Origin of the sequence: Rhodococcus sp. IEGM1428 (assembly GCF_050321865.1) — a bacterium.
Taxonomy (GTDB): domain Bacteria; phylum Actinomycetota; class Actinomycetes; order Mycobacteriales; family Mycobacteriaceae; genus Rhodococcoides.
Genome location: NZ_JBNQFW010000002.1, coordinates 1,246,117 through 1,292,224 on the forward strand (window position 1 = coordinate 1,246,117; position 46,108 = coordinate 1,292,224).

Consider the following 46,108-nt stretch of genomic DNA (forward strand, 5'->3'; position numbering starts at 1 on the left):
GCGCACACTACCGGTCGATGCTCGAGTACTCCGACACCGCGCTCGAGACCGCGGCCGTGACGTATCGGGGCATCGAGGGGTTCGTCCGACGAGCCGTCGAACGCGCCGGTGAGGTACCGATGGGCAAGTGGACCACAGGATTTGCCGCGGCCCTCGACGACGACCTCGGAGTTCCCAAGGCGTTGGCCGAAATTCATGCCACCGTCACGTTGGGCAACACCGCGCTCGAGTCCGGTGACCTACCGGCCGCGGTGGAGCACGCAGGCAGTGTGCGGGCGATGCTGGACATTCTGGGCGTCGACCCGCTCGATCCGCACTGGGCCAGCGACAATGGTTCCGATGCAGCCGCTCTCGGTGCGCTCGGCGTCTTGGTCGAGGCCGAGCTGGAGCGTCGAGCAACGGCGAAGGCGACCAAGGACTGGGCCGCCGCAGACGAGATACGCGATCGATTGGCCGAGGCCGGAGTCGACGTGACAGATACTCCCAACGGGCCCGAATGGTCGTTGGGTACGAGCAAGACCGACGAAGCAGGTTTGTGATGGCAGGCAATTCGAGTAGGCGCGGCGCAATCCGCAAGGACGGCACCAAGAAGGGGCAGGTCGCCGGTTCCGGAGGCAAGCGTCGTAAGGGCCTCGAAGGACGAGGTGCGACGCCTCCCGCCTCCGAGCGCACCAAGCATCCCGCGGCGCGTCGGGCGAAGCTCGCCGAGAAGTCCGCGCAGAACCGCGGCGGCACCACCGGTGGCCGCGCAGGCAGCAGGCCGGCCGGACGAAAGGCCGAAGACGGCCCCGAGGTGGTACTCGGTCGCAACCCCGTCGTCGAGTGCCTGCGCGCAGGTGTGCCCGCGACGGCCCTGTGGGTTGCTGTCGGGACCGACAGCGACGACCGGCTCAAGGAAGCCGTCCAGCGAGCGGGCGACGCGCGCATCTCTATCCTCGAGGTGCCACGCTCCGATCTGGACAAGCTCAGCGCCAACGGACTGCACCAGGGCCTTGCGCTGCAGGTACCGCCGTACCGTTATGCGCATCCCGACGACTTGATCTCGAACGCGCGCACGCACCAGGAACCTGCGCTGCTCGTTGCGCTCGACAACATCACCGATCCACGCAACCTGGGCGCAGTGGTGCGTTCGGTGGCGGCGTTCGGTGGCCACGGCGTCGTGATCCCGCAGCGGCGCAGTGCGAGTGTGTCCGCAGTGGCATGGCGAACCAGTGCCGGCGCCGCTGCTCGGCTGCCCATCGCGCGAGCGGTCAATCTGACTCGGACGCTGAAGGATTGGCAGTCCAAGGGCGTCACGGTCGTCGGCCTCGATGCCGGCGGCGACACCGAACTCGACACGTTCGACGGTAAGGGTCCGGTTGTCATCGTCGTCGGATCCGAGGGCAAGGGCCTCTCGCGTCTGGTCAGCGAGACCTGCGATCACATCCTGTCGATCCCGATGGCGGGGCCGGTGGAATCGCTCAACGCCTCCGTCGCGGCAGGCGTCGTGCTTGCCGACATCGCCCGGCAACGCCGCGGGTAGACCTAGGTTCTGATGCGGGCGGCGGTGTCGTGCATCGCCGGGACGACGGTGTCGATCATGTCCGTCGGGGTGTAGTTCCTCGCGTGCAGTGACGTGTTCAATGCCGCTACGACGGTGCCGTTACTGTTGCGCAAAGGTACTGCCGCAGCGCGCATTCCGACGTCCAGTTCGTCGACGACCTCCGACCATCCGGCGCTGCGTACCCGAGTGATCTCGGCGCGCAGTGCGTCTCGATCGACGAGCGTGCGCGGGGTCAGGGCTTCGATGGGGGCGTCGGCGAAGTATCGTTCGAGCTCGCTCTCGGGGAGGGCTGCGAGCAGCACTCGACCCGAAGACGTTGCGTGAGCCGGGAATCGAGTGCCCAACGTGATGACGACCCGCAACATGCGAGACGACGGAACGCGTGCGACGTAGACGATGTCGAATCCGTCGAGGATGGCCACCGACGTTGTCTCGCCCAATTGTCTTGCGAGCGCTTCGATGTGGGGTTCGGCCAGGCGGGGAAGGTCCATTCCGGACAGGAACGAGAAGCCCAGATTCATCACTCTAGGGGTGAGGGTGAACTGACGGCCGTCCTGGCGGACGAATCCCAATTCTGCGAGCGTCAGCAGCAGTCGGCGAGCCGTTGCTCGGGTGACTCCGACGGCCTCGGCGACCTCGGTGAGCGTGCGGGCCGGATGTGCGTCGTCGAAGCACTGCAGCACGCTCAGGCCGCGTTCGAGTGACTGCACGAACCAGGTGGGGCGTTGGTCGTCGGGGGCGATCTCGGCCGTCATGGTTCGAGTCTGCCTCATGGCCCAGTTCACGCTGCATCACACCGCTCCGTGCTTGTGGTGTTGACCACAAAGGCCGCCTCTGGTTACAGTTGTGCGAATAACAAACATCTGTGCGCGATGCGCACAAAATCGAAGGGCCGACAAGTGAACGTTGACGTCGCAGTCGCGGACGGATCCAGAGCACGGAAAGCTGCCATCGGCAGTTTCGTCGGTGCCGTGGTCGAGTGGTACGACTTTCTGCTGTACGGCATCATCGCCGCGCTGGTGTTCAACTCCCAGTTCTTCCCGAGCGTCTCGCCCGCAGTCGGTGTGATGGCCGCGTTCGCGACCTTCGGTGTCGGCTTCCTCTTCCGGCCCCTCGGCGGCATCTTCTTCGGCCACTTCGGTGACCGCCTCGGACGCAAGCGGATGCTGATCTGGACGATGCTGCTGATGGGCGTCGCAACCGCGTTGATCGGCCTGGTTCCCAACTTCGAGTCGATCGGTTGGTTCGCGCCATTGCTGCTGGTGCTGTTGCGCGCCATCCAGGGCTTCGCAGTCGGCGGTGAATGGGGTGGTGCATCCCTGATGGCTGTCGAGAGCGCGCCGGCGAAGAAGAAGGCGTTCTACAGCAGTGGCGTCCAGGTCGGCTACTCCGTTGGCCTCATCCTCGCCACCGGTGCGGTCACCATCATGAGCAACCTGCTCAGCGACGACGCATTCACCAGCTGGGGCTGGCGCGTACCCTTCCTGGCCAGCGCCGTGCTCGTACTGTTCGGCCTGTGGATCCGATCCGGTGTCGAGGAATCGCCCGTGTTCGAGCAGGCAGTCGAGGAGAGCGGCGAGAAGAAGAAGCTGCCGGTCATCCAGGCGATCACCGAGCACCCCGGCTCGTTCCTCAAGATCATCGCGCTGCGCATGGCAGAGCTGTTCACCATGTACATCGTCACCACGTTCGCGCTGAGCTACACCGTCAACGAACTGGGCTACGAGCGTCAGTTCATGCTCAACGTCGCGCTGCTGGTCGGCGGCATCGGCATCCTGAGCATCCCGACCTACGCGGCAATCGCCGACCGATTCGGCCGTAAGCCGATCTTCGTCACCGGTGCCGTCGTCGGCGCACTGGCAGCCGTCCCCTTCTTCCTGTCCCTGCAGGCAGCCTCGGTGGTAGCGATCGTGATACTGGCCGTCATCCTGGTCAACGTCTCGCACGACATGGTGGTCTCGGTGCAGCAGCCGCTGTTCACCGAGATGTTCGGCCCCGAACTTCGCTACAGCGGAGCCGGTGTGGGCTATCAGGTCGCCAGCGCGATCGCCGGTGGCTTCACCCCGTTCATCGCAGCGGCGCTGGTCAGCTGGAACGACGGCTCGTGGCACTACGTCGCGGCGTACCTGGCTCTGGGATGCATCATCTCGGCCGTGGTAGCAGCACTGATGAAGAACATGGGCTCCTCGGATGTCACCTCCGTCTCCGATCAGGCCGTCCCTGTAGCACAAGCCGTTGTTGCAGAGCGTGTCTCGAAGTCGGTATGAGCTCACTGACTCTGGTCGGTTCGCACGCGTCCACGGCGATGTCACCCGCGCTGTGGACGCGTGCGTTCGAGATCGCCGAGGTGTCGTCCAGCTACGACGCCTGGGAGGTCGCCGATGTTGCCGACCTGCCCGACGTCGAGAGTGCCCTCCGCGGCGGGCGTACCGATGCTGCGAACGTGACGATGCCCTGGAAGCATTGGGCTGCAACGGTTGCCGACGAGGCAGATCCGGATGTAACGGTCTCCGGGGTGGCGAATCTGCTGTTCCTGCGTGCTGGAGCCCTGTTCGCCATGAACACCGACATCGCGGCGGTACGAGCGGCAACCTCGGGACGTACCTTCGGCTCGGCGCTGCTGCTCGGAGCCGGTGGCGCCGCGCACGCCGCCGCCTTCGCGCTGCAGGGCCGCATCGACAGTCTGGTGGTCTCGGACGTCGACCGGAGCTCGGCGGCCGGGCTCGTCGCCGAGCTCGACGGGTACAACGGGTCGGCCTCGGTTGTCGACTGGTCGGATCGGGCAGTGGATCTGGACTCCTACGACCTGGTGATCAACGCGACGCCGATCGGCCGTGACGGCTCCGAGGATCAGCTCGCCTGGGGGGCAGGCGAACTGGCACCGTCGGCTACGGTGTACGACTTCGTGTACGCCGACACGCGCAATGCCGCCGAGGCCTATACCGCGGACCGCGGAATCGATCTGATCGATGGCTGGACGCACCTGTTCCACCAGGCCGACGCCATGGTTCGCCCGCTCGGACTACCCGAATGCATGTCCGATGCCCTGCGGCGCAGCATTCGGGAGATCTGCCCAGCTTCGGCCGGGATCAACCGATAGCGCGAAAGTGCACCCGACTGCCGGGGGTCAGCTGCGCGGCGGCGGACACATCGCCCGCGGTGACTACGGCGATCACCGGATAGCCGCCGGTGACGGGATGGTCGGCGAGAAACAGTACCGGCTGACCGGACGGCGGAACCTGTAGCGAACCGAGAACCATTCCTTCGCTGGACAATTCGTCGTCGATCGCGCGGGTCAAGGGTTCGGCACCGTCCAGCCTGATCCCGACGCGATCCGAATCCTGCGTCACTGTCCACGGCTGCTCGAGCAGTAGCGATCGAGCGCGCTCGGTGAACCAGTTCTCGCGCGGCCCGAAGCTGACGCAAAGTGCGTCGGGTTGGGCGCGCGGTGGTGCGAAATCTGCAGCGGGCCAGCACGCCTTGTCGTTGCCGACAGGCAGGGCGGTGCCGGGGGTCAGGATGGCCGGGCCGATGCCCGACATCGTGTCTGTCGAGCGACTGCCCAGGACAACGGGCACGTCGATCCCGCCCCGTACGGCGAGGTAGCTGCGCAGACCCCAGGTCGGCGCGGACAGTTCCAGTTCCTGCCCCGCTCGTATCACCAGTGTCGAACAGAGTCCCTGCTCCGTGCCGTCGACGCGGCAGGTCACGTGCGCACCGGTGACTGCGACGAGAGTGTCGAACTCGGCGCGTAGCGTCAGTCCGCCGAAGGTCACTTCCAGTGTCGCGGCATCGGAGTTGTTGCCCACCAGGCGGTTTGCGGCATCGTGCGACTGCAGGTCCGCGGCACCGGAGCGGCCGACACCGATCGACGCGTGCCCCGGGCGGCCACGATCCTGCACGGTGCACAGCGGCCCCGTCCTCAGCACGGTCAGGGCCCTCATGCTCGCTCGAATCGGACGGTGGTGCCGGGGCGCAGCAGTGCGGGTGGATCGCGGTCGAGATTCCACAATTGCGCGTCCGTTCGGCCGATGAGCTGCCAGCCGCCGGGGGAGGAGCGTGGGTAGATGCCCGAGAACTCGCCCGCCAGCCCCACCGAACCGGCAGGAACGCTGGTACGCGGCGACGTGCGCCGCGGGACGTGCAGTCGGGTGTCGGTGCCGACCAGGTAGCCGAACCCGGGCGCGAAGCCGCCGAACGCGACTGTCCATGTCTGATCGAGATGAGCCGCAACGACTTCGGTGGTGGACAAGTCGGTCAGGCGGGCCACCTCGTCGAGGTCTTCGCCGTCGTAGACCACCGGGATCGTGACGGTGCCGGACCCTGCTTCCGTCCCCTCGACGGATGGCTGTACCGACGAGATCCACTGCAGCACGGGCGCCGGCGGTCCGTCGAACGTCACCGACACCGTGCGGGCAGCCGGAACCAGATCCACGATCGGAGGCGGCGGATCGGCCGCCAGCGCCCGGTAGTACGCCATTGTCTCGTACAGTCCGTCGAATTCGACCAGCAGTGCATTCTCACCGGCCGAGAGAATCTTCATCGGACGAATGCCGAGATGTCGATACCGTTGGTGCGCAGTAGGTTCGAGACGGCGGTGGCCATCGCGACTGCGCCGGGGGAGTCGCCGTGCAAGCAGATCGAGTCGGCCCGAACGTCGATGTTCGAGCCGTCCACCGCTCGGACGGTGCCGTCGGTGACCATGGTCAACACTCGCTGGGCCACGGCGTCGGGGTCCGAGAGCACCGCGCCGGGCTCCGAGCGCGAGACGAGCGTGCCCTGCGGTGTGTAGGCGCGGTCGGCGAAAGCCTCTGCGACAGTACGCAGTCCGGCCCGTTCCGCCTCCTCGAGGAAGACCGAGCCGGGGAGCCCGAGCACCGGCAGGGTCGCGTCGTATGAGGTGACGGCGTCGACCACGGCTCGTGCCTGCTCGCGGTGATGCACGATCGCGTTGTACAGCGCCCCATGCGGTTTGACGTAGGCAACGGCAGAGCCGGCTACCTGGGCGAGCGCATCGAGTGCGCCCATCTGGTAGATCACGTCGGCGGTGAGGTCGGCGGGGGAGACGTCGAGAAAGCGTCGGCCGAACCCGGCGAGGTCGTGATAGCCGACCTGCGCTCCGATGCGCACGGCTGCTCGAGCTGCCGAACGGCACGTCCGCAACAGAGTGGTGGGATCACCGGCGTGAAAGCCGCACGCAACGTTGGCACTCGAGACCACGGCGAGCATGGCGTCGTCGTCGCCCAGAGTCCATGCGCCGTAGCTTTCGCCGAGATCGGCGTTGAGATCGATGGCCGTCACGCTGCACATCCTAGGCGGCGACGAGCCGTCCGGAATTGGCCTTACGCGTCGCACCCACAGCGCGGCAGAGGAGGTAGATGACGAACGAGATGGTCGTCACGAACGTCGAGACGGGAAGTCCGGGAGCGAGGGAGAGCAGGATGCCACCGACGGCGGCGATCTCGGCGAACAGGATGGACAGCAGCGTCGCCTTGAGCGGACTGGCCGTGACCCGCGCGGCAGCCGCGGCGGGAGTGATGAGCAGCGAGAGCACCAGCAGGGCTCCGACTATCTGGACGCCCAGCGCACACGCCACGCCGACGAGAACGGCGAACACGACCGAGAGCGCGCGGACGGGGACGCCGCGGGCCAGCGCCACCTCGGGATCGGTGCTGGCGAACAGCAGCGGCCGGTAGACCACCGCGAGCACGATCAACACCAGCACGGCGCACACCAGCAGCAGCTGAATTCCGCTCTGCCCCACGCCGACGATCTGGCCGATGAGCAGTGAGAAGCTGGTGCCGGTTCGGCCCGGGTAGAGCCAGATGAACAGCACCGACAGGCCGAGCCCGAACGACATGATGACGCCGATGACCGAGTCGCGGTCGCGGGCTTTGTTGCCGAGCAGTGCGAACATCACCGCCGCGACGACCGAACCGACGATGGCACCGAGACCGACGGTGATGCCGACGAGCAGGGCTGCGGATGCTCCGGTGAGCGAGAGTTCGCTGGATCCGTGCACCGCGAAAGCCCACTGCCGGCTGACGATCAGCGGCCCGAGAGCGCCCGCGAGCAGCCCGAGAATTGCGGCCGCGATCAGCGCCTGCTGCACGAAGTCGTAGGTCAGCAGGTTGGCGGTGGTGTCGAAGTCGAGCATCTTCGAGAATGCCTCGAGAACCTTCTCGTTCATGCCTTGTCTTCTCTGTCGTGCGGCACGGGTGGATGGTGGGCGCCCGCCGAGCCGAGCGCATCGATCGAGTCGCCGGTGCCGACGACCACGAGTCGGCCGCGGACTTTCAGCACCTCGACCTCGGTGCCGTAGAGCTCGGACAACACCTCGGTGGTCATGACCTCCTCGGGAGTTCCGATGCGGAACCGGCCGTCGACGATGTAGACGATGCGGTCGACGAGCGGGAGGATCGGGTTGATCTCGTGGGTGACGAACAGGACGGCTGTCTCGTGCTCACGCCGTCGACGATCGATGAGGCTCGAGACCAGTGACTGGTTGGCGAGGTCGAGGCTGAGCAGGGGCTCGTCGCACAGCAGGACCGAGGGGTCCCCGACGAGTGCCTGGGCAATGCGCAGTCGCTGCTGCTCCCCGCCGGACATCGAGCCGACCGGGGCACCCGCGAAGGAGTTGGCGTCGACCTGATCGATCGCTCGCTGCACCGTTTCCTTGCGCTGTCGCATGCCGCGCAGTCCCATGCCCCATTTGTGGCCGTCCCAGCCCAGGCCTACGAGATCGCGTCCGCGCAACGGCAGATCGTCGTCGATGTTGCGTTGCTGGGGGACGTAACCGACTCCCGACTGGCCGCGATGGACGGGATCACCGTCGATCGCGGCCGTGCCGGACGTGAGCTGATTCTGCCCGAGCAACACCTTGAGCAGCGACGTCTTACCCGACCCATTGGGGCCGAGAACGGCGACGAATTCGCCCTTCTCCACCGTCAGGTCCAGGTTCTGCCACAGCGTGCGCTCGCCGAACGCCAGTCCGGCATCGCGCAGTTCTACAGCAGGCATGTACTACAGCTTTCCATCACGCCGGTTCGGGTCAGGAGGCGGTGGTGAGGGCGGCCCGAAGATCCGTCGCAGCCTTGGTCTGCCACTCGATGTACGTCATGCCTGCGGGCAGTGTTTCGGTGACCTCGACGACGGGGATGCCGGCGGCCTCGCTGGTGGAGCGAATGTCCTGGGTGACGGCATCCTCGGTCTGAATGTTGTAGACCAACGCGCGAACGGACTTGGACGTGAACAAATCTCGCGTCGCGGCGATGGAGGCGGGCGACGGATCGTTGCCTTCCTCGATGGAGTCCTTGAAGTCCTCGGGGGTGCGATCGTCGAGTCCCGACTCCTCGATCAGGTAGTGCGCGATCGGTTCGGTCTGTGCCACCGGCGCATTCGGGAAATCGGCGGCAATCTGCGCGGTCACGTCGGTGATGGCGTGGACCTGCTCGTGGAACACCTCGGCGTTGGCGGTGTACTGCGCGGCGTTGTCGGGATCGAGCTGACCGAGCTTGTCGGCGATCTCCTCGGCGGTGTGCGCTGCCACCTCGGCGTTGTACCAAACGTGTTCGTTGACCTCGCCGTGCGAATGACCGTCGTCCGTCGTCGGTTCGGCAGTTGCATCGGAGGTGGGCTCGGAGTCGTGATCGTGGCTGTCGTCGAGCAGGGTGAAGGCGTCGACCGACGGCACATCCTTGCCCTCGGAGCCGAGGATGTCCTCGATGAACTGGTCGTAGCCACCGCCGTTGTAGACCACGAGCGACGACTCGGAGACGGCGGCCGCGTCGGCCGGGCTCGCCTCGTAGGAATGCGGGTCAGCGGAGGGATCGGAGATGATCGACGTCACTGTCGCGAGGTCACCGGCAACCGCCTCGGCGACGCTTCCCCAGACGTTGGTGGACGCGACGATCGTGATCGGCCCGTCGACGGGGGTGGCGGGGGCGGACTCGGTGCTCGCGGGATCGCTGGAGCTGCATGCGCTCAAAGTGAGGGCTGCGGCGCAGGTCAGGCCCAGTGCGGCCATGAGCGTGGTCCGGGACGCGCGATGGATGGACGACATCGATGTACTCCTGATGGGCAATGCTTGACGCTAATGGAAACCGTTACCGTTGTACTCTAGCGCTCGTCGGGGCTCTCGATCGAATCGGACGAAGGCGACCTCGAATTTCTCCGGAGTGCGTTGTGGGACTAACGTCCCGGTAATGGTCAGGTCGAGCGAACCGCGACGTCAAGCGACGTTGGCGTCGATTGCTGCCGAGCTGAAGGTATCGCGCACCACCGTCTCGAACGCCTACAACCGACCGGATCAGCTCTCTCCCGAACTGCGCGAACGCGTACTGCAGGCGGCCAAACGGCGCGGCTACGCCGGCCCCGACCCGGTTGCCCGATCGCTGCGCACCCGCAAGGCCGGGGCCATCGGGCTGCTCCTCACCGAGGCTCTGAGCTACTCCTTCCGTGACCCGGCCGCCATGAGCTTCCTCGCAGGCCTCGCCGAATCCTGCGAGGCCGCAGGGCAAGGCCTACTGCTGATTCCCGCCGGTGCCGAACGCGACGACGTCCAGGCCGCTGCCGTGGTGCAGCAGGCGGGAGTCGACGGATTCGTCGTGTACTCCGTCGCCGACGACGACCCCTACCTCGCTGCCGTGCGCGAACGCCACCTGCCGATCGTCGTCTGCGACCAGCCCCGCAACATCCCCGAGGCCGCTCTCGTCGCCATCGACGACCGTGTCGCCATGAAAATGCTTGCTGCACATCTCATCTCGCTCGGACACGAGCATCTCGCCGTGCTGTGCATGCGGCTCGGACGCGACCGCCGCGATGGCGTCGTACCCCCGGGGCGGCTGGCGGACAGTCACTTCCACGTCCAACGTGAACGGATCGCCGGGGTGCAGGCCGCGATGATCGACGCCGGACTCGATCCCGACACCCTCACGGTCGTCGAACGCTTCGACCACACCGTTCGCTCCGGCCACTCCGCCGCGGCTCAAGCACTGCAAGCCAATCGCGAAACCACGGCGTTGCTCTGCACCACCGACGTCATCGCGCTCGGTGCACTCAACTTCGCGAGGGTCTCCGGAATCGATGTGCCGAGCCAACTCTCGGTGACCGGATTCGACGGCATCTCCGACGCCATCCGCGAGAACCTCACCACCGTGCGCCAGGACGCCGAGGAAAAAGGCCGTCGAGCCGGAAAACTGGTGCTCTCGTCCTCGCACTCGGGCATCGTCGCCGCCGAAACACTGCCGACCGAACTCTTCCGCGGACGAACCGCGGGACCGCCGCCGGAGCAACCGCCCGCTATTGCCTGACCTCTACCCTCGCCCGCCCCCTCTCTCGCCCGCCCCCCCATTCACCCGCCCCATTTTCGGCTCGCCCCCTATTTGGGATCAATGTGGACTTCAGTCACTCTGAGTGCAACAAAGCCGCATTCATTCGGTGTCAGCCGGAAGCCCGTTCGGGATGAATGTGGGTTTCAGTCGGTCTGAGTGCAACAAAGGCGCATTGATCCCAATCGGGAAGGGGTGGGGCGGGGGCGGGGACGCGCATGGGGGGGGGCGGGGGTGGGAGTCAGGCAGGTTGGGCGCTGAGCAATCTCGCGCAACGCAGCAGACCCAGGTGACTGTAGGCCTGCGGATGGTTGCCGAGTGATCGTTCGGCGATGGGGTCGTATTCCTCACTGAGCAGTCCGGTAGGGCCTGCGGCACTGACCAGTTGGGCGAACAGTGCCTCGGCTTCGGCGCGCTGTCCCACCAACAGGTATGCCTCGACGAGCCAGGCGGCGCACAGGTGGAATCCGCCTTCGCCGCCGGGGAGACCGTCGTCGTGGCGGTAGCGGTAGACGGTCGATCCGCTCCGCAGTTCGGCCTCGGTGGCGGTGACGGTGGCGGCGAAGCGGGGGTCTGCCGGATCGATCAGGCCCGACAGGCCGATGTACAACGTCGCGGCGTCGAGGTCGGTGCCGTCGTATGCGGCGGTGAAGGACTGCACCTCGTCGTTCCAGCCATTGGCGAGCACCTCCTCGCGGATGGTCTCACGCAAGGGTGCCCAGCTCGATTCGGCTGTGCGACCGAAGGTTTCGGCCAGACCGATGGCGCGATCGACGGTGATCCACCCCATCACCTTCGAGTAGACGTGGTGGCGGGGATTGTCGCGGATCTCCCAGATGCCGTGATCGGGCTCGAACCAACGTCGCTCGACGGCTTCGACCATGGCGCAGACGAGTTCCCAGTCGTCGTCGGAGAGGCCGTTCTCCGACCCTGCGGACTTACGTGCGTGTGCGAGGGCGGACACCAATTCGACGATGGGGCCGAAGACGTCCAGCTGAACCTGTTGGTTGGCAGCATTTCCCACGCGCACCGGACGTGAACCGGCGTAGCCGGGCAGCTCGTCGATGACGGCCTCGGGTGGAAGTCCGAGGCCCCAGATCGTGTACAGCGGGTGTAGACGCTCGGGGCCGGACACCGATTCCAGTACTCCGTGGATCCAGGACAGGTAGTTCTCGGCCTCGGCCACCGACCCCACGTCCACCAGTGCGGTCGCGGTGAGTGCAGCGTCGCGCAACCAGCAGTAGCGGTAGTCCCAGTTACGCACTCCGCCAATATCTTCGGGCAGTGAAGTGGTGGCGGCCGCCATGATCGAACCGGACTCGGCGTGCACCAGGCCGCGCAGAGTCAGTGCCGATCGCTTCATCAGATCGCGCTTGAGCGGCGGCAGGTCCAGGCCGTCGGCCCAATCCTTCCAGTAGGCCTCGGAGGCGCGACGACGCTCGACCTCGGCCCAGGGGTGCTCGCTCAGATCGTCTGTGCCGAGCCGCAATTCGAGAACGATCGGCCCGTTCGAGGGATCGACCTCTGCATGCGCTGTCTGCTGCGACCCGTCGGAGACGATGTTCCAGGTGACGCCGGGGCTACGCAGCACCATCGGGTCGGCCGTGCCGAGAATGCGCAGGCCGTCGGCGTCGGGTTCCAGTGATGCCCACGCTTTTCCGAATTCCGGACGCGGCGCGAACGTCACCACGGCGGTTGCTTTGCCGGTGATGACGCGGGTCAACGCGGTCTGGCCCTGGCCGATGTCGTGTGGCAGGTAGTCGGTGACCTGCAGGCTGGCCCATTTGGTCTGCACCGTCATGGTGCCGTCCACGTACTGCTGACTCAGCGGCAACGATGCGCGGGTGGGTCCGACGCTGAAGTGACCGGCCTGATCGCCGCCGAGCAGATGTGCGAACACCGCTGCCGAATCGGGTTCGGGGTGACACAGCCAGGTGACATCGGCATCGGGGGTCAGCAGCGCAACGGCATTGGGGCTGGCCAGCATCGTCAGACGTTCGATGCGCGGAGCGTCGGCACCCGAAAGCCACTGCCGACGCTCTTCCAACAGGAACGCCAGCGCGAGTGCGACCTGTTCGGTGCTGTCGATGCGGAATTCGGCAAGGGTCTCGCCCGGCCCGATTTTGACCCCGATATCGGGGCCGTGCAGGTGGCTGAAGGCCTTCTCGTCGGTGACGTCGTCGCCGAAAAAGACTGCGGCAGTTGCTGCTTCCTGATGGCGAAGAATGTCGAGGGCGACGCCCTTGTCGGTGACGATGACGGCCAACTCGATGACGGATTTGCCCTCGGTGACCTGAACGCCGTCGCGTGCTGCCGCGCCGGAACGCACGGCCGCGAGCGCCTCGTCACCGGCGGCAGTCTCGGCGTTACGCACGTGCAGCGCGACGCTGGCCGGCTTGGTCTCGATACTCACGCCGGAATGGGCGTCGGCGATGGCCTGCAGTTCTCCGGTGATGAGGGTGAGGAGCTTCTTGGCGTCGTCGTCGATGGCATTGACGAACCCGGCGTCGAACTCGCTGCCGTGGCTGCCCACCAGCTGCACCTCGGACGGCAGCCGAGAGAGGATCGCGAGATCGCGGAGGGCGCGCCCGGAGATGACGGCGGCGTTGGTGCCGGCCAGTGAGGCGAGCCCGCGCATGGCGCTCACCGACTCGGGATGTGGGAAGGCCCTCTGTGGGTCGGAGACGATCGGTGCCATGGTGCCGTCGTAATCGGACGCGACGAGCAGACGCGGAGTCCGAGCTACTCCGACGAGTGCGCGGCGTAGTTCGAGCGGCAATTCGAGAGCAGTCACCCGTCGAATCTAGGCGATGAACCCCGCGTCGGCGTACCTGGCTTTGTGCGCTCGGTGTATCACTGCTGGTCGGGCACCAGACCGGGCGACGGCGTCACACCCGAGGCCGCCGACATCGATGCGGCGGACTTGGTGACGATGGCCAACATGGCTCGCTGTGCGGCGTCGGCGTCGCCGGACTGGATCGACGAGGCGACGACCCCGTGCAGACGGATCGCCTCCGGGTCTGCCTGCCTCGACATCAGGGCGTGCCGGGTGCGTCCGGCGAGAACTTCCACCACGATGTCGGACATGGACCGCAACATCGGATTGCCCGACGCAGCGAGCAGCGTCCGATGAAAGTTGCAATCGTGTTCGAGATACGCCTCCGAGTCGGCCGCGCGGGACGTCGACGACATTCCGATGACGGCGGCTGTCAATGCGCCGCACTGCTCGGGCGTTGCTCGGTGAGCTGCCAGCTTGGCTGCCAAAGGCTCGATGCCCGAACGTAATTCGCTGAGCAGTAGGAGTTGTTCCGCGCGAGCGGGCCCGGCCAGCTGCCAGCGAATTACCACCGGATCCAGTGAGTTCCAGTTCACGGAACCCTGCACGGTGATCCCGACGCGCCGCCGCACGGTGAGCAACCCCAGCGACTCGAGAACCCGGACCACTTCCCGTACGACCGTCCGCGAGACGGTGAACCGCACGGCGACGTCGTCGGCCGAGATTCGGGTTCCGCCCGGGATCGCGCCGCTGACGATGTCGCGACCGAGCTCGTCGAGAACCGAATCGTGCAGTTGGCGGAAATCATTGGTCTCGGTCATGTCCGATCGATCGTCCCACGGGTGGCCCGGTTTCTCGCGTCTGTCCGATCCGAACGAGCTCGATGCAGCAGTATCGAGGGATGGCATCGCAGAAGACAGGCAGAGCACATCATCCGGTTCTCGTGGTGATGGGAGTGTCCGGATCGGGCAAGTCCACGGTGGCGGGCATCCTCGCCGGGGCGTTGAAATGGGACCTACAGGAGGGCGACGACCTGCACCCGGACGCCAACGTGGCGAAGATGGCGTCGGGGCAGCCGTTGACCGACGAGGACAGGTGGCCGTGGCTCGACGTGATCGCGGAGTGGATCACCGACCACACCACGACGGGCCGATCCGGGATCGTGACGTGCTCGGCGCTCAAACGGTCGTATCGGGACGTGCTCAGTGCCGCGTCGAGGGAGGGTGCGGAGGTGATCTTCGTTCATCTGGCCGGAACCAAGGATCGGATCAGCGGGCGCCTCAATGCCCGGATGGACCACTTCATGCCGTCCTCGTTGCTCGATACCCAGATCTCGACACTCGAGCCGCTCGGTGAGGACGAGAACGCCATCGTCGTCGACATCGGCCCGCCTCCGACGAAGATCGCCGAACAGGTCCTCGTCGAGCTCGAAAAGCGGGCAGGGATGTCGGAGAGCCATTGACGGTCGGGTTTCAAGCAAGCGTGCTTGCTTTTAAGTACTACGAATGAACGAGGGAGCTTGTAAAAGTACGACGAATGAGGGAAGGTGAGCTTGTTCACTTTTTCAGTGAGGAGACAGCTCATGGTGCGAGGCGCACCCGCCAGGCCGGTCCAACTTCCCGTCCCCAACGCAGATGTGTGGGACTGGCAACTCGACGGCCTGTGTCGTGGACTGGACTCGTCCGTGTTCTTCCACCCCGAGGGTGAACGGGGCCGCGCCCGCTCCTCGCGTGAAAAGGCCGCCAAGCAGGTCTGCGGTCGCTGCCCAGTCCTCGACCAATGCCGCAGGCATGCACTCGAAGCGAACGAGCCATACGGCGTGTGGGGCGGAATGTCGGCACACGACCGCGCCGACGTCTACCGCGGAGCCGTCCGTACCGCTTGATTCTGCTGCACCGAAACCTGTCGGTGGTCTCGTGTTTCATGACGACCCATGAACAAGGTCCTGCGTGCCACGCTCGTCAGTGCGGTCGTCATCACCACCGTCATCGGAATTGCGTCGTTCGTGCTGAGTTTCGCCGCACTGTGGGATCTCGCCACGATGGCGGGTGTCCCGCGCTCGCTGTCATGGCTGTGGCCCGTGATCGTCGACGGCACCATTCTCCAAGCGACCATCTCCGTGATCGCGCTCGCCCAATTCGAGGATCAACGAAGTGGCCGAAGCTTCTTCTGGGGTGTGTTGATCACCGCGGCCCTGGTCAGTATCGGCGCAAATGCCATGCACGCCTTCATTTCCGACGCCGGTACATTGCATCCGGCTCTGTCGGCGGCCATCGCGACCGTCGCCCCGGTGAGCCTGTTGGCCGCGACGCACGGGCTCGGCATTCTCGTTCGCATCCCCGCTGAGCTGCCGAAGACCATCGACATCTCGGACGCCGAGGAACCGAACACCGACGAGCCCGTTGCCACCGTTTCGAGAGCTGAGTCGGCGGAATCCGAACTCCTCGCACCGGCTCCCGCCATGCCGGTCCCACTCCCGAATACCGAACCCGTCGAGCGAGTCCGCATCGAGCAGCCCGTGCCTGAACCAGCGGTGGCATCGGTGCGCGTCGTCGAACCTCTCGACGAGGTGGATCGCTGGATTCTCGACGAAGAACGGGTGGACGATCTCTATCCCGTCGACGCCCCGTGACACCCGGTGGCACCATCGAAGGATGAGTCCACAATTGCCGAGATCCGTAGTTCCGGAGAAGCCGAAGCCCGGCCAGGAATCCGTTTGGGATTACCCCCGTCCGCCGAGTCTCGAGTCCTCGAACCGTTCGCTCGTCGTTCGACTCGGCGGCGAGGTGGTCGCCCGCACCACCGCCGCCTACCGCGTACTCGAGACCAGCCATCCGCCCACCTGGTACATCTCGCCGGCGGACGTCGTTCCGGGTGCGTTGACCCCTTCGGCGGCGCGCTCGACGCACTGCGAGTGGAAAGGCGCGGCGACGTACTGGGACGTGCACGGTGGAGACGCCGTTGCAGAGGCAGCCGGATGGAGCTACGAGAACCCGACGCCACGGTTCGCCGCGATCGCGGGTTACCTGGCCTTCTCGCCCAGCCGTCTGCAGTGCGAAATCGATGGAGAAGCGGTCCGACCGCAGGAAGGCGGTTTCTACGAGGGCTGGATCACCGACGACGTCGTCGGCCCATTCAAGGGAATTCCGGGCTCCTACGGCTGGTGACGCCTCACTCCGCGGGCAATTGGGCGCGGGCGATGATCTGAATCGAGCTCGCCGCACCGGGATCGCTGCCGGTCACCAGCACGTTCCCGGTGCGCGGATCGACCGCGACGGAATTGGCCTGTGTCACCGTCGGGACGTCGCCCAGAATTCGCGGAGCAGTGGGATCCGACACGTCGACCACCCGCAGTAGGTTCGACGCGGTCAAGGTCACGAACAGCAGCTGACGGTCGGCGTCCACGGCGAGCCCGTACGGGTTGCCGGGTGCGTCGATCGACGCGATCTTACGAATGCCCCCAGCAGCGTCGACCGATGTGAGCAGGACTGCTCCGCCGTCGGTGTCGGCGAATCCGGCCGTCGTCTCGTTCACCGTCACTGCGTGCGTGAGCTTGACGCCGATCGGGGCCTGCGCCACCTCGCGTTGTGCCGCGCCTTCGTAGACCCACACGCCGTTGCCCTGCACGTCTGCGACGGCTGCGTACGGCCCGACGGCTGCGACTCCACCGGGTTGGACGGGGCCCGGCGGTAGCTCCGACAGCACCGAGCCGTCGCGCAGAAAGATCACTCCGCCACCCAATTCGTTGGTGGCCACGATCGTGCCGTCGGAGGTCGAGACGGCATCGTGCGGCTGACGGCCCACACCGGTGGCGGTCGACAGGATCGCGCCGTCGGCGAGTGAGACCTCGACCAGCTCGTCGCTGCCTTCGAGCGGTGCCAGCACCGGGCCGTCGGGGCCGGCGAGCGAGAGATGCCGTGGTGCTCCGGTCGTCTGGACCATTTGTCGCACGACACCTGTCGCCGAGTCGAACAGCACCACACCGTCGGGCTCTCGGACCGCTGCGGCAGCGATCCCGGATGTCCCGACCACAACACCTTCGGGAGCGCCCGGTAGCGCGACGACGGTGCCGATCGGGTCGGCCGAATCCGGAGCCTGTGCGGGCTCGGCCGCCGGAGTCGTTGCCGGAGTGGACGGTTCGGTAGGGGATTCGGCGGCAGAGCATCCGGCCACCAGCACACAGGCTGCTGCCACCGCAACCAGGCGCGCCCTCATCGGCGGTACTGCTCGAAGTGGAGGGCGTCGTCGAGGGGACGCCGAGAGCGCCAACCGAAGCGCTCCAGATCCGGCACCTCCTGGAACGACTCGACCGGGCCGACGCACAGCCAAGCGATGGGACGCACCGGAGCGGGGATGTCGAGCAACTCGGTGAGGTACGCCTCGTCGTAGAACGAGACCCAGCCGACGCCGACGTTCTCGGCAATCGCTGCCAGCCATAGGTTCTCGATCGCGAGCACAGCAGAGAACAATCCGGTGTCGTCGACGGTGTCGCGGCCCAGGACGTGCCGTCCTCCACGGTTCGGATCGTAAGTGACCACCACTCCGGTCCCGCTTGTTTCGATCCCCTCGATCCGAATGGGGTCGAACGTCTTTCGGCGTTCGGCATCGAGCTTGTCGGCGAAATCCTGTCGGCAGCCCGCGACGTGGGCGGCGAATGCGCTCAACGTGTCGGGCTTGCGGACCACGACGAAGTCCCAGGGCTGGGTGTTGCCGACGCTCGGGGCCTGATGCGCGGCACCGAGGATGCGGCGCAGCGTGTCGTCGCCGACGACGGTTCCGTCGAACTCGGCACGGACATCGCGTCGAGATCGAATCGCGGCGTACACCGACAGGGCTGCCTCGGTCATGCTATCCGTTCTCCTGTAAGAGTTTTCAAGCGAGTGTTCAGTTCGGCGACGAGGGCGGGCAGTAGATCCGATGAGGTGGGTCTGCCGAGGTGGTACCCCTGGGCACGCCCGCATCGCAGTTCGCGTAGCGCGGTCATCGTCATCTCGTCCTCCACGCCCTCTGCAGTCACCGACAACCCCAGCGTACGGGCGAGCTCGACGGTCGATCGTACGATCGCGGCGTGCGCGGGATCGTGGGCCATCCCGCCGACGAAGGCTCGATCCATCTTGAGCTCCTGCACCGGTAACCGTTCGATGTAGGCGAGCGAACTGTATCCCGTGCCGTAGTCGTCGATGGCGACCTGTACGCCCATCGCATGCAGAATCGACAGCATCTCGGTTGCACCCACAGGATCGGTCATTGCCGAGGTCTCTGTCACTTCCAGTGTCAATCGTTCTGCAGGGCAGTTGAATTCCCTCAACGCGGTGCGTACTTGCGCGATCAGGGTGTCGTCGAACAGGTTGCGGGTCGAGATGTTGACGGCCATCTGTAGATCCAGTCCGTCCATTGCCCAGAGACTGCGTTGGGCGAGCGCACGGGTGAGCACGTAGCTCGTCAGCGGCCGAATCAGCCCGGTCCGTTCGGCGGTGGGTAGAAATGCGCTGGGCGCAAGCAGTATCCCGTTCGGATGATGCCACCGCAGCAATGCCTCAACGCCGACGACAGTCATCGACTCGAGATCGACCTGGGGTTGATACAGCAGTTCCAGCTGGTCGGATTCGAGTGCAGTGGTCAACTCGCCGAGCATGATCAGTTGCGCGCTCGTGTCGCGGTCCATGGACCGGTCGTAGAACGCGACGCGCGACTGCGTCGCCTTCGCGGCCTGCACGGCGAGATCGGCACGCTGCACCAGGCGATCCGGGGTGGCCTCGTCCTCGCCCTCGGCGATGGGAAGGCTGAACGCTACACCCACACTCGCCTCGATCAGCAGCGTCATGGTGCCCACATCGAACGGGGCAGCGAACCGGCGCTGAATCTCGTGAGCCAGTTCGGTCGGGTCCATCGAATCCGCCGTCCCGCACAGCGCGAACTCGTCACCTGCCAAGCGCGCCAACATGATCGAATCGTCGACGACACCCCGCAGTCTGTCGGCGACCGCCACGAGAACCTGATCGCCCAGGCCGCGTCCGAAAGTGTCGTTGATTTCCTTGAATCGGTCGATGTCGACCGTCAGCAAGGTGGTGTCGCCCGCGTTCTGCCAAATTCTGTGTTCAAGAGCGCGGAGGTTGGCGAGACCGGTGAGGTGGTCGGTGTCGGCGGCGGCGCGGAGCCGCACGGTTTGGGTGTGGAGCAGGCGCAGCAGATCGGTGATGCGGAATATCACCAGAATCACCAACGCCGATGCACAGAGCAGAACTGCCCAGCCCCACTGCGCGATCGGCTCGTCGCGGATCACCTCGATGAACATGACCGTCGGAGCCGTCAGGGTGGCGGCGGTCAAGACGACGACCGTTGGGGTGGTGAACGACGCCATCAGGTGTGCTTCGGGTTCGATGTTCGGGCTCGTTATTCGCCGCATGGACGGATGCAGGGCGGCGACGCCGATGAGGACGTACGACATGGTCCATCCGACGTCGATCAGTGAGCGCTCCGACGACGGCTCCGAAACGATCGAGAAATTGTTGACGATATCGGTGACGACCAGCAGCAATACTGCAGTCGTCAGGAACCGGTATGACAGAGTGCGCCATTGTCGTGAGCCGACGAAGTGGGCCAGTAAACCGAGTAGAAAGATGTCCATGGCGGGGTACGCCACGTCGACCAGGCCTGCTGTCCCCGAAACAGCGTCGTCGCCGAGCGTCGGCTGCACGGCGAACACCCAGGTGAGCAATCCGAACGCGACCATGACGATGGCGCTGTTGGCGACGTGACCGCGCTCGCTCGCTCGCCATTTGTGTCGGACGAGCAGAAACAGGCCGAACCCGTAGATCGGGTAGGCCACCAGATAGAACGCGTCGGCGAGCGAGGGTTCGGGAACGCTGCCCCTCGTGACGTCGATCCACTCGAACACGACGTCGCCGACGACCCAGAGCCCGGTGCCCAGCGCGATGGTCAACCACGCAGTGCGATTGCTCGGCCGGTGCATCCTGGTGCCGATCACGGTGGCCGCAACAGCGGATGCACCGACGAGCACGAAGATCGACTGTGCCGCGGCGATGCTCGGAACCGCGAAGTAGGCGAGGCAGCCGAGTACGCCGAGGGCTGCGTACCACCGCCACCAGGCCGTCACGATTCTCTCCAGCCGTTCACGCCGATCCGACGACTCAACAATGGCACACTCGGTGATCTGGGTCACTTCGGCTGTCTCGATTGCTCTGCTTGTGTATCAAGAGTATGTCGGTAGCCCGTGCGAGCATGGACTCGTGGAGTCGAACAATCCGAATTTGGCGAGCATCATGCACGCCGACCTCGACTCCTTCTATGCCTCGGTGGAGCAACGCGACGCCCCCCGGCTCCGCGGCAAGCCGGTCATCGTCGGCGGGGGAGTGGTGCTCGCCGCCAGCTACGAGGCCAAAGCGTTCGGGGTGCGCACCGCAATGAGTGGCGGTCAGGCCAGGGCCGTGTGCCCCCAGGCCATCGTGGTGCCGCCGCGGATGGAGGCGTACTCGCAGGCGAGCAAGGACGTGTTCGACGTCTTTCACGACACCACCCCGTTGGTGGAGGGCATCTCCATCGACGAGGCTTTTCTCGACGTCGGTGGGTTACAGAAGATCGCGGGCAGTGCAACGGAGATCGGACAGCGTCTGCGGCAGGAGGTGGCCGAGCAGGTGGGGCTGCCCATCACTGTCGGGATCGCCACCACCAAGTTCCTGGCGAAGGTCGCCAGTGCTTTTGCCAAGCCGGACGGTCTGCTGCTCGTCCCGCCCGGCGGCGAACTGGAGTTCCTGCACCCGCTGAACATCGAAAGACTCTGGGGCGTAGGTAAAGTGACCGCCGAGAAGTTGCACGTTCTCGACATCAGGACCGTCGGAGACATCGCGGCCTACGGCGAGCGGTCGTTGGCCTCGGTGCTGGGCAAGGGTGCGGGCGCGCATCTGTATGCACTGGCGATGGGCCGGGATCCCCGACGCGTCCAGCCCGGCAAGTCGCGTAGTTCCATCGGCGCACAGCGGGCACTCGGACGCGGAAGGCACGACGCAGCCGAGGTGGAGGCATCGTTGATCGGGCTCGTCGATCGCGTCACGCACCGTATGCGCGCAGCGGACCGAACCGGTCGAACTGTCATGCTGCGCTTGCGTTTTGCCGATTTCACCCGCGCTACCAGATCGCACACACTCGATCGCGCCACCGCCGACACCCGGGATATTCTCGACGCCGCGCTGGAATTGCTGCACGACGCGGCACCGATGATCGCGGAGAAGGGCATCACCCTCGTCGGTGTCACCGTCTCGAGTATCGACAAGGGCGGCGCGGAGCAGTTGGAACTGCAGTTCGACGCACCGCAGGTGCGCAAGCCCCCGGAGGCATCGGCTCTCGACCGTGCGCTCGACGGGGTGCACAAGAAGTTCGGCTCCACGTCGTTGACGCGTGGGGTGCTGCTCGGCCGAGATCCGGGAATCTCGGTCCCCCTCCTACCGGACTGACTATGTGCGAACTGTGGGCCGAACCCGAAAGCCCTCGGGCATCATGGTCAGTCGCTCCTGGACCTTCAGACGGTACGACGGGTCGGCCTGCAGATCGAATCGCTGCAGGATGGTCCCGAGTACCAGAACCGCTTCGTGGATAGCGAATTGCCTTCCGATGCAGGCACGTTCTCCGGTACCGAAGGGTTTGTACACGTGCGCGGGGCGTGCCTTGATGCGATCGGGTAGAAAATTGTCGGGATCGAAGTCGTTCGGACGATCACCCCACACCGGATCGCGGTGCAGTGCCGTCACCAGGACGACTGCCCAGTCGCCGGCCGCCATGCGGTAGTCGTCGCCGATGACGGTGTCTGCCCGCGCGCCGCGTCCGAACGCGGGAACCGTCGGCCACAGGCGCAGCGATTCGTCGAGGACTCGGCGGACGTACCGCAGTTTGGGAACCTGGCCGAACTGGGGTTTGCCCGTGCCCCAGACCTCGTCGACTTCGGCGCGGGCGCGCTCGAACACCTCGGGGTGGTTCGCCAAGTAGTACAGCGCGAAAGACAGTGCACCCGAGGTGGTCTCGTGGCCGGCGATCAGGAACGTCAGGATCTGGTATCCGATGTTGGCCTCGCTCAGTGCATTCGGATTGTCGGCATCTTTCGCCGCATCCATCATGATCTGCAGCAGGTCGCTGAAGTCCTCCGTCGATCGGCGGCGGGTTCTGACGACATCGGCGAGGACGTCGGCCAAGTACTGCTTGTTGTGTGCGTATCTGCGATCGGACCGGGCGAACAAGGGCTTTGCGAACGCGGGGATGGACAACAACGACCGCCGCTGGTTGTACGTCAGTGCGCCGACCATGGCGGCCACGAAGGGATGCGGCTCGGCGCGCGCGAACGAGCCGAAGCTGTAACTGAAGCCGGTGCGTCCGATGGTCTCGAGGGTCAGTTTTGTCATGTCCGAGGACACGTCGGTGTCGGCACCACTACGAGAGCGGCCCTCCCAGTGCTCGATCAGGTCATCGGCGACGTCGACCATGATCTCGTGGTACCCGCGCATGGCACCCGCGGTGAAGGCCGGACGCAGAAGGTCATGGGCGCGTTGCCAATTCGGCTCGTGGTTGTAGGCGGTGAACAATCCGTCCGCCCCGATATCCCGTAGATTCTCGACTCCAGGGGGCAGAAACTTCTCGAAGCGTTTTTCGTCGCACAGGTCGCCCACCACGTCGGCACCGGAGGCGAAGACGAAGCGTCGCCCGAGAATTTCGCGCTCGAACATCGGGCCGAGTCGGCCGGCCAAGACGGTGGAGTCCTGAATGGGGGTGCGGGGATCGACGCCGACGACGTCGCCGAGGACGGGGAGTCGGTAGGGAGGATGCGGTAGCGAGCCGTTTCGCACCGCGAACTGTGTCGACATTGCCGCTCCCTCGTTGACGAACCGCATGTTGTTGAACTGATGTGTAATAGTGACCGTACTCACTGTTGAACTCGTGTCAAGTAAGATTCGAAGCCCATGACCACACCCCGTAAGCGCATGACGCCGGCGCAGCGTCGCGCGCAATTGCTCGAGATCGGGTCCGCATTGTTCGCCGAGCGGCCGTACGAGGATGTGTGGATCGAGGAGGTCGCCGATCTCGCGGGAGTTTCGCGTGGGTTGATGTACCACTACTTCCCGTCCAAGCGGGAGTTCTTCGTCGAGATCGTGCGCACCGAATCCGAGCGCAACCTCGACGTCACCGCGCCGGACACCTCGCTGCCTGTCCTCGAGCAGGTCGCAGCCGGTCTCGACGCCTACATCGCCTACTCCGACGAACACGCGCACGGCCTCCGTGCCGTCAACCGGGGCGCGCTGCTCGGCGACCATCGGATCAACGACATCCTCACGCGAGAGTTCGCTGTTCAGCAGGAGCGGATCCTCGCCGCGCTGCCCCCGGCCTTCGCCGACGACGAGATGGTGCGAACAGCGTTGCGCGGCTGGATCGCGTTCGTGCGAGCAGTGTGCCTGGATTGGGTGGAGCGCAGAACTCTCGATCGCGAGCAGGTTCGTGAGCTGTGCCTTCGCGCGCTGTCGGGTCTTCTCGAGGTGTGAGCTGCGGGGCTATCGTCGACACATGTGCCGAAACATCACCACCCTTCGAGGGTTGGAACCACACGCAACCGACGAGGAAGTCGAAGCTGCCGCGCGACAGTACGTCCGCAAGATCAGTGGCGTACAGAAGACGTCCGACGCCACGCGCGACGCCTTCGAGCTGGCCGTCGCCGAGGTGACAGCAACGACGCATCGGCTCCTCGATGCACTGCCGGACCGGCGTCAGCCACCTCCCACGGTGCCGCCGCTGCGGCGTCCCGAAGTGCAGGCGAGGATTGCCGCCAAGGCGGGTGCCTGAATGCGCGTGCGTCCTAACGGGTGCTGTCCGGCGGCACCGCCGGCAGTCCCTCGCTCACGCGCAGTTTCTCGGCCATCGAGCTGAGTAGATTCTGAGATTCCTCGGACAGGTCGAACGCGCGGGCAGACAGGCGACGTAGGCCGTATCCCTGAAGTCGGCCCAGCAATTCGAGGTCGTGATCGACCTTGGCTGCGTAGATGTTGTCGAAGAAGTAATCGGGCTTGACCTTGAAGAAGGCAGCCAGTGCCGTCACGGTGTCGGCGGACGGGTTGGCGCGTTGGCCCGATCGCAGTTGCGAGATGTACGGCTTGGAGATCTGGTGCCCGCGCAGGGCGAGAGCGTCGGCCACCTCCGCGTTGGTGTGTGGCTTGCGTCCCGCAGGGTGGATCGTGGAGAACAGATGGTTCAGACGCGCGGCGAAATCAGCGGACATCGGGGATGTGTTTGCCTTCCTGACACGGCCGCTGCCCACCGGGCAGATCGATCCGCCGCGGACCGAACCGGTTGATAGTAGCCGGTGCCATGGTTCAGCTGGACCATGGCTGACCTGCAGAAACTTAGCCGAAAATAGTACTGATCGGTTTCCTGACCTTGCGGGCACATCGGTAGCCCCGGCGGGCTTCGATAGTGGACCGTCTCGATCGAACAGATGGTTTTCGAGCAGAATTCGTCGCACGATCGTCACCTCGGTGGCACACTGGATTGCCAGGCGAAGGGGGGTGGAGATGGCCGATCGTCGACGACGAACGTTCGATTCACGCGACGGTGACGCGGAGGTGGTCGAACCACTGCTGCGCGCGGTTCTGTCCTACGCTCCGCGGGACGAGTCGCCCACGCCGCATCCTTCCGAGGGAATCACCCTTCGAGCCGAGAACGGCTCCGGCTGCATTCGGCTCGAACTTGCCATTGCGGGCGATCTCGGCACGGGCATTCCCGGGCCGTTCGGATCCAGGTTCTACGAGTGCGGATCGTACGAAGTCATTGTGCCGCAGCGAGATCCGCACGACGGCGCGCTGCTGATGATCCATCTTCTCGCCCCGCAGGCACCGCACAGATTCGAGTTCACGACGTCGATGCCGCCGTTGTGGAGTCTGCGGCTCGAGCACGATGGCTCGGTGTCGGTACTGGACGAGGTCGGCATCGCCGTGATCTTCATCGGCCGTCCGTGGGCTTTCGACGGTGATCTGCAGCCGGTGCACGTGCACTACACCATCGAGAACGGTCTGCTGGTGCAGAACGTCGGAGTTACCCCGGATACCGGATACCCCATCCTCATCGATCCCGATCCCGATGCCATCATCACCGGAGACGGCCGACTCGTCACCGAGGCCTGGACTCCACGTCTGGTGGTCGGCGGGGTTGTCGAGGACGTGCCGCCGAAATCGTTGTCCAGCTGAAAAGCGTTGCGGCACAATCAGAACGGATCGTGCTGAACATGCTCCATCGGGGTACCGACCTTGCGTAATGCGTACAGCGTGGTGCGCACCATCGACGGCGACCCGCAGATCTGAATCTGGCGATCGGCCCACGAGCCGAATCGGGTGACGACCTTGCCCACCGCACCGTGCAGTCGATGGTGCATTCCCCACGGCAGCTCGCGCGCCGGGCCGGAGTACCACCACGGATCTTCCAGCTCCTCGGTTACCGGAACCACCGTCAGCCATGGATTGGACAGCGACAACTGCCACAGGGTGTCCAGATCGTAGAGATCGCACGGATACGTACCGCTGACGAACAGATGCACCCGCGGATTGTTGCTGCGTTGAGCCATCTCCATGACCTGAGCACGCAACGGAGCCAGGCCGGTGCCTCCCGCGATCATCAACACGTCCTCGTGGATCGCGCGATCGACGTGCATCCCGCCCAGTGGTGGACTGATGGACCAGCGATCACCGACCCGGGTCTCGGTGACCATGGCGGGAGACACCCAGCCGCCGGATACGCGTCGAACATGGAACTCGATCTCGCCATACGGGTTGCTCGGAATGGCAGGGGACAGGTATCGCCACAACTTGGGTCGCTGCGGGATCTGCACACTGACGTACTGCCCGGGAAAGTACGGGATCTCGCCGTCGGTCTTCAATCGCACCACCGCGAGGTCGTCGAGGAGCCGTTGGTGTTCGACGACGGTGGCACTCCAGTACGGCGGCAGTTCGTCGTTGTCTGCGGCGGCGGCCATCGCGTTGCTGACCACGGTGAGGGCGTCGTGCCAGGCTGTTTCGACCTCGTCGGTCCACATCTCGGTGCCGGCGAACGTGCGGAACGCGCTGATCAGAGCCGAGCTACCCGCGCGGAAGTGCGCGCCCGAGATGCCGTGCTTCCGGTGATCTCGGCCGAGTTGCTCGAGGAACGGCTCGACGCGGTCGGTGTTGTCGAGATGCTCGAAGACGTAGCCGAGCGCCAGTACGAAGTGTTCGCGAAGCGAGTCCATCGAGGCGGGGAAAAGGGATCGGAAGTCCGGGTACTCGGCGAAGAGGTGTGCGTAGAAGGACCTGGAGAGCCGGGCAGGGCCGTCCGGCGACGCGACGACGGCTTTGAAACCGGTGCGGACCAGGGAGATCGTTCGTGCGTCGAGCATCGATCAACCTCCACCCCACCGATTCGCCACCGAGTTCGCCGCCGATGACACAGCCACTGTCGACCGTCACCAAAGTAGACCGATCGAGACTTTCGCGCGAGAGGGCGCTCGAGAAATTCAAGGTTGAGCGGAACAGACTCAACTTGTCTATGGTTGTACCCAGCGACACGCAAGAACCGATCCGAGAAAGAAGGTGACCGGTGGACAGTTTCACTCCCACCACGAAGTCGCAGGCAGCGCTCTCTGCTGCTCTGCAGGCCGCATCCGCGGCCGGCAACCCGGATATCCGTCCGGCACATTTGTTGGTGGCGTTGCTCGATCAGACCGACGGCATCGCCACTCCACTGCTGAAGGCCGTCGGCGTCGACCCTGCAACGGTGCGTCGAGAAGCGCAGAACCTCGTCGACCGCCTGCCCTCGGCATCCGGCTCGACCACCACTCCGCAACTCGGCCGTGAAACCCTCGCCGCGATCACCGCAGCGCAGCACCTGGCCACCGAACTCGACGACGAGTTCGTCTCCACCGAACACCTCATGGTGGGTCTCGCGACCGGAAACGACGACGTCGCCAAGCTCCTCTCCGGCCATGGTGCCGGAGCCAACGAGCTGCGCGACGCCTTCCAGGCCGTACGGGGCAGCGCTCGGGTCACCAGTGCTGATCCGGAGAACACCTATCAGGCGCTGGAGAAGTACAGCACCGACCTGACCGCGCTGGCCCGAGAAGGCAAGCTCGATCCCGTCATCGGCCGCGACACCGAGATCAGGCGCGTCGTGCAGGTTCTCTCGCGCCGCACCAAGAACAACCCGGTGCTCATCGGCGAACCCGGCGTCGGCAAGACGGCCATCGTCGAAGGACTCGCGCAGCGCGTCATCGCCGGCGACGTACCCGAAAGCCTGCGCGGCAAGACCGTGGTCTCGCTCGACCTCGGTTCGATGGTTGCGGGCGCGAAATTCCGCGGTGAGTTCGAGGAGCGGCTCAAGGCCGTGCTCGACGACATCAAGAACTCCGCAGGTCAGGTCATCACGTTCATCGACGAACTGCACACCATCGTCGGGGCCGGCGCGACCGGCGAATCCGCCATGGACGCGGGCAACATGATCAAGCCGATGCTCGCCCGCGGCGAACTGCGGCTCGTCGGTGCGACGACCCTCGAGGAGTACCGCAAGTACATCGAGAAGGACGCTGCCCTCGAACGTCGCTTCCAGCAGGTCTACGTCGGTGAGCCCTCGGTCGAGGACACCGTCGGCATCCTGCGCGGGCTCAAGGAGCGCTACGAGGTGCACCACGGTGTCCGGATCACGGACTCTGCCCTGGTCGCTGCGGCAACCCTGAGTGACCGGTACATCACGGCCAGGTTCCTGCCCGACAAGGCGATCGACCTCGTCGACGAGGCTGCATCGCGGCTGCGCATGGAGATCGACTCGCGCCCCGTCGAGATCGACGAGGTCGAACGCGCCGTGCGTCGCCTCGAGATCGAGGAGATGGCGCTGGCCAAGGAGACCGACGACGCGTCGAAGGCTCGCCTGGACAAGCTGCGTCAGGAACTCGCCGACCTGCAGGAGAAACTGGCCGGGCTCAGCACCCGTTGGCAGAACGAGAGGAACGCCATCGACTCGGTGCGAGTGCTCAAGGAAGAGCTCGAGAATCTGCGTGGCGAATCCGACCGCGCCGAACGCGACGGCGATCTGGGCAAGGCAGCAGAGCTTCGGTACGGACGCATCCCGACGCTCGAGAAGGAACTCGCCGTCAAGACCGAGGCGTCGCCCGCGCAGGGTGACGTGATGCTCAAGGAGGAGGTGGGGCCAGACGACGTCGCCGACGTGGTGGCGGCCTGGACCGGAATCCCGGCAGGCCGGATGCTCGAAGGCGAGACCGCCAAACTGCTCCGCATGGAGGACGAACTCGGCAAGCGAGTCGTCGGACAGAAGGATGCGGTGCAGGCGGTGTCCGATGCCGTCCGTCGAGCGCGCGCAGGTGTGGCCGACCCCAACCGTCCGACGGGATCGTTCCTGTTCCTCGGTCCCACCGGCGTGGGTAAGACCGAGCTCGCGAAAGCGTTGGCGGAGTTCCTCTTCGACGACGAACGCGCGATGGTGCGGATCGACATGAGCGAGTACAGCGAGAAGCATGCCGTCGCCCGCCTGGTCGGTGCGCCTCCGGGGTACGTGGGCTACGAGGCCGGCGGACAGCTGACCGAGGCCGTGCGCAGGCGTCCGTACACCGTGGTGCTCTTCGACGAGGTCGAAAAAGCGCACCCCGATGTGTTCGACATCCTGCTCGCCGTATTGGACGAAGGCCGCCTCACCGACGGCCAGGGCCGGACCGTCGACTTCCGCAACACGATCCTGATCCTCACCTCCAACCTCGGTGCCGGCGGTACCAAGGAGCAGGTCATGGACGCGGTGCGACGCTCGTTCAAGCCCGAGTTCGTCAACCGACTCGACGACGTCGTGGTGTTCGACGCCTTGTCCGAGGACCAGCTCGAGTCGATCGTCGACATCCAGCTCGGCTTCCTCACCAAGCGTCTTGCCGCTCGTCGTCTGACGCTCGAGGTGTCTTCGCCTGCGAAGATGTGGCTCGCGGCCAGAGGCTACGACCCGCTCTACGGCGCTCGGCCGCTGCGGCGACTGATCCAGCAGGCCATCGGCGATCAACTGGCGAAGCTGCTGCTCGCCGGGGACGTCCACGACGGCGACGTGGTGTCGGTCAATGCAAGCCCGGACGGCGAACGCCTCATCCTGGGCTAGCAGGTCTGCGAGACGGGCCCGCACGAGCACTGCTCGTGCGGGCCCGTTCTGTGTCGCCACCTGCGTTCTGCCGGGTAGGTACCCTCGTGGAATGACGAATCCGGACGACCCACGGTCACCGCGGGAGCGCGACCAGGATGCGGCAGAGCGCAACCGACCCGACGACGCTCATCCCACCGAGGCTCATCCCACCGAGGCGTATCCGACTCAGGCGTACGGAAGTCCGGGGTACCAGAACTCGGCGTATCAGGACCCGGGGTATCAGGACCCGACCCAGCAGAACCCGGCCCAGCAGGACCAAGACCCACAGGCGTATCCGCCGGGGTATCAGCCCACGCAGGCGCTGCCGCCGTACGACCCCGATCAACAGGCAGCAGCAAATCAGGCCTACGGCCAGACTCAGCAGTACGGCCAACCGCAGTACGGCCAGACTCAGCAGTACGGCCAACCGCAGTACGGCCAGACTCAGCAGTACGGCCAACCGCCGGGTTACGAGACCCAGCAGTTCGGCCAACCCCAGCAGTACGGCCAACCCCAGCAGTTCGGAGGGCCACCCGCCGAGGAACCCGCCGCCGCCGATTCGGGTGGCAAGGGTCCTCGTCCGTGGGTTCTGGCCCTGATCGGTCTCGTCGTCCTCGCGATCGTCGTAGTTTTCGGTATTTCCTATCTGAGCGGTGGATCGGACGACTCGAACACCACGGCTGCTGCGCCGTCGACGTCCATTCGGCCCTCGCCGTCGAGTACGCCCACGACCACGCCGCGTCCCACGGAATCGGGTGCGACGACCACGCCCGAACTCATCCCGGGCGGTATTCCCGAGATTCTCGGGCAACTCGGCTCGTCGGTGGGAACGATCAGCGCCAACGACGGTTCGAGTCTGACCATCGACGGCCTCGATGGTGCGCCGGTCACGGTGCAGACCACGCCGCAGACGCAGATAATCTCGTTGTCCGGCACCACTTTGGCGTCGCTGAAGGTCGGCGCTTTCGTCGTGGTGCAGGGCGAGTCGGTGGAGGACGGGACCATTCGCGCGAACGTCATCATCGAGACCCCGAATCTCGGCGGTTAGCAACCGCATTGTCGTAGGGATCGTTCACAGGACCCGGCGGTGGTGGGCGGTGACGGCGTGGATGTCGATTAAGGTGGTTCGCGATGACGGCAATGTGGTTCGGCCTGGCGGCGATTGCACTGGTAGGTGCAGTGGCCCTGCTCTACATCGACAGGTCCAAGCGAGATCAATCCGGGCGGCTGCGGCAGATGTGGGCCAAGGCGCAGGGATACGAGTATCGATCGCACGATGAAGAACTGGTCACCCGGTTCTCCCGTGCGGCCCTGTCCAAGCCCGAATTCGACGTAGCTCTCGGCGTGGTGACCGGTGTTCGACGGGGTGAGGAGTTCGTTCTATTCGACGTCGAGGAAACGGGCACCATCGTGGCCGTGCAGCGCTCGGTCGGCTCCGACGTCGACATAGACCTGCGGCCTCGCTCGACGCCACCGCCGCGCGACGAGGACATGGAACTTCTCGGGTCCATCGGCCCGCGTGTGGTGTTCGCCACCGATGTCGATATCGCTCGCCGGGTGTGCGACCAGCGAATGGCTGCTTTCACCGAATCCGTTCCCGAAAATCTTCAGTTGCTGTGGAGCGAGAAGGACTGGACGCTCGGATCGCTGCCGCTGGGCAGCTCGGGCCGTGATTGGGACGCGGCCATCGACGCAGTCGCACGACTGTCCGGCATGCTGCACGTGCTTCCCCCCGTGCGCGGTAGCGCGGTCTACGGCGCACGCGCAGGCGAGCCCGGCCGTGATCGAGGCGATCCGGGCCGGCCGTTGGTCAAGGAAGCTCGCCCCCAGCAGGCGCGCGGCCCACAGCCCCGGCAGGCCCAGCCGGAGCCGCGAGTTGCCGAGCCCTCCAGATCCGAGCCACGCGTTCGACCTCCCCAGGTGGCTCGTCCACAGGTAGCGGGTCCCCAGGCATCCCGTCCTCAGGAACCTCGCCCGCAGGAGCCCCGTCCTCAGGAGCCCCGTCCTCAGGAACCCCGCGACCATGAGCCGCGTCCTCAGGAACCGGGTCGCAGGCCTCGTCCACCCAGGCCCGACGCGGCTGGTCCGCAGGCCGTACGTTCGGCGAGTCCGTCGCGCCCGGTACCGCGTCCGCCTGCGTCGCGTCCGATTCCGTTCGATTCCGAGCGTCGGCGCAATCAGCCCTGATTTCTTTCGGGCGTGTTTACGGGCTCGGGAGCTCGGACGCAGCTAAATTCGTACCTCGTGACGGTTTTTGTGGTTGTGGCCATCGTGGTTGTCGTAGTCCTGTTGCTGGTCGGTTACGTCGCGAGCACGGTGCGTCGGCTGGGTCGGTACAGCGAGCAGACCGAGCAGAGTCTGCGGCTGGTCGACGTAGAGCTCGAGCGGCGGCACCAGCAGTTGGTGCCGTTCATCGAGGCCGCAGACGCTTCCGGGTTGTCCGCCGATGCGGTGCGCCAGCTCGGCGGTGCTCGCTCGTGGTCCAGGGCCGTGCGTGATCGCGACCTGGGACCGGCGGCACAGGCGGCTGCCGAGAATGCGTTGTCCGCCGCCTTTCATGCCGTTCTCGCCGAGGCGGATGCGGGTCGTAACGTGTTGGGCAACTGGGCGTTTCAAGGACCGGCCGGGGAGCTGGCCGTGACCGAACGTCGAATTGCGGGGGCGGTGCGGGTGTACAACGACACCGCCTACCGACTGTCGCAGGCGATCGGCACCTTCCCGTCGTCCATCGTTGCCAAGTCTCGTTCTCTGACGGCGCCCGAACCGTTCGTGGAGACGAGGGACGTCCTCGACGAGCAGTTGTCGGCCCAGGTCGCTGCGTAGGGGCGGAGCGACCGGAGTGGCGAGCCGCCAGGGACGACGCGCATTGTTGTGGGTAAGTTCGTAGCGACCTTCGAAGATCCGTGGTGCGACGAGAGGAACCCCGACATGGCCGACAGTGCCGCGAATTCGGACCGGCAGGAACTGGCCGATTTGGTGAAAGACCTTGCCGTCGTGCACGGGAAGGTCACGTTGTCCTCCGGCAAGGAAGCCGATTACTACGTGGATCTGCGTCGGGCGACGCTGCACCATCGGGCGGGCGCGTTGATCGGCTCGCTGATGCGTGACTTGGTCTCCGATTGGGATTTCGTGTCGGTCGGCGGGCTGACCATGGGCGCAGATCCGGTGGCGATGTCGATCATGCATGCCCAGGGGCGTCCGATCGACGCGTTCGTGGTGCGCAAGGCTGCGAAGGCGCACGGCATGCAGCGTCAGATCGAGGGACCGGACATCGTCGGCAAACGTGTTCTGGTGGTGGAAGATACGACGACGACCGGAAATTCTCCGCTCACTGCCGTCAAAGCTCTGCGGGACGCGGGCGCGACGGTCGTCGGGGTGGCCACGGTGGTGGACCGGGCGACCGGGGCGGACGAGGTCATTGCTGCAGAGGGGCTCGAATATCGATCCCTGCTCGGCTTGGCGGACCTCGGCCTGTAACCCCGGCCCGAATCGGCTTGCTAGCGAACCAATTGCGCGACGACCACAAAATTGTCGTCGGTCGGTTCGCCGCCCTGGACGTCGCAGTTGGCCAGGATCAATCGTCCCGGTACCGAACGTCTGAGTTCGTTGTCGGCCAACAGGGATCCCTTGGGTAGGGGGCCGACCGATTCGACGGCGTACTCCAGAGTGCCGCTCGCGGTTCGCAGCACAACGGTGTCGCCTGGAGCAACCACCCGCAACGCCTTGAACGGGGCGTCCCGCTTCGAATAGTTGTGTCCGGCAACAACTACCGTCTGTTCGGTCGAGGTACCCGGCATGCCGCTCTCGGCCCACCAGGCCGGTAGTTCGTCCACTGGGTTCAGCACCTGGCCGCTCTCGCCGCCGCGATAGAGCGGATCGGGATGGATGGGGCTGCTCAGATAGGTGGTGCCGTCCGAAGATCGGAGCTCGATGTACTCGGGCTGGGCAGGAGCGACGTCGCCCGCAGGCGCAGCCACCGAAATCTGTGACTGCACCGGCGAGCGATCGGGTGCGGCGATCCCGACTTCGTCACTCGCACAACCTGATACGAGTAGAACGAAGGTCAGGATCGCCGTCCACAGCCAGCGGGTACTACGAGGTGGCATCGGAAGAGTTGCGGCGACGCAGGTAGAACGCTCCACCCGCTGCCGCTACTACGACCACGCCCACTCCGGCGAGAATCACCGGGGTGTTGGACGAGCTGTCCGATCCGCCCGACGCCTCGTTCGAGGAGTCGCCGAGTGCGAGATCGACCGGCGGCAGATCGCCGGCCACGCTGACGACACCGTTCTCGTCGGTGGTGAAGTAATCCGCGACGGTGAACGATCCGTCCTCGTTCTTGACGCCGACCAGCGAGACGCCGGTCTTGTCGACGACGACGGTGTTCTCGTCGACCTCGGTGACCGGAACATCCTCGCGGACGGTGTTGCCGAGGTTGATGGTCCAGCTGAACTTCGGTCCGCTGGCGGCCAATTCGGCTGCCTCGGCCTTGAGGTCGGCCTCGACCTTCGCCTTGGCGTCGGCCTCGGTCTTTGCTGCCGTTGCAGCATCCTGAGCCGTTTTCAGGGTCGCTGCGGCTTCCGTGGCCTTGGTCTTTGCGGCAGCGGCTGCATCGGTTTTGGCCACAAGATCTGCGTCGGCGGCCGCAGCTGCGGCGTCGGCATCCACGACGGCCTGGGCGGCTGCGTCGGCCGTGGCCTGCAACGCAGCGATGTCGGCATCGGTCGGCGCTTCGTCGAGTGCTGCCTGTGCTGCTGTTGCAGCGGCGGCCTTGGCGTCGGCATCGGCCTTGGCTGCGTCTGCCGTGTCACGGGCGTCGGACGCTGCCTTCTCCGACTCGGTTTCCTCACCGGCGGCAGCCTCTGCTGCTGCTTCGAGGTTCTTGGCGTTCTGCTCGGCGATTGCGGCTACGGCTGCCGCGGTCTGAGCCTCGACGTGCAGAGCGAGCGATTTCGCGGCGGTGGCCGCTGCGGCGCGGGTGGCAGCAACGACCTTGGCGAGATTGAAGTTCTTGAACGACTCCTGCAGCGCCGCGACCGAGTCTTCCACTGCCTTGTTCGACGCGTCGGCGTCGGCCTTGGCGGTGGCAGCCAGTTCGGCCTTTGCGTTTGCGTTGGCGCGGGCGGCCTCGGCGGCGGCGGTGGCTTCGGGGTCTCCCGAGACCGCTGCTGCCTCGAGGTCGGCGGCGATCTTCTCTGCTGCTGCGGCGTCGGCTGCGGCCTGATCGGCTGCAGCCTTGGTCTCGTCGGCCTCGGTCTTCAATTCAGCTGCGGTGTTCTTGGCTGCGGTGACGTTTGCACTCGCGGCCTTGCTGGCGACGGCGGCAGCCTTGGCCTCTGCGGCTGCTGCTTTTGCCTTGACGTCGGCTTCGGCTGCTTGGACCTCGGCCTTGGTGGCGTCGGTGCTCGCGCTGGCCTCGGCGGCCTTGGCCGTTTCGAGACGCACCTGGGCAGCAGCCGAAGCGGCTGCGGCTTCCTTGCTGGCAGCTTCGGCGTCGGTGATCGCCTGCTTCTCGGCGTCGGACAGCTGCGGAATGATGTCGAGGTTCACGGTCGCGGTTCCGTCGTCGTTGAAGACGACGCCGCCGGTCACCTGCGGCAGTGGACGGATCGCCGACGGGGCCTCGGGGGCCGGAACGGCGGCTGCGGCTGCGGCTGCCGCGGCTGCATCCTCGGGGGTGACAGCGGGGGCGGGGGCTTGGAGCTGCCCGTCGACGGAGGCTGTGGCCGATCCGTCCACGCCTGCGCCTTCTCCGGCGGCGGGGGCCCCGGATTCGGTGCCGCCCTCGGTGGCCGGCTGCTCGACGGCGGAGCTTTCCGGGGTCGTCGGCTCCTGTGCACTGGCAATTCCCGGTGCAACGATGGAGAGGGACAGTGCCATGGCGGCCCCGGCAGCGGCGAGGCGCGCCTTCTTGGACCTGGCGATCGACTTCTGCGACATGGAGATTGTGGCCCTTCGGTCAGTGGCAGCATCGTGCTGCGCGCACCCGTCCTCCCACGCGGAACGAGTGTTGTTGGTGAGTCACACGAACAACCGTGATGGGGGAACCGTAAACCAACCGTCCGGTCCAGCAAACAGAAAAGAGCTTTACCAGTGGTTTGGTTATGAAAGTGTTACGGATGAGGCTCATGTGACGAAAGGGGCCGCAGATACGACGCGACGGCCGAGATCCGTGATCTCGACCGTCGCGAAAAGGCTTTCGGATGAACGTAATTCAGTCGCCGACCGTCACAGCCTGGGCTTCGTCGATGCTGTGAGGTGCAGGTTCGTGGTCGTCGACGTGAGCGAGCACCTTTCGTCCGGTGGCCAGGACGACGATCGCCAGCGCGGTGCACGCGGCACCCACCCAGAACGGCACGTGCATGTTGGACTCGCCCAGCTTGCCTGCCAGGTACGGCGCCGCTGCTCCGCCGGTGAAGCGAACGAAGCTGTAGGCAGCCGATGCCGTCGACCGTTCGACCGGTGCCGAGATCATGACCGTCTCGGTGATCAGGGTGTTGTTGACGCCGAGGGACAACCCGGCCACGACGGTGCCCACGATCAGGACCGTCTTGTTTTCGGTGAACATCGCCATGACGGCCAGGTCGACGGCGAACAGCAGTAGCGCGAGCATCATCATGTTCAGCGTTCCGAAGGCCCGCTGCAGCTTCGGTGCGATGAACACCGACGCCACGGCCAGGCACAGGCCCCAGCCGAAGAAGATGAATCCGATCGAGTAGGTGCCCATGTCGAGCGGGAACGGCGTGTACGCCAGCAAGGTGAAGAAGCCGTAGTTGTAGAGCAGAGCAGTGATCCCGACGGTCAACAATCCGCGGTGCCGAAGCGCACGAAACGGATCGAGGATCGACGTGGTGTGCGCGGGCTTGGGGGTGTCCGGGAGCATGACGATGAGCAGGATGAACGCGACGGCCATCAGGGCGGCGACGCCGAAGAACGGTCCACGCCAGCTGAATCCACCCAGGACACCGCCGACGAGGGGACCGGTCGCGATGCCGATACCCAGCGCGGCCTCGTAGAGGATGATCGCGCGCGCGACTCCGCCCGACGCGGCACCGACGATGGTCGACAGCGCCGTGGCGATGAAGAGTGCGTTGCCCAGTCCCCAGCCGGCGCGGAAGCCGATGATCTCGCCGACCGATCCGGACGTGCCGGCCAGCGCGGCGAAGACGACGATGATCGCCAGGCCGACCAGCAATGTGCGCTTCGGGCCGAAGCGGCTGGACACCACTCCGGTGATCAGCATCGCGACGCCGGTGACGAGCATGTAGCTGGTGAACAGCAGTGACACCTGGGACGGCGAGGCATCGAGTTGCTCACCGATGGGCTTGAGAATGGGATCGACGAGGCCGATGCCCATGAAGGCGATGACGCTGGCGAATGCGACTGCCCATACCGCGCGCGGCTGCTTCAGCAGACTGTCGGGGGAGGTGCTGGTGGTCACGAAAGAGTTCCTCTCATTCCGTGATCGACGGGCTCGAGGATGCTGCGAAGCTCGCCCAAGCCGTCGGTCAGTTTCTGGATCTGTTCTGGGTCGAGGTCGGACAGGTACGGGACCAGTCCGTCGACGAGGTGACGTCGACCGTCGGCCAGCCAACGGTGGCCGGCCTCGGTCATCTCGACGAGCACGGCGCGCGAGTCGTCGGGGTCGGATCGTCTGGTGACGAGGTCGGCGTTGCTCAGCTTGGCGAGCAACGCCGTCGCCGATGGTTGGGAGCATCGATCCAGCTCGGCAAAGGTGCTGATGCGCAGTGGCTGATACTCCTCGAGCAACGACAGGGCCCGCATCCATGCTCGCGGCCATTCGTCGCTGCCGAACCGGGCGGCCAATCGGACGAAGCGTGACGAACTGGTGACCAGCTGCGAGAGGAGGTCCCGGATGTCTTCGTCGGAGTGGCTCACCGATTTATTGTTACATACACTAACTATCTATCGCAACGCGGGGCCGACCCCCGGGGATAACGGGGGGAGCCAGGGGGCGAGTCAGTGTCGGCTCAGGAGATCGGCGATGTCGCGATCCCACTCGGCATTGCGTCGACCGTCGTACCGGAAGCACATCACGTGGTAGAAGCCGATGAGAACCACCGCGGCCAGCACCCAGCTACCGACTGCGTTGAAGATGGATGCGGCGACGACATCCGCCGACGTCAGTGGTCGCAAGCTCAGGTTGCCGCTGTTGTCGACCCAGATGTCGGTGGTGGTGCCGGCCGGAGAACCGGTGTCGACGCTCACGCGCCCGGTGTGCTCGACGCCCCGGTAGACCCAGCGCGAGTCGACGGCAGTGGCAGCTGCGGCCCCGGACGAGCCGAACTCGGTCGAGGCAACGGACGTCGTCTCGGCGGTTGCCGTCGTGGTTGCGGTGACCTGGTGAATCGAGCTGCTCTGATTCTCGAGGCGTTGTTGCTGATCGGCGTGGGCGCTCAGCCCGAGCCAAAGCGACAACGGAATCATGACGATCAACAACGCGGTGACCCAGTGTTTGATGCGGGCCTGACGGATGTCGCAGTCGCGGAGCAACGGGTTGGGGTAGCCGGAGAAGTCGGTGTGTGCCGAGCGGGCCTGCCCGGTGAGTTTACGGCGCATGATGGTCCCCACTACTTCGAAATGATTCCGACCGACCTTTCCACGATGACGAGCCGACCTGCGAGTATCAAGCAGGAGGGGTCAGCGTCACATGTGATGTCGGTTGTGATGGGTTCGGTGGAAGGAGTGGAATGACTGTCGACCGGGTGCGTCGTGCCCGCGGTGCTGCTCTGGTTGCCGGGGCCGTGACGGTGGTCGGAGCCTGGACCGGCTCGACACCGTTGCAACGCATCGCCAAGCCGCTGATCGTGCCTGCGCTGGCGACCGGGCTCGATCCGGCGCGCGACCGAGTGCTGTTGGCCGGTCTCGCCGCGGCGACGGCAGGTGATGTTCTGTTGATCGATCCCGACGACGATTCCGCTCTGGAATGGGGCGCGCGTGCATTCGCGGTGATGCAGGGAAGTTATGCGTGTCTGCTTCTTCGCCGAGGTGCACGACCGACACCGATCGACGCGATTCCGAGGTACGCCGGATGGGCGGCCGTGGCGGCTCTGCTGGCCCGACGCCAGCCGGCGGTGGCGTCGACCCTGTCGGCGTACGGAGCGGTGCTGGCGACCACGTCGACACTTTCTGCCGTTTCCCCAGCGCGCGGCGGCGATCGACGGCTGATGATCGGCGGCGCGCTGTTCACCGCCTCCGATGCGCTGATCGTGTTCCGGCGACTGTTTCTGTCCGAGGAACGTCAACGCAGGACGGCGGAGGCGATCATCCTGTCGACGTACGTAGCGGCGCAGGTGCTACTCGTCGAGGCTCTGCGGTCGGGGCAGTAGCAGCACTCGTTCACGATGGGCCGGGTCGACGCGCACCGCGATCACCGTCCCCGGCTCGAACCGGGCGGTGTCGTATTCAGGGATGTCGTAGACGATCTTGCCGAAGTAGCTGCTCGAGCCCGGCACGGTGAATTCCAGGTCCAGCTCGGCTGTGTCGTGATCGATCCGGCGGATGGCATCCACCGTCGCCCAGCCTTCGACGCCGTGCTCGATCAGTTCCTTCTGCTCACGCGTCGGGCGGCCGGCGATCATCATCGCCAGTCCGAGAGCCGCGCCGAATCCGGCGACCAGGGCAGCGAGCTGATACGGAAGCGTTCCGGGCGGCGTTCGAGGGTTCAGCCAGCCGATCCAGATCGCCAGCACGACCGCGTACACGACCGTCACGACGACGACGGCACGCACGATTCTCGTGTTGTTCACTTCGACACTCCTGGGCCGCCTGCAGCGGTGCTTCGATATTCGACGATAGGGGGTTACCGGTAAGTAGGGTTACATGTACGGTGTTCGATGTGACTCGACCAACTGTCTTCATCTCAGGCGCGGCAGCAGGTATCGGCCGCGCAACTGCTCTCAAGTTCGCGGCCGGTGGCTACCTCGTCGGTGCATACGACATCGACGAGACCGGCTTGGCATCACTCGGCAAGGAAGCTGCCTCGCTCAGCGGCCGTGTAGTTACCGGCGTCTTGGATGTAACCAACTCCGACCAGTGGGAAACCCGGTTGAAGGAGTTCGTCGGCGAGGGCGACGGTCGACTCGACATTCTGATCAACAACGCCGGAATCCTTGCCGCGGGTGCTTTCGAGGACATGCCGCTGTCGGTGCACCGTCGTCAGATCGACATCAACGTCAACGGGGTCATCTACGGCACCCTCGCGGCCTTTCCCTACCTCAAGGACACCCCGGGCGCGCAGGTCGTCAACCTGTGCTCCGCGTCGGCCATCTACGGTCAGCCCGAGTTGGTGACCTACGGCGCGTCCAAGTTCGCGGTGCGCGGAATCACCGAGGCGTTGGATCTCGAGTGGAGCAAGTACGACATCTCGGTCAAGGCCATGTGGCCGCTGTTCGTTCAGACGGCGATGACCCAGGGTGTCTCGACGGGCACCACGAGCTCGTTGGGTATCAAGCTCACCGTGAAAGACGTGTCCGACGCGATCTTCGCCGCGACCCGTCCGGTGAAGCGGCGGTTGCACAAGGTGCATTTCCCGGTCGGTTTGCCGTCCAAGGCGCTTTCGCTCGGGTCACGCTTCTCGCCCGCATGGCTCACTCGTGAGGTCAACCGGCGCCTGAGCCACACCTAGGACTTCTCGCCGAACGATGCCGGCGGCACGCCGGTATCGTCGGTCTTTCGAGCAATCGGTGTCGAAAGGTGGGTCGGGGTTTTTTCATGCTGAGCACGTGTGGTTCGAGCAAGTTGGGTTCGAGCAAGGCCGGGAAAATTCGTTCGGTGCGAGGTTGGTTGGTCGGGATCGGGGCGGCCACGGCACTCGTTCTCTCCGGTTGCAGCAGTGAGTCGGCCGCTCAGCCCCCACCGCCGACGTCGACCACATCGCCTGCCCCGACGACGACCGCGCCCACCACCACCGTCGCTCCGGTGACGACAACCGAGGTGCCGCTTCCTCCTCCTCCGCCGCCGGTCGAACCGCCGCCCACCGCAGAACCGCAGACGACGTACGCCGCCATCGGTGGTGCGTACTACTTCAGTTCTCCCGACGGTCTGTTCCAGTGCGGCATCGTGCCGTTGTCCAGCCGTACCGAGGCCGGGTGTCAGGGCACCACCAACCCGGTTCCGCCACGGCCTGACGATTGTATGATCAACTGGGGCAACGGGATTCGAGTCACCAACGAGGGTCCCGCGGCATTCATGTGCTCGGGTGGAGTGGTGTACACCTCGGGCGGGGAAACGATCGATCCACCGTTGGCTGTGGGCGCGACCATCGCCGAGGCCGGCTTCACCTGTGCGTCGGCCGAGAACGGAATCTCGTGCGTCGACGATGCAACCGGCCACGGATTCCGCATCGCACCGGACAGCAACGAAGTCTATTGAGCGGCGACAGCGCAACTCCGTCGGAGGAGATCGGCCCCACCGAGTGGGGCGACAACCCCAACGGCGTCGGTCCCTGGGCCGATTCCCACTCCGAACCGCCACCCGACGATCCGCGGTTGGATCCAGAGCTTCTCGCCGGTGGTGACCGCCGCAACGTCGTCGACGCCTACCGCTACTGGCGGCGCGAGGCCATCGTCGAAGACATCGACACTCGACGCCACTCGCTGCACGTCGCTATCGAGAACTTCACCAACGACGCGAACATCGGCACGGTGGTGCGCACTGCGAACGCCTTCGCCGCACAGGCTGTGCACATCGTCGGGCGACGTCGATGGAATCGCCGCGGTGCCATGGTCACCGACCGCTACCAGCATCTCCATCACCACGATTCGGTGGAGGCGTTGATGGCGTTCGCCGCCGAGCAGGGCCTGGTTGTCGTCGCCGTCGACAACACCCCGGGATCGGTACCGATCGAGACGGCCGAGCTCCCGCGAGAGTGCCTGCTGCTGTTCGGCCAAGAGGGACCGGGCGTCACCGACGGAGCCCGCGAGTCGTCGTCGATGACGGTATCGATCGCCCAATTCGGCTCCACACGCAGCATCAATGCAGGTGTCGCCGCTGGGATCGCCATGCATGCATGGATTCGGCAGCATGCCGACCTCGACACTGCCTGGTGACAGCGAGCTGATCCGGGGCGGGATGTAACGAATCAGCAACGGTAGTGGCAGGATCTTCGGTATGCAGGAGTTGTGGTCGCAGCGTGCGGACGCTGCGGAGGGGGCCGTCGTCGCGCGGCACATGCGTCGGCTGTGGGGGCTGCCGGGCACGACGCTCGGAGTCGTCGCCTGGCCTCCGGTCCGCCGTGAGCGGCTGTTCCTGCGTTGGCACTACTGGTGGCAGGCCCATCTGCTCGACTGCGCAGTCGATGCCGCCGATCGTGAACTCACTCCCAAGCGCCGTCGCAGACTGAACAAGATCACCCGAGCGCATCGCACCCGCAATATCAGCGGATGGACCAACAACTACTACGACGACATGGCCTGGCTCGGGCTGGCACTCGAACGCGCGCAGCGTCAGCACTTCGTCGGCAATCGCGGTGGCATCCAGCAGATCGAGATGGAGCTGTTCGACGCCTGGGCTCCGGCCGAGGGTGGCGGCATTCCGTGGCGCAAGAAGGACGACTTCTACAACGCCCCGGCCAACGGTCCGGCCGCGATCATGCTCGCGCGCACCGGTCGACTGTGGCGTGCCCAGGAGATGTCGGACTGGATGAACAGGACTCTGCGGGACCAGGGAACCGGCTTGATCATCGACGGAGTGCACTCCACTCGCGCGATCGTCGACGCGGGTCAACAGCCCGAGCTGGAACGTGCGATCTACAGCTACTGCCAGGGAGTCACGCTCGGCCTCGAGACCGAACTCGCGGTTCGACTCGGCGAGCCCAGGCATGCGAAGCGAGTCCACACACTGGTCGACGCCGTCGAGAACCACCTGACCCGCAACCTCGTCATCACCGGCGGCGGCGGGGGAGACGGCGGACTGTTCAACTCCATCCTGGCGCGTTACCTGGCCGTGGTCGCGGTGGAGCTGCCCGGAGACTCCGACGCCGACGATCGTGCCCGCGAACTCGCCGCGGCAATCGTGCTGCACTCGGCCGAGGCCGCGTGGGAAAACCGACTCGAAGTGGAAGACAACCCGCTGTTCGGAGCCGACTGGACCCGCGAAGCACGATTTCCGGGCCAGGGACTGCACATCGCCACCTTCGCAGAGGGCACGGTGCGACCGTCCGACGTGCCCGAGCGAGATCTGTCGGTCCAACTCGGCGGCTGGATGCTGATGGAAGCCGCCTACCGAGTCTCGGCTGCAGGGTACTAGGTCATTCCGCAGGCTCCACTCGGCTGCAGGGTTCTAGGTCATTCCGCAGGCTCCACTCCTGCAGGTTTCGATATAACGGACCTGAGTGTTCACGATCGCAGTCGATCGGCGGAAAACCGCGCCCGAACGTCGATGCCGAACACTCAGGTGCGGTGGCCCGTCGCTACTCGACGACCTCTTCGACCTCGATGGTCTCCTCGGGCCGTGCCATTTCCTTGCGGTATTGCCAGATTCCCAAGCCGGTTCCGACCACGAGCAGCACGATCATGCTGATGAGAACCGCGGGCAGCAGCCACGGGATCTTCTCCAGGAACGACCCGAAGTAGAAACCGATCAGCAACAGCACCGGTGCCCAGATGATCGCGCCGAGGGTGCTGGCGATGGTGTAGCGGCGGTGATCCATCTTTGCCGCGCCTGCGACGAGCGGGCACAGTGTGCGCACCCAGGGGATCCATCGCGCGACGAGCACCGCCCAGAATCCGTGCTTCTCGAGCAGCAGATTCACCTTGTGCAGGTTCTTGGTGTTGAGGTATTTGCCGTTCTTGCGGGCCACCAGTGTCGAGCCGGTTCGGTGGCCGATCATGTACCCCACCTGATTACCGGCGATGGCTGCGACCATCGCACCGACCGACAGTGCCCAGATGTGACCGGTGCCCGACGCGTGCGTCGCCATCACGATTCCTGCTGTGATCAGCATCGAGTCCCCGGGGAGGAACAGGCCGATGATGACGGCGCATTCGATGAACACGAAAGTCATCACGACGACCCAGACGACGAGGGGGCCCGCCGTCTGCAGTGGGCCGAAGCTACCGGCTGCTTGCGTGGACACGTCCTGCAGCGCCGTTGCGCTCAAGGCGGTGGTAATCGAATGCACAGGCTCGATCACTTTCGGAAGATCACTATCAGGACTTGGTGTCCGGGGCGTCGGCTTCGATCGCGTCGGTTGCCTCGCCGAGCGGAGTCTTACGGGCCTTGATCATTCGCTTGCCGACCTCGATCACGATGGGCAGTACGGAGACGGCCACGATGATCAGGAAGATGATGTCGACGTGCTCGCGAATGAACGCGATCTGCCCGAGCAGGTACCCCAACACCGTCACGCCCGCGCCCCAGAGGATGCCGCCGACGACGTTGTAGGTGAGGAACAGCGAGTACTTCATGTGCGACGCACCGGCGACGACCGGCGCGAACGTCCGCACGATCGGAACGAAGCGCGCGAGGATGATGGTGATCGGACCGTGCTTCTCGAAGAACAGGTGCGACTCGTCGATGTATTTCTTCTTGAAGAATCGAGCGTCGTTGCTCTTGAAGAGAGCGGCACCGCCCTTGGTTCCGATGAGGAAGCCGACCTGGTCGCCGAGAATCGCCGCGATCGGAATGAGGATCACGAGCGTCCAGATCGATGCGAACGGCTCGATTTCGGTGGACTTCGACGCTGCGATCAATCCGGCCGTGAAGAGCAAGGAATCGCCGGGTAGCAGCGGGAACAGCAGACCCGACTCGATGAACACCACCAGCAGGAGCCCGATGAGCACCCAGTGTCCGAAAGAGTTGAGCAGGTTCACCGGGTCGAGGAATCCGGGCAACAGGGCCAGATTGGTCGTCACCGATTCCGAGGCAGCTAGAAGACTCACCGCGCCCACACTACCGGCCGAAACTGGTAACTCCTGAACAGTCGGTGAGCGGGAGTGGAGCCTGCGTAATGACCAGAGGGGTGCGGGAGTGAAGCCTGCGGAATGACCGGGGTGATGCGGGTATGCACGACACCGAGCCCGGTAGTTGCCATACTGCACGGGACACAATCGAACTTTCAATGGAGGAATGACGCCGTGCCTATCGCAACTCCCGAGGTCTACGCCGAGATGCTGGGCCGGGCGAAGGAACACAAGTTCGCTTTTCCGGCAATCAACTGTGTGGGTTCCGAGTCCATCAATGCCGCTATCAAGGGCTTCGCCGACGCTGGTAGCGACGGCATCATCCAGTTCTCGACCGGTGGTGCCGAGTTCGGCTCCGGACTCGGCATCAAGGACATGGTCGTCGGTGCCGTGGCGCTCGCCGAGTTCGCGCACGTGATCGCCGCCAAGTACGACGTCACCATCGCTCTGCACACCGACCACTGCCCCAAGGACAAGCTGGATACGTACGTGCGTCCGCTGATCGCGATCTCGCAGGAACGCGTCGACGCAGGCAAGAACCCGCTGTTCCAGTCGCACATGTGGGACGGCTCGGCCATCCCGATCGACGAGAACCTCGAGATCGCCAAGGATCTGCTCGCCCGCGCTGCAGCAGCGAACATCATTCTCGAGGTCGAGATCGGTGTCGTGGGCGGCGAGGAAGACGGCGTCGAGGCCGAGATCAACGACAAGCTCTACACCTCGAACGAAGACTTCCTCAAGACCGTCGAGGCACTCGGTGCAGGCGATGCGGGCTCGCGGTACCTGCTGGCGGCCACCTTCGGCAACGTGCACGGCGTGTACAAGCCGGGCAACGTCAAGCTCAAGCCTTCCGTGCTCGCCGACGGCCAGAAGGTTGCAACGGAGAAGCTCGGTCTGGCTTCGGGTTCCAAGCCGTTCGATTTCGTCTTCCACGGCGGATCGGGCTCGGCGAAGAGCGAGATCGAAGAGGCTCTCGAGTACGGCGTCGTGAAGATGAACGTCGACACCGACACCCAGTACGCGTTCAGCCGTCCCATCGCCGGACACTTCTTCTCCAACTACGACGGTGTGCTCAAGATCGACGGCGAGGTCGGCAACAAGAAGGCCTACGACCCGCGCAGCTACCTCAAGAAGGCCGAGGCCGGTATGACGGCCCGTGTCGTCGAGGCGTGCAACGACCTCAAGTCCGCCGGCCGCAGCGTGAGTGCCGGCTAGAGCGGCTTCGCCGCATGTGCGCGGAAACTCGTAGCAGGCTACGTGTGCTGTCTTGATGCATGTGGGACACGGGTGTCTCGATACATGTGGGACACGATTCTAGGCTGCGGGGCGGTGGAGTTGTCCTTGGTAGCGC

47 protein-coding genes (1 of these 47 cut by a window edge) are annotated in these 46,108 nt (G+C 65.3%); 24 read left to right on the forward strand and 23 right to left on the reverse strand.

Going from position 1 to position 46,108, the window contains the following annotated elements:
* Nucleotides 1–539, forward strand: the 3' portion of a protein-coding gene (cysS, locus tag ACQR3T_RS14545) for a cysteine--tRNA ligase (RefSeq protein WP_032380724.1). It extends 877 nt beyond the left edge of the window; 539 of the gene's 1,416 nt are visible here — the last part of the coding sequence; the start codon falls outside the window, past its left edge; it ends in the stop codon at nt 537–539.
* Nucleotides 539–1,522 (forward strand): 23S rRNA (guanosine(2251)-2'-O)-methyltransferase RlmB, encoded by a 984-nt coding sequence (gene rlmB, locus ACQR3T_RS14550; protein ID WP_032380147.1) that lies wholly within the window; start codon nt 539–541, stop codon nt 1,520–1,522. Before cysS ends, rlmB begins: the two co-directional genes overlap by 1 nt.
* Nucleotides 1,523–1,524: 2 nt before the next feature.
* On the opposite strand, the gene ACQR3T_RS14555 is transcribed toward rlmB, so the two are convergent.
* On the reverse strand, nt 1,525–2,298 hold the full coding sequence (locus tag ACQR3T_RS14555) for an IclR family transcriptional regulator domain-containing protein (RefSeq protein ID WP_052065957.1): 774 nt from the start codon (nt 2,296–2,298) through the stop codon (nt 1,525–1,527).
* A 144-nt stretch (nt 2,299–2,442) separates the two neighbouring features.
* On the opposite strand from ACQR3T_RS14555, the gene shiA reads away from it, so the two are divergent.
* A complete protein-coding gene (gene shiA, locus ACQR3T_RS14560) occupies nt 2,443–3,810 on the forward strand; it encodes a shikimate transporter (protein WP_032380148.1) in 1,368 nt (455 codons plus the stop codon).
* Nucleotides 3,807–4,643, forward strand: a complete 837-nt coding sequence (locus tag ACQR3T_RS14565; protein ID WP_032380149.1) for a shikimate dehydrogenase family protein — start codon at nt 3,807–3,809, stop codon at nt 4,641–4,643. Before shiA ends, ACQR3T_RS14565 begins: the two co-directional genes overlap by 4 nt.
* Here the strand turns inward: ACQR3T_RS14565 and ACQR3T_RS14570 are convergent.
* From ACQR3T_RS14570 to ACQR3T_RS14595, 6 genes are read right to left on the reverse strand one after another with little or no spacing between them, the layout of a single operon-like run.
* Nucleotides 4,633–5,487: a biotin-dependent carboxyltransferase family protein gene (locus tag ACQR3T_RS14570; protein ID WP_428693869.1), complete on the reverse strand. Its 855-nt coding sequence runs from the start codon at nt 5,485–5,487 to the stop codon at nt 4,633–4,635. The two genes, ACQR3T_RS14565 and ACQR3T_RS14570, sit on opposite strands and share 11 nt — an antisense overlap.
* Nucleotides 5,484–6,086 (reverse strand): 5-oxoprolinase subunit PxpB, encoded by a 603-nt coding sequence (pxpB, locus tag ACQR3T_RS14575; RefSeq protein WP_032380151.1) that lies wholly within the window; start codon nt 6,084–6,086, stop codon nt 5,484–5,486. Before pxpB ends, ACQR3T_RS14570 begins: the two co-directional genes overlap by 4 nt.
* Nucleotides 6,083–6,844, reverse strand: a complete 762-nt coding sequence (locus tag ACQR3T_RS14580) for a LamB/YcsF family protein (RefSeq protein WP_428693870.1) — start codon at nt 6,842–6,844, stop codon at nt 6,083–6,085. Before ACQR3T_RS14580 ends, pxpB begins: the two co-directional genes overlap by 4 nt.
* 10 nt (nt 6,845–6,854) lie before the next feature.
* On the reverse strand, nt 6,855–7,733 hold the full coding sequence (locus ACQR3T_RS14585) for a metal ABC transporter permease (protein ID WP_032401506.1): 879 nt from the start codon (nt 7,731–7,733) through the stop codon (nt 6,855–6,857).
* On the reverse strand, nt 7,730–8,563 hold the full coding sequence (locus tag ACQR3T_RS14590) for a metal ABC transporter ATP-binding protein (protein WP_428693871.1): 834 nt from the start codon (nt 8,561–8,563) through the stop codon (nt 7,730–7,732). The genes ACQR3T_RS14585 and ACQR3T_RS14590 overlap by 4 nt, the downstream gene beginning before the upstream one ends.
* 31 nt (nt 8,564–8,594) lie before the next feature.
* Complete coding sequence (locus tag ACQR3T_RS14595; RefSeq protein WP_428693872.1) at nt 8,595–9,605, reverse strand: metal ABC transporter solute-binding protein, Zn/Mn family; 1,011 nt, start codon at nt 9,603–9,605, stop codon at nt 8,595–8,597.
* 142 nt (nt 9,606–9,747) lie between these two features.
* Here ACQR3T_RS14595 and ACQR3T_RS14600 point away from each other — a divergent pair, with 142 nt between their 5' ends.
* Nucleotides 9,748–10,854: a LacI family DNA-binding transcriptional regulator gene (locus ACQR3T_RS14600; protein ID WP_032380155.1), complete on the forward strand. Its 1,107-nt coding sequence runs from the start codon at nt 9,748–9,750 to the stop codon at nt 10,852–10,854.
* A 259-nt stretch (nt 10,855–11,113) separates the two neighbouring features.
* Here ACQR3T_RS14600 and otsB read toward each other — a convergent pair whose 3' ends face one another.
* Nucleotides 11,114–13,666: a trehalose-phosphatase gene (otsB, locus tag ACQR3T_RS14605; protein WP_428693873.1), complete on the reverse strand. Its 2,553-nt coding sequence runs from the start codon at nt 13,664–13,666 to the stop codon at nt 11,114–11,116.
* 59 nt (nt 13,667–13,725) lie between these two features.
* Nucleotides 13,726–14,469: a FadR/GntR family transcriptional regulator gene (locus ACQR3T_RS14610; protein ID WP_428693874.1), complete on the reverse strand. Its 744-nt coding sequence runs from the start codon at nt 14,467–14,469 to the stop codon at nt 13,726–13,728.
* A gap of 80 nt (nt 14,470–14,549) precedes the next feature.
* Here ACQR3T_RS14610 and ACQR3T_RS14615 point away from each other — a divergent pair, with 80 nt between their 5' ends.
* The 4 genes from ACQR3T_RS14615 to ACQR3T_RS14630 all read left to right on the forward strand — a co-directional run bounded on the left by ACQR3T_RS14615 (nt 14,550) and on the right by ACQR3T_RS14630 (nt 16,815).
* Nucleotides 14,550–15,110, forward strand: coding sequence for a gluconokinase (locus tag ACQR3T_RS14615; protein WP_428693875.1), 561 nt, complete (start codon nt 14,550–14,552; stop codon nt 15,108–15,110).
* 120 nt (nt 15,111–15,230) lie between these two features.
* The gene (locus ACQR3T_RS14620) at nt 15,231–15,533 is read left to right on the forward strand and encodes a WhiB family transcriptional regulator (RefSeq protein WP_080730720.1); all 303 of its coding nucleotides are present in this window, start codon (nt 15,231–15,233) and stop codon (nt 15,531–15,533) included.
* A gap of 48 nt (nt 15,534–15,581) precedes the next feature.
* The gene (locus ACQR3T_RS14625) at nt 15,582–16,280 is read left to right on the forward strand and encodes a DUF2637 domain-containing protein (RefSeq protein ID WP_428693876.1); all 699 of its coding nucleotides are present in this window, start codon (nt 15,582–15,584) and stop codon (nt 16,278–16,280) included.
* A gap of 22 nt (nt 16,281–16,302) precedes the next feature.
* Nucleotides 16,303–16,815: a DUF427 domain-containing protein gene (locus ACQR3T_RS14630; RefSeq protein WP_032380167.1), complete on the forward strand. Its 513-nt coding sequence runs from the start codon at nt 16,303–16,305 to the stop codon at nt 16,813–16,815.
* 4 nt (nt 16,816–16,819) lie between these two features.
* Here ACQR3T_RS14630 and ACQR3T_RS14635 read toward each other — a convergent pair whose 3' ends face one another.
* Genes ACQR3T_RS14635 through ACQR3T_RS14645 form a run of 3 tightly spaced genes read right to left on the reverse strand, consistent with a single transcriptional unit; the run spans nt 16,820 to nt 20,765 of the window.
* Nucleotides 16,820–17,863 carry a hypothetical protein gene (locus ACQR3T_RS14635; RefSeq protein ID WP_428693877.1) on the reverse strand — a complete coding sequence of 348 codons (1,044 nt, stop codon included), beginning with the start codon at nt 17,861–17,863 and terminating at the stop codon, nt 16,820–16,822.
* Complete coding sequence (gene bluB, locus ACQR3T_RS14640; RefSeq protein ID WP_196249226.1) at nt 17,860–18,480, reverse strand: 5,6-dimethylbenzimidazole synthase; 621 nt, start codon at nt 18,478–18,480, stop codon at nt 17,860–17,862. Before bluB ends, ACQR3T_RS14635 begins: the two co-directional genes overlap by 4 nt.
* An 11-nt stretch (nt 18,481–18,491) precedes the next feature.
* Nucleotides 18,492–20,765 (reverse strand): putative bifunctional diguanylate cyclase/phosphodiesterase, encoded by a 2,274-nt coding sequence (locus tag ACQR3T_RS14645; RefSeq protein WP_428693878.1) that lies wholly within the window; start codon nt 20,763–20,765, stop codon nt 18,492–18,494.
* A gap of 166 nt (nt 20,766–20,931) precedes the next feature.
* On the opposite strand from ACQR3T_RS14645, the gene dinB reads away from it, so the two are divergent.
* Nucleotides 20,932–22,119, forward strand: a complete 1,188-nt coding sequence (gene dinB / locus ACQR3T_RS14650; protein WP_428693930.1) for a DNA polymerase IV — start codon at nt 20,932–20,934, stop codon at nt 22,117–22,119.
* Here dinB and ACQR3T_RS14655 read toward each other — a convergent pair whose 3' ends face one another.
* The gene (locus ACQR3T_RS14655) at nt 22,120–23,517 is read right to left on the reverse strand and encodes a cytochrome P450 (RefSeq protein ID WP_428693879.1); all 1,398 of its coding nucleotides are present in this window, start codon (nt 23,515–23,517) and stop codon (nt 22,120–22,122) included.
* A gap of 96 nt (nt 23,518–23,613) precedes the next feature.
* Between ACQR3T_RS14655 and ACQR3T_RS14660 the strand changes: the two genes are divergently transcribed.
* Both ACQR3T_RS14660 and ACQR3T_RS14665 read left to right on the forward strand, forming a co-directional pair.
* On the forward strand, nt 23,614–24,189 hold the full coding sequence (locus tag ACQR3T_RS14660) for a TetR/AcrR family transcriptional regulator (protein ID WP_032401518.1): 576 nt from the start codon (nt 23,614–23,616) through the stop codon (nt 24,187–24,189).
* A 22-nt stretch (nt 24,190–24,211) separates the two neighbouring features.
* Complete coding sequence (locus ACQR3T_RS14665; protein WP_032380171.1) at nt 24,212–24,487, forward strand: DUF2277 domain-containing protein; 276 nt, start codon at nt 24,212–24,214, stop codon at nt 24,485–24,487.
* Nucleotides 24,488–24,500: 13 nt separating this feature from the next.
* Here the strand turns inward: ACQR3T_RS14665 and ACQR3T_RS14670 are convergent, their stop codons facing one another.
* On the reverse strand, nt 24,501–24,920 hold the full coding sequence (locus ACQR3T_RS14670) for a helix-turn-helix domain-containing protein (protein ID WP_032380730.1): 420 nt from the start codon (nt 24,918–24,920) through the stop codon (nt 24,501–24,503).
* 292 nt (nt 24,921–25,212) lie between these two features.
* Between ACQR3T_RS14670 and ACQR3T_RS14675 the strand changes: the two genes are divergently transcribed.
* A complete protein-coding gene (locus tag ACQR3T_RS14675; RefSeq protein WP_155293423.1) occupies nt 25,213–25,884 on the forward strand; it encodes a hypothetical protein in 672 nt (223 codons plus the stop codon).
* Between the two features lie 17 nt (nt 25,885–25,901).
* Here the strand turns inward: ACQR3T_RS14675 and ACQR3T_RS14680 are convergent, their stop codons facing one another.
* On the reverse strand, nt 25,902–27,065 hold the full coding sequence (locus tag ACQR3T_RS14680; protein ID WP_428693880.1) for a globin domain-containing protein: 1,164 nt from the start codon (nt 27,063–27,065) through the stop codon (nt 25,902–25,904).
* A 200-nt stretch (nt 27,066–27,265) separates the two neighbouring features.
* Here ACQR3T_RS14680 and clpB point away from each other — a divergent pair, with 200 nt between their 5' ends.
* The 5 genes from clpB to pyrE all read left to right on the forward strand — a co-directional run bounded on the left by clpB (nt 27,266) and on the right by pyrE (nt 33,310).
* On the forward strand, nt 27,266–29,812 hold the full coding sequence (gene clpB / locus ACQR3T_RS14685; RefSeq protein ID WP_428693881.1) for an ATP-dependent chaperone ClpB: 2,547 nt from the start codon (nt 27,266–27,268) through the stop codon (nt 29,810–29,812).
* Between the two features lie 91 nt (nt 29,813–29,903).
* The gene (locus ACQR3T_RS14690; protein ID WP_428693882.1) at nt 29,904–30,881 is read left to right on the forward strand and encodes a DUF5666 domain-containing protein; all 978 of its coding nucleotides are present in this window, start codon (nt 29,904–29,906) and stop codon (nt 30,879–30,881) included.
* 83 nt (nt 30,882–30,964) lie between these two features.
* The gene (locus tag ACQR3T_RS14695) at nt 30,965–32,020 is read left to right on the forward strand and encodes a hypothetical protein (RefSeq protein WP_428693883.1); all 1,056 of its coding nucleotides are present in this window, start codon (nt 30,965–30,967) and stop codon (nt 32,018–32,020) included.
* A 57-nt stretch (nt 32,021–32,077) separates the two neighbouring features.
* Nucleotides 32,078–32,656, forward strand: coding sequence for a LemA family protein (locus tag ACQR3T_RS14700; protein WP_032380177.1), 579 nt, complete (start codon nt 32,078–32,080; stop codon nt 32,654–32,656).
* 105 nt (nt 32,657–32,761) lie between these two features.
* Nucleotides 32,762–33,310, forward strand: coding sequence for an orotate phosphoribosyltransferase (gene pyrE / locus ACQR3T_RS14705; RefSeq protein WP_428693884.1), 549 nt, complete (start codon nt 32,762–32,764; stop codon nt 33,308–33,310).
* A gap of 20 nt (nt 33,311–33,330) precedes the next feature.
* On the opposite strand, the gene ACQR3T_RS14710 is transcribed toward pyrE, so the two are convergent.
* The 5 genes from ACQR3T_RS14710 to ACQR3T_RS14730 form a co-directional block, all read right to left on the reverse strand.
* Entirely contained in the window at nt 33,331–33,828 is a 498-nt protein-coding gene (locus tag ACQR3T_RS14710) for a class F sortase (RefSeq protein ID WP_428693885.1), read from the reverse strand.
* A 97-nt stretch (nt 33,829–33,925) separates the two neighbouring features.
* Complete coding sequence (locus ACQR3T_RS14715) at nt 33,926–35,773, reverse strand: hypothetical protein (protein WP_428693886.1); 1,848 nt, start codon at nt 35,771–35,773, stop codon at nt 33,926–33,928.
* 274 nt (nt 35,774–36,047) lie between these two features.
* Nucleotides 36,048–37,274 (reverse strand): MFS transporter, encoded by a 1,227-nt coding sequence (locus tag ACQR3T_RS14720; protein ID WP_428693887.1) that lies wholly within the window; start codon nt 37,272–37,274, stop codon nt 36,048–36,050.
* Nucleotides 37,271–37,732: a MarR family winged helix-turn-helix transcriptional regulator gene (locus tag ACQR3T_RS14725; RefSeq protein ID WP_052058227.1), complete on the reverse strand. Its 462-nt coding sequence runs from the start codon at nt 37,730–37,732 to the stop codon at nt 37,271–37,273. Before ACQR3T_RS14725 ends, ACQR3T_RS14720 begins: the two co-directional genes overlap by 4 nt.
* An 81-nt stretch (nt 37,733–37,813) precedes the next feature.
* The gene (locus ACQR3T_RS14730; RefSeq protein ID WP_428693888.1) at nt 37,814–38,413 is read right to left on the reverse strand and encodes an Rv1733c family protein; all 600 of its coding nucleotides are present in this window, start codon (nt 38,411–38,413) and stop codon (nt 37,814–37,816) included.
* Nucleotides 38,414–38,544: 131 nt separating this feature from the next.
* Between ACQR3T_RS14730 and ACQR3T_RS14735 the strand changes: the two genes are divergently transcribed.
* Nucleotides 38,545–39,183: a lysoplasmalogenase family protein gene (locus ACQR3T_RS14735; protein ID WP_428693889.1), complete on the forward strand. Its 639-nt coding sequence runs from the start codon at nt 38,545–38,547 to the stop codon at nt 39,181–39,183.
* Here the strand turns inward: ACQR3T_RS14735 and ACQR3T_RS14740 are convergent.
* Nucleotides 39,151–39,603, reverse strand: coding sequence for a hypothetical protein (locus ACQR3T_RS14740; RefSeq protein ID WP_428693890.1), 453 nt, complete (start codon nt 39,601–39,603; stop codon nt 39,151–39,153). The two genes, ACQR3T_RS14735 and ACQR3T_RS14740, sit on opposite strands and share 33 nt — an antisense overlap.
* An 89-nt stretch (nt 39,604–39,692) precedes the next feature.
* Between ACQR3T_RS14740 and ACQR3T_RS14745 the strand changes: the two genes are divergently transcribed.
* The 4 genes from ACQR3T_RS14745 to ACQR3T_RS14760 all read left to right on the forward strand — a co-directional run bounded on the left by ACQR3T_RS14745 (nt 39,693) and on the right by ACQR3T_RS14760 (nt 43,102).
* Complete coding sequence (locus ACQR3T_RS14745; RefSeq protein ID WP_032380733.1) at nt 39,693–40,481, forward strand: SDR family oxidoreductase; 789 nt, start codon at nt 39,693–39,695, stop codon at nt 40,479–40,481.
* Between the two features lie 86 nt (nt 40,482–40,567).
* Nucleotides 40,568–41,227 carry a DUF6636 domain-containing protein gene (locus ACQR3T_RS14750; RefSeq protein ID WP_428693891.1) on the forward strand — a complete coding sequence of 220 codons (660 nt, stop codon included), beginning with the start codon at nt 40,568–40,570 and terminating at the stop codon, nt 41,225–41,227.
* Nucleotides 41,224–41,904, forward strand: a complete 681-nt coding sequence (locus ACQR3T_RS14755) for a TrmH family RNA methyltransferase (protein WP_428693892.1) — start codon at nt 41,224–41,226, stop codon at nt 41,902–41,904. The genes ACQR3T_RS14750 and ACQR3T_RS14755 overlap by 4 nt, the downstream gene beginning before the upstream one ends.
* 61 nt (nt 41,905–41,965) lie before the next feature.
* On the forward strand, nt 41,966–43,102 hold the full coding sequence (locus ACQR3T_RS14760; protein ID WP_428693893.1) for a glycoside hydrolase family 76 protein: 1,137 nt from the start codon (nt 41,966–41,968) through the stop codon (nt 43,100–43,102).
* A 163-nt stretch (nt 43,103–43,265) separates the two neighbouring features.
* Here the strand turns inward: ACQR3T_RS14760 and ACQR3T_RS14765 are convergent, their stop codons facing one another.
* Nucleotides 43,266–43,931, reverse strand: coding sequence for a DedA family protein (locus ACQR3T_RS14765; protein WP_032380735.1), 666 nt, complete (start codon nt 43,929–43,931; stop codon nt 43,266–43,268).
* Between the two features lie 73 nt (nt 43,932–44,004).
* Nucleotides 44,005–44,745 (reverse strand): VTT domain-containing protein, encoded by a 741-nt coding sequence (locus ACQR3T_RS14770; protein ID WP_371828239.1) that lies wholly within the window; start codon nt 44,743–44,745, stop codon nt 44,005–44,007.
* Between the two features lie 186 nt (nt 44,746–44,931).
* Between ACQR3T_RS14770 and fbaA the strand changes: the two genes are divergently transcribed.
* The gene (fbaA, locus tag ACQR3T_RS14775) at nt 44,932–45,972 is read left to right on the forward strand and encodes a class II fructose-bisphosphate aldolase (protein WP_032380186.1); all 1,041 of its coding nucleotides are present in this window, start codon (nt 44,932–44,934) and stop codon (nt 45,970–45,972) included.
* Nucleotides 45,973–46,108 lie beyond the last annotated feature (136 nt).

What these genes read in the sequence shown, in the direction of transcription:
- rlmB (WP_032380147.1), top strand. Translation starts at nt 539, where the DNA reads ATGGCAGGCAATTCGAGTAGGCGCGGCGCAATCCGCAAGGACGGCACC.
- ACQR3T_RS14555 (WP_052065957.1), bottom strand. Translation starts at nt 2,298, where the DNA reads ATGACGGCCGAGATCGCCCCCGACGACCAACGCCCCACCTGGTTCGTG.
- ACQR3T_RS14565 (WP_032380149.1), top strand. Translation starts at nt 3,807, where the DNA reads ATGAGCTCACTGACTCTGGTCGGTTCGCACGCGTCCACGGCGATGTCA.
- ACQR3T_RS14570 (WP_428693869.1), bottom strand. Translation starts at nt 5,487, where the DNA reads ATGAGGGCCCTGACCGTGCTGAGGACGGGGCCGCTGTGCACCGTGCAG.
- pxpB (WP_032380151.1), bottom strand. Translation starts at nt 6,086, where the DNA reads ATGAAGATTCTCTCGGCCGGTGAGAATGCACTGCTGGTCGAATTCGAC.
- ACQR3T_RS14585 (WP_032401506.1), bottom strand. Translation starts at nt 7,733, where the DNA reads ATGAACGAGAAGGTTCTCGAGGCATTCTCGAAGATGCTCGACTTCGAC.
- ACQR3T_RS14590 (WP_428693871.1), bottom strand. Translation starts at nt 8,563, where the DNA reads ATGCCTGCTGTAGAACTGCGCGATGCCGGACTGGCGTTCGGCGAGCGC.
- ACQR3T_RS14595 (WP_428693872.1), bottom strand. Translation starts at nt 9,605, where the DNA reads ATGTCGTCCATCCATCGCGCGTCCCGGACCACGCTCATGGCCGCACTG.
- ACQR3T_RS14600 (WP_032380155.1), top strand. Translation starts at nt 9,748, where the DNA reads ATGGTCAGGTCGAGCGAACCGCGACGTCAAGCGACGTTGGCGTCGATT.
- ACQR3T_RS14610 (WP_428693874.1), bottom strand. Translation starts at nt 14,469, where the DNA reads ATGACCGAGACCAATGATTTCCGCCAACTGCACGATTCGGTTCTCGAC.
- ACQR3T_RS14615 (WP_428693875.1), top strand. Translation starts at nt 14,550, where the DNA reads ATGGCATCGCAGAAGACAGGCAGAGCACATCATCCGGTTCTCGTGGTG.
- ACQR3T_RS14620 (WP_080730720.1), top strand. Translation starts at nt 15,231, where the DNA reads ATGGTGCGAGGCGCACCCGCCAGGCCGGTCCAACTTCCCGTCCCCAAC.
- ACQR3T_RS14625 (WP_428693876.1), top strand. Translation starts at nt 15,582, where the DNA reads ATGAACAAGGTCCTGCGTGCCACGCTCGTCAGTGCGGTCGTCATCACC.
- ACQR3T_RS14630 (WP_032380167.1), top strand. Translation starts at nt 16,303, where the DNA reads ATGAGTCCACAATTGCCGAGATCCGTAGTTCCGGAGAAGCCGAAGCCC.
- ACQR3T_RS14635 (WP_428693877.1), bottom strand. Translation starts at nt 17,863, where the DNA reads ATGAGGGCGCGCCTGGTTGCGGTGGCAGCAGCCTGTGTGCTGGTGGCC.
- dinB (WP_428693930.1), top strand. Translation starts at nt 20,932, where the DNA reads ATGCACGCCGACCTCGACTCCTTCTATGCCTCGGTGGAGCAACGCGAC.
- ACQR3T_RS14655 (WP_428693879.1), bottom strand. Translation starts at nt 23,517, where the DNA reads ATGTCGACACAGTTCGCGGTGCGAAACGGCTCGCTACCGCATCCTCCC.
- ACQR3T_RS14660 (WP_032401518.1), top strand. Translation starts at nt 23,614, where the DNA reads ATGACCACACCCCGTAAGCGCATGACGCCGGCGCAGCGTCGCGCGCAA.
- ACQR3T_RS14665 (WP_032380171.1), top strand. Translation starts at nt 24,212, where the DNA reads ATGTGCCGAAACATCACCACCCTTCGAGGGTTGGAACCACACGCAACC.
- ACQR3T_RS14670 (WP_032380730.1), bottom strand. Translation starts at nt 24,920, where the DNA reads ATGTCCGCTGATTTCGCCGCGCGTCTGAACCATCTGTTCTCCACGATC.
- ACQR3T_RS14675 (WP_155293423.1), top strand. Translation starts at nt 25,213, where the DNA reads ATGGCCGATCGTCGACGACGAACGTTCGATTCACGCGACGGTGACGCG.
- ACQR3T_RS14680 (WP_428693880.1), bottom strand. Translation starts at nt 27,065, where the DNA reads ATGCTCGACGCACGAACGATCTCCCTGGTCCGCACCGGTTTCAAAGCC.
- ACQR3T_RS14690 (WP_428693882.1), top strand. Translation starts at nt 29,904, where the DNA reads ATGACGAATCCGGACGACCCACGGTCACCGCGGGAGCGCGACCAGGAT.
- ACQR3T_RS14695 (WP_428693883.1), top strand. Translation starts at nt 30,965, where the DNA reads ATGACGGCAATGTGGTTCGGCCTGGCGGCGATTGCACTGGTAGGTGCA.
- pyrE (WP_428693884.1), top strand. Translation starts at nt 32,762, where the DNA reads ATGGCCGACAGTGCCGCGAATTCGGACCGGCAGGAACTGGCCGATTTG.
- ACQR3T_RS14715 (WP_428693886.1), bottom strand. Translation starts at nt 35,773, where the DNA reads ATGTCGCAGAAGTCGATCGCCAGGTCCAAGAAGGCGCGCCTCGCCGCT.
- ACQR3T_RS14730 (WP_428693888.1), bottom strand. Translation starts at nt 38,413, where the DNA reads ATGCGCCGTAAACTCACCGGGCAGGCCCGCTCGGCACACACCGACTTC.
- ACQR3T_RS14735 (WP_428693889.1), top strand. Translation starts at nt 38,545, where the DNA reads ATGACTGTCGACCGGGTGCGTCGTGCCCGCGGTGCTGCTCTGGTTGCC.
- ACQR3T_RS14750 (WP_428693891.1), top strand. Translation starts at nt 40,568, where the DNA reads ATGCTGAGCACGTGTGGTTCGAGCAAGTTGGGTTCGAGCAAGGCCGGG.
- ACQR3T_RS14760 (WP_428693893.1), top strand. Translation starts at nt 41,966, where the DNA reads ATGCAGGAGTTGTGGTCGCAGCGTGCGGACGCTGCGGAGGGGGCCGTC.